Raw genomic sequence first — 55,971 nt, forward strand, 5'->3', positions numbered from 1 at the left:
CGCTGAGCCAACCAATTTTCTGGCGGCGCCTCGCCCGGATTTATCGTCATCAAACAAAAATAGTGTTTTAGCAGATGGTGAGAGGCCGCCCTGTTCTAGTATTGCAGATAAAAGAGCTTCTGTAGTTTGCGGAGTACCGCTCAGCGGTTTGACTCCGATGCGATCATTGAGTTTTAATCTTTCGAGGGATTGTTCAAATATCGCAACGTCATGCTTTCCTTCGACGAAAAGAGTTGGTGTTCGAAGTTTTTGAATTTCAGCGCGCAAAAATTCTGCTTCTTTTTCCTTTTCCCTTAGTGCATCTCGTTGAACTCCTAACTGTCGAATTACAAATGGAAGTTGCAGTAATCCTGCTTGTTCCATTCTGCGTTCGGCTTCTGAAATATCGTCAATCATCGTGGCAGCATTAGAGGGCTCCATTACTCCTTTTTCATCCGGAATTTGCTTTGTAATAAAGTATCGGCGTACAGTTCCATCTTCATAGTCTGTATTTGCAAGATAAAATGCGGGCGAGTGGCTGGTCACAAATACCTGAGTGTCTGGTCTTGTAGCAAAGGCTGCAAACCTTTTCGCCTCAATTTCTGCGGCGCCGAGATCAAGTGAGTTTTCTGGCTCCTCGAAGCCCCATAAAAATATTTTCTTCCTACTCTCTTTTTCATTGATAAAGCGGATAAGTTCAGGAAGGTGCCGGGCCTTAATCCCGTCTCCCTTCTGTCTCAACATTGAGTGACCGTCTGTGCCGTGTGCAAAGTCAAGATTTCGAAATAGTCTACTCATCTCCGTGGGTGGTGCAAGAGCTGCCGGTGCCCCAAACAGATCTGTCAGTTGCTGCGATAGGCTTGCCGTCTGGCCAGCGATCGCCTGCACAAACTGAGTCGTGGCATTTCGCAGAATCTCGGTCTCCGAGGCCGCGCCATACATGCGCTCAATTAGGTCAGCGTAGACATTGAGGTCTTTGATTGCTGGAATGTAAGTGAAGTCAATGTCATTCATGAACCGTGTGAGACGTGCTTGTTTCCCCGGTGTATCCATTGCGGGAAATACCGTCTCAGACATGCCGCCGTCACGGTTCCATTGCCTCTTAATCGATATCTCAGAGCCAAGGGCTTTCTTATAATTTGACGGTAATTCAAAATTTATCTTAATCCAAATGATCTGTTTACCCTTTGCATCTCTTGCTTCTTGCTTTCGCCTATCCGACATATCTAGGTCGAAAGCCAGATGTTGACCTGGGTCAATCTGATTATTGAAAAATAAATTTAAGGCGCGTAACAGGTTTGATTTTCCACTGTCATTTCTACCAAATATTACATTTAAATCACCGATCTTGTTAAGCGCGGCATCGTAAAGAGAGCGCAGATAATTTATCTCGATCCTCTTGATTAGCTTCATTTTGGCCCCCAAACCTACCGCCTTGGATCATTGGCCCGCCTTGGCTCGAATCACCAATAAGCAGCTACCGCATCTCATATAAACACTCGGATCGCGAGAAGATTGCAACCAATGACTGCTGCGTTCAGGATCATCTGCCGCTTTATGTGTAGCTGCTGTATGCTACCTCGCCCATAAGCAGCGGGTCCGGTTTCGGCCCCACCGTCAGCATACAAGACAAGCCGGTGACATGCGCGAAATCGGGCGTTCCGACTTTTATTTATGGGTCCATCCCCCACCCCCGCGAGGCCCCACCATGGATACCCTCATCCGCAGTTTTGCCGAGCGGGGCGATCTGGCGCATTTGGCGTTGTTGGTGTGGGCGCTTTCGGCTTCGCTCGCGTTCTGGCGGGTGCTGGGGGAGCTCTCCCGCGCCACGCGGCGGTTCGATGATTTCATCCGCGAGCTGGCCAGCTTCAACGCCCGATACGACGACCAGGGCTGACGCCCCGCGCGACTGACGCGCGCCCTCGCAGCCCCACGCCCTCGCAGCCCCGCGCCCCTACGCCCCCGCCGCTCCCGGCTCGCCGGGCGCGCGGGCGCCGGCCTTTCAGCTTCATCCGCCCCATAGTCCGGAGACATTCCATGCGTGCTCCTTCCCAGAAGGCGCCGGCGCCGCGCACCCGTGCGGCCGGCGGCGCCCCTTCGCGCGCCAAGGCCAGTGCCAAGGCCCCCGCGCGCAATGCGCAGGCTGCCCCCCGTGGCGCCGAGAGCGCCGCCACCGGCGCGCCACCCGTGTTCCGCGCGTTCATCGCGACCCTGGAGAAGCTGGACCGGAGCCGCCGCCGCGCGAAGCCGGCCGGCGCGGAGGGCTGAGGCATGGCGGAAGCAAGCTTCCTCACCCCGCCGCCCGCCGCCGGCTTCGCGGTGGAGGGCTATGCCTGCCTGTTCGGCGTCGCCGATCTCGGACGCGACATGGTGCTGCCCGGCGCCTTCGCCGAGAGCCTCGCGCGCACCGGCGCCGCCGGCGTGCGCATGCTCTACCAGCACGATCCGGCCGAGCCGGTGGGCGTGTGGACCGAAATCCGCGAGGACGCGCGCGGCCTTCTCGTGCGCGGCCGGCTTTCCACGGCGGTGGCGCGCGGGCGCGAATGCGCGGCGCTCATCGCCGAGGGCGCGCTCGACGGCCTCTCCATCGGCTTCAAGGCGGTGGAGGCGCGCACCGATCCGCGCACGCGGCTGCGCCGGCTGTCGCGCATCGACCTGTGGGAGGTCTCCATCGTCACCTTCCCCATGCAGCCCGGCGCGCGCATCGCGCCCGTGGAGCCGCCGCTGGCCGAACCCGCGCTGGCCGAAGCCACGCTGGTTCTGGCCGGCGCCGCGCGGCGGCTGCGGGCGCAGCTCGCTGCCCGCTGATCTTTCTTCCCCTTCCCAACCGAGGACCCCTCCATGCCGAACGCCCTCAGCGCCCCCGAGACCAAGGTGGCCGCCCCGGAGCTTGCGAACCCGGACCTCGCGGGCCCGCAGGCCCGCGCCGCCGTGGCCGATTTCCTTTCCGCCTTCGAGGCCTACAAGGCCGCCAACGACACCCGCCTCGCGCAGATGGAGCGGCGCGGCGCCGATGCCCTGACTCTGGAGCAGATCGCCCGCATCGATGCCGCGCTCGATGCCCAGCAGGCGCGGCTCGACGCCCTCGCCACCAAGGCCCGCCGTCCCGCCCTGGGGGCGCCCGAGCGCACGGTGGCCGAAAGCGCCCACGCCGGCGCCTTCGACACCTATGTGCGCCACGGCGAGGCCGGCGGCCTCAAGGCGCTGGAGGCAAAGGCGCTGTCCTCCGGCGCCGGGGTGGACGGGGGCTATCTGGTGCCGGTGGAGGTGGAGAGCGAGATCGGCCGGCGGCTCTCCGCGCTCTCGCCCATCCGCGCCATCTCCACGGTGCGCGCCATCGGCGGCGGCACCTATCGCAAGCCGTTCATGACCTCCGGCCCCGCCGCCGGCTGGGCGGCCGAGACGGCGGCCCGCCCGCAGACCGACGGCCCCGTGCTCGCCGCCCTCGATTATCCGGCCATGGAGCTTTATGCCATGCCCGCCGCCACCCAGGCGCTGCTCGATGACGCCCAGGTGAACGTGGAGGAATGGCTGGCCGCCGAGGTGGAGACCGCCTTCGCCGAGCAGGAGGGCGCGGCCTTCGTGAGCGGCGACGGCGTGGCCAAGCCCAAGGGCTTCCTGGCCTATGAGAAGGCACCGGAGAGCGCCCACGCCTTCGGCAAGGTGGGCTATGTGGCCACCGGCGCCGCCGGCGCCTTCCCCGCTGATGGGGCGGGCGACCGGCTCATCGAACTCGTCAATGCGCTGAAGGGCGGCTACCGGCAGAATGCCGTCTTCGTCATGAACCGGCGCACCCAGTCCGCCGTGCGCCGGCTGAAGGACGAGAACGGCAACTACCTGTGGGCGCCGCCGCCGGTGGCGGGGCAGGGCGCGAGCCTGATGGGCTTTCCGGTGGTGGAGAGCGAGGACATGCCGGATATCGCAGCCGATGCCTTTCCCCTCGCCTTCGGCGACTTCCGCCGCTTCTACCTGGTGGTGGACCGGGCGGGCGTGCGGGTGCTGCGTGATCCCTTCTCGGCCAAGCCCTACGTGCTGTTCTACACCACCAAGCGCGTGGGCGGCGGCATCATGGACTTCGACGCCGCCAAGCTGCTGAAGTTCGCCGCGAGCTGAGGCAGGGGGGCGGCGGCGCGGATTGCGCGCCGTCGCCCCGCTGGGCATTGGCCTTCGTCGCCTGCGCTTTTGCCCGGTGGGGGACCGGGCGGCATACGGGTGCCGCGCGTCCCTTCGCCGCCGCCAAGCCGCTCAAGCTCGCCGTGAGCTGAGGCGGGGGCGACGGCGCGGATTGCGTGCTGTCGCCCGGTGGGCATTGGCGTTCGTCGCATGCGCTTTTGCCGGGTGGTGGACCGGGTGGCATGCGGGTGCTGCGCGATCCCTTCGCCGCCGCCAAGCCGCTCAAGCTCGCCGTGACCTGAGGCGGGGGGCGACGGCGCGGATTGCGCGCCGCCATCCGGTGGGGCCGGCCTGGCGTGTTCGGCACAGTGCTGCCCACGCCATTTTTCCGTTGCGGCGCTTCTGCCTCTCGCTTCCGGTGCCACGCCGTGGGGCCGTCGCGAACGGAGCCTCGCGGCATGGCGCGGCCGATCCGGTGTTTCACTGTCGCTTGCCGGCCGACGCGCAGGGCTCACGCCGTTCATGGTGGAGGTGGCGCATCGGGGATCTGCGCGTGCGAAGGGGCTCTCCGTCGCGGTGGCTCACACCAAAGGCCCGTGAGGCTTTCTCAAGGGGTGCTGGTCCGCACCCGCGCGGCGCCGGTCGAAGACCGGGGCAACGGCACAAGCGGCGGCTGGCACCTGCCGCCGTCCCTTCCGCGGCGCGGCGGATGGAGCGGAGGTGGCCACGAGCCGGGACGGGCGCGTGCCCCATCGAGCCCGCTGGAGCCTTTCGGGATATTGGGGCCCCTTATCCGCGACTGCCGCCGCAATGCGCTGGGGGCCGTGTCGGTGGCACCGGCCGGCGTCCTGCCACGCATCGCGTGGTGGCGGTTTGGGGCATTTCCGTGTGAACAGAGCCGGCGGCACCAGTGCTGTCCGGCCGCACCGTCTGCCGTCCGGCGATCAGTTCGGCAGCACGATGCAGGGGCCGCCGGCCTTGCGCAGGCGGCCGCACAGGGCGTTCGCCTCGGCGCGGGTCTGGGCCGGCAGGCGCACGCGGTAGAAGGTCCGCGCGCCGCGCCCCGCCATGCGGGTGGCGACGATGACCGGCACCGCATCGCCGAACACGGACTGGTATTTCTCCGCCGCCCGCCGGAAGGAGGCGAGCGCGAGGTCTTTCGAGAAATTGCCCGAAACCTGCACGCCCCAGGGCGCGAACAGGGTGTTGGGCCCGGCTTCCGGCGCGGGTGTCCCCACGCGCAGGGTGGCGAGGGTGGTGAGGCAGGGCGCATCCGCTTCGCGAGCGGGCGCCTCGCCGCGCCGCTTCAGCGTCGCCCAGTCCTCGGCTGTGCGGCCGGTGATGAGCCGCACATAAGTGCGGGTCTCCTGCGGCAGGCCGCCGCCGGCCAGGAAGCCGGAAACCCGTCCCGGCCCCGCATTGTAGGCCGCCGCCGCAAGGCCCAGGTTGCCGAACTGGCGCTCCAGGTCCGCCAGCAGCGCCGCCGAGGCGGGAATGGCCTCCTCGGGATCGAACGGATTGGCAAGACCGCGCTCGCGGGCGGTGCCGGGCATGAACTGGGCGATGCCCTGGGCCCCCGCGCGGCTCACCACATGGGGCCGGAACGAGCTTTCGCGCCAGATGAGCCGCGTGAGGAAGGCCGCCGGCAGCCCGGATTTCGCCGCCGCTCCGTCGATGAGACGGCACAAGGCGGCATCGATGCTCTCTCCCTGCCGCCCGCCGCTGGCGTCCTGTGTCGCGGGGGGCTGGACGGCCTGTGTTCCTGCGCCCGCACCGTCTCCGCTGGCCGGTGGCGCTGGCGCCTGCGCCTTGGCAGGTGCGACCGGCTTGATCGAAGTAGAGATGGCCCCGCCGGGGCCGGCTCTGCCTTCGTTCGCAGCAGCGGAGTTTCCCGATGCCTCCCGGCCTTCAGAAGCCACAGCAGCTGTACCGCGCGGCACGCCGGAGGAGGGTCTCGCCTGGCCGGAGCTGCCGGCCGCCGGAGATGCGCCCTCACCTGCTGCCCCGCTTGCGGAGGAGACCGGCCGCTGCTGTTCCGGAGCAGGAGGCGTGCCATTGCCGCCGGTTGCCCGGCCGGCGCGCGTCTCGCCACCCATGCGTGGCGGAGACGGTTCGTTCAGAGCAGTGGCGGCCCCGCCGCCATCCGCGCGGCCTCCACTCGTGGCTGCGGCGGATGTTTCTAAGGCCTGCCCGTTTCCGGAAGCCGTGGCAGCTGTGCCGTGCGCGCCGGGGGAGGGGGCTGCCTGACCGGGGGTACCGGCCGCCGGGGATGCGCTTTCAGCCGTCGCTCCACTTGCGGAGGAGGGGCGCTGCTCCCCCGGTGTGGAAGGGGTTCCGGCGCCGCTGCTCGCCCGGCCGGTTTGCGTCTCGTCTCCCGGCGCGCCACTGATGCGCGGCGGAGAGGGCTTGGCCGGAGCGGGGACGCTCCCGCCTTCTCCCGCGCCGCTTTCGCTTGCGGCTGCGGTGGGGCCGCCGCCCGGTGCCGCGGGGGTGGCAGCCGCCGGGGATGCGCTTTCAGCCGTCGCTCCACTTGCGGAGGAGGGGCGCTGCTCCCCCTGCGAGAGAGGTGTCCCATCGCCGCCGGCTGCCCGGTCCGGGCGTGCGTCGCCGCCAGCCTCGGTGTCGATCCGCTGCGCTTCCGGCTTCGCCGCCTCGCGGACGAGCAGCAGCCCGGCGCCGGCTGAAAGCAGCAGCATGCCGGCCATCATGGCGCCTCGGCGTGCTGCCCGTCTGAGGAGGGGCGACGCCGGTGCCATGGTCAGCGGCCGAGGGGGCTGCCGAGGGCGGCGGCCGTGGCGGTGATCCAGTCCCGGTGGAGCGACACCAGCGTCACGCCCGTGACGCCGCCGCAGCCGCGCGCGCCGCCGGGCCCGGTGGCCCAGCCGATGACGCCCGCCACCGCCTCGCCCTGGAAGGCGGGCCCGCCGGAATCGCCGGTGCAGGCGCCGGCCGTGCCCGCAGGCGGGGCGAGGCGCACCATGATGCCGCCGGTGGTGCCGATGGAGGGCAGGCGCACCGCGCGCAGCGTGCCCGCGCTCTTGGTGGCGCCCTCGGCGGTAACGCCGAAGCCGGCGAGGGTGAAGTCCGCCCCCTTGGGCGGCAGGCCGTCGGCATCGGTGAGCGCCGCCGGCCGGAAGCGGCCGGGCAGGGGCTCCGAGAGCTTCACCAGCGCGAGGTCCGGCGTGGGGCGGCGGGTGCGGAACTGGTCAGCACTGAAGCGCGGATGAACCGCAACCCGCGCGGCCGGGAACAGCTTGGGTGGCCCGTCGTCCACGATGGCCACCGCATAGTCGGCCTCCGGCTCCACGCAGTGCGCGGCGGTGAGCAGCAGGTCCGGCGCCAGCACCGTGGCGGTGCAGGCCGCCCCCCGCGTGGAAACCAACATGGCCGCGTGGGCCGCGATGCCGGCCCCCGCCGGCGCGCCGCCCACCATGGCGCGGGCCGGTAGGGCGCCAAGCGCCGAGATGCCAAGCAGCGCAGAGACGCTGAACGCGCGAAGGATCGCCGGCGCGCCACGAGCGGCCAAGGTCCCGAAGGAGGCCAAGGCTTCAAGGGCGGCCGAGGCGCCAAAGGCAGCTCGGGCGGTCAAAGCCGCCTGGGTACCAGAGGCGGCTTGGGCGGCGAGGCCGGAAAGGGACGCGCGCAGGGTACGAAAGCCGTTCATGCGCGCGTTCTGCCGCTGCGGCCGCGCAGCGTCAATGCCTTCGCGCGCCTTCACCCGATAAGGAGAACGAGCATGGCAGAACTTCTCGCCGGCCCCACCGCCGAGCCGCTGACCCGCGCCGAGGCCAAGGCCTTCCTGCGCATCGACCATGACGATGAAGATACCCTGGTCGATGCTCTGGTCGCCGCCGCGCGGCGCGCCGTGGAGGCCGCCACCGGCCGCGCGCTCTTGGCGCAGACCTGGCGCTTCACCCGCGCGGGGTGGCCGCTCAGCGGCGTCATTCCCGCCCCGGTGGCGCCGGTCTCGGCCATTCTTACCGCCGAGGTGCGCCTGCCCGGTGGCGGCACCCTCGCGGTGCCCGAGGGCGCGCTGCACCTGAGGGCCGATCGCGCGCCCGCGCTCATCCATGTGGATGCCTCCCGCGTGCCCCAGGCCGGGCCGGGCGGCATCGCCATCACCGTCAAGGCCGGTTACGGCGCCACGGCGGCCGACGTGCCGGCGGACCTGATGCAGGCGGTGCGGCTGGTGCTTGCCCACTTCTACGAATACCGCGACGGCTCGGGCGAGGCGCAGGCGCTGCCCGCTACCGTGGCGGCGCTGCTTTCGCCCTACCGTCTGGTGCGGCTGTGAGCGTGGCGGCGGCCCTGCGCCACCGCCTGGCGCACCAGACGACCGTGGACGTGTCCGACGGCGTCGGCGGCATCACCCGCACCTTCATCACCGTGGACATGCTGTGGGGATCGGTGGAGGTGGTCTCGACCGAGTTCGGCCTCGGCGAGGAGCGCCCGCGCGCGGCCCAGGTGATGCGCATCACCGTGCGCGCGCCCAACACCGTCGTGGTGGGCGATCGGCTGCTCCTGGGCGCGCGGGTGTTCCATGTGGAGGCGACGGGCGACGCCGACGGGCGCGGGCGCCTCACGCGCTGCCGCTGCCGGGAGGAACAGCCATGAAGACGTCCTTCACCGCAAGCGGGGCTGAGGGGCTGGCCGCGCGCCTCGCCGCCCGCGCCCTCGCGCCCGCCGCGGAGGCCCTCGCCGCGGGGGCGGCGAGCGACCTTGCCGCGCGGATCACCGCCGCCACCGGCGTCGCGCCCCTTTCCGCCGGCACGCCGCAGCGTCCGGTGCTGCGTGTCGCCGATCCGGCTGTGCTCGACCGGGCGCGGGGCGATGCCCTGCACGAGGGCGACCCGGTGCTCGACCGGTTGCGGCTCGAATTCGCCCGCGGCCGCGCCCCAACCGCGAAGGAGGTTCCGTGAGCCTGCCTGTGACCAGCCCCGCCCTGAGCCTGCGCAGGGCCATCCCCGCGGTGCTCTGCGCCGATGCCACGCTGCTCGGCGGCCCGCGCGTCCACGACGTGCCGCCGCGCGATGCGGACTTCCTTCTCCTGGCCCAGGGCGACGGAGACCCGGAGCTCGGCCGGGTGCAGCTCGATTTCACCCGTGGCCGAGCCCCGGCCGGGAAGGAGATACCGTGAGCCTGCCTGTGACCAGCGCCGCCCTGAGCCTGCGCAGGGCCATCCCCGCGGTGCTCTGCGCCGATGCCACGCTGCTCGGCGGCCCGCGCGTCCACGACGTGTCGCCGCGCGATGCGGACTTCCTTCTCCTGGCCCAGGGCGACGGAGACCCGGAGCTCGACCGGGTGCAGCTCGATTTCACCCCTGGCCGCGCCCCAACCGCGAAGGAGGTTCCGTGAGCCTGCCTGTGACCAGCCCCGCCCTGAGTCTGCGCAGGGCCATCCACGCCGCGCTCTGCGCCGATGCCACGCTGGGCGCGCTGCTCGGCGGCCCGCGCGTCCACGACGTGCCGCCGCGCGATGCGGAGTTTCCCTTCGTGGCCCTGGGGGAGGCGGTGGTGAGCGACTGGTCCACCGCCACCGAGGCGGGCAGCGAGCAGTCGCTCACCCTCCATGCCTTCTCCCGCAGTGGCGGGCGGGCGGAGGCGTTCGCCCTCGCCGCTGCCGTGGGGCAGGCGCTGCACGATGCGCCGCTGGCCCTCGACGGCCACCGCCTCGCCAACCTGCGCGCCACCACGTGCGAGGTGGTGCGCGAGAAGGACGGGCGCACCTTCCACGCTCTGGTGCGGTTCCGCGCCGTCACCGAGCCCCTGTGACGAAACCCGAGGGAGACTTCATATGAGCGCGCAGAAGGGCAAGGACCTGCTGCTCAAGATCCACGACGGCACGGCCTATGTGACGGTGGCGGGCCTGCGCTCGCGCACCCTCGCCTTCAATGCCCAGAGTGTGGACGTGACCCATTCCGAATCCGCCGGCCGCTGGCGCGAGCTGCTGGACGGGGCGGGCGTGAAGCGCGCCGGCGTCTCCGGCTCCGGCGTGTTCAAGGATGCGGCTTCCGATGCGCTGGTGCGGCGGATGTTCTTCGACGGCACGCTGGCCTCGTGCCAGGTGGTGGTGCCCGATTTCGGCACCCTCACTGGCCCCTTCCAGGTCACTGCCCTGGAAATCGCCGCCGAGCACGACCGCGAGGTGACCTTCGACCTGACGCTGGAAAGCGCCGGCGAGATCGCCTTCGCAGCGCTCTGAAAGGGGAGAGGCCCATGGCCAATGCAAGACGCGGCGAGATCGACGCCGTCATCGAGGGGCGCCCGCGCACGCTGGTGCTCACCCTGGGGGCGCTGGCGGAGCTGGAGGATGCATTCGGCGCCGCCGACCTCATGGCGCTGGCCGAGCGCTTCGAGCGCGGCCGCCTCGGCGCGCGGGACGCCGCGCATATCCTGTGCGCGGGCCTGCGCGGGGCGGGAGAGGAGGTGAGCCTCGCGGAGGTGGAGCGCATGCGCGTGGAAGGCGGGGCCGCGGGCTTCGTGCGCATCGTCGCCGCGCTGCTCGCGGCCACCTTCGGAGCGGGTGAGGCCGCCGGCCCCCCTCAGCCGCCGCAGGATGCCTGAAGGGCGGCTCGCCCGCCGCCACGCCCCCGGCCTTCCCCTGGGCGGAGGCGATGGGGCTCGGGCTCGGCATCCTGCGGCTTTCGCCGGACGCGTTCTGGCGCATGACCCCGCGCGAGCTCGCCTGCGCCGCCGGGGCGCTGGCGCCGCGCGCCGCCCCGGCCCTGGGGCGGGCGGATCTCGCGGACCTCATGGCCCGCTTCCCCGATGCGCCGGCCGGCGCCACACGCCATGACACAGGAGCGCGCCCATGACTGAGACCGTCGACATCGCGGTCGCCGTGGACACCCGCGAGGCCAGGGCGGCCTTCGGGGAAATGGAGGTTTCCGCCAGGGGGCTCGCGAGCGCGCTGGGCTCGGCCTTCACCGGGCTCGCGGTGCAGGGCAAGGACCTCGGCGCCGTCATCGAGCAGCTCGGCACGCGGCTTTCCAGTATCGCCCTCACGGCGGCGCTGAAGCCGCTGGAGAACGGGCTTTCCACCCTGCTTTCCGGCGCCGCCGGCAGTCTTGCGGGCGGGCTCGCCTTCGCGCGCGGCGGGGTGATCGCGGATGGCACGGTGCTGCCCTTCGCCAAGGGCGGCGTGCTGGCGGGCGGTGGGCCGCCCCAGGCGGGCGAGCCGTTCGGCGGGGCGCGCGTGCGGCCTTTCGCGCGCGGCGGGGTGGTGGCGGCGCCCACCTACTTTCCGCTTGGCGGCGCCGGCTTCGGGCTGATGGGGGAAAAGGGGGCCGAGGCCATCCTGCCCCTGACGCGCGGCGCCGACGGCAGCCTGGGCGTGCGGCAGGCGGAGGGCGGCGCACGCGCCCAGGTGACGGTGAACGTGGCGACGCCGGATCTCTCCGCCTTCCGCCGCTCGGATGCCTATCTCTCGGGTCTCGTGGCCCGCGCCGTCTCCCGCGCGCAGCGGGGGGCATGAGGCGCCTCGCGTGCACTTCGGGGGCTGCGCAGGCGGGACAGGCGAGGGCGGCGACACGGCGTGTGATCCACGCGCCGGAGGCACGACAGCCGCTCGGGTCCCTCCTGGAGGCGTTTTGCTCGCGCGAACTGATTCCACCTGGCGCGCAGATGCTTCAGATCATGCCCGGCAGGTACATGGGCGCCGGGCAGGCCCTGAGGTTTTGTTCACTGCGTGGCCGGGTGCCGGCGCGTGGCTCACTTTCGCCGGCTCTCCTTCAGCGTGCCTGCTTCCACGGATCGGAAGAGGATGTCTGCGTATCGCCGCTGGCGTTGCCGAGGGCCGTCCCGGAATTGCCGAAGGACGAGTTGCGGGAGACGCCGGTGCCGCTGGCGCCGTCCGCCTGCACAGCGCTGCGCATGCGCACGCAGGTGTCGGAGCCGGGCATCCGCACGAAGCCGTCGCCGAGCGATGCGCAGGGGGAGGCGCTGGCCTTGGCGGAGCCGGCGCTTTGCGCCTGCACGCCAGAGGAGAGACCGGCCGCCGCGCACAGGGCCAGGACCGCGAGCGCGAATATCCGCGCGCCCACGCGGCGGGTTCCAGTAGAGGGCGACCGCGATTTCAGCGGCGCGGAGGGAAGCGGCAGGTCGCGAGATGGCATGGGATGAAAGCCCTGGAATGGACGCTTCCGGGGACGATGGCGCGCCGCGCGGCCGGTTTTCGTCCTCGGCGCGGGGACTATGGCACAGCCGTTCGGCCGCACCAATGCTGCCCCAGCGCGAGGCCAGCCTAAGTCGGCGCTGAAAATCGCGCTTCGCTCCGCGGGGTAGTGCGAGGCCCGATTCCGGCGCGCCGGCAGGGGCGGGCCGGAACGCCGTTCCCCACCGATGAAGATGCCTTTGGCGAGGGCCCCGCCCGGCGTTGGGCCGGCGTCCAGCGGGCTACCTTCGGTCGCGGATTGGCAAATGCACCCCGCGGCCCCCTTGGTGGCGCCGGCCGAGCGGTGTGGACGGGGAACAGAACGCCGCCCCCGGTGCCGGGAGCGTCTGGGCGCGGCCCCGCGTCTCGCATGACGGGGCGCCGGTCGGCCTCGGGCGATCACCCGAGGCGGTGTCTCACGCGGCGGCTTCGCCTCGGCAGGCGCCGGGGCAAGAGCGCCTCACGCCTTCGCGGGGGCGGCCTTCGCCTTGGAGGCGGCCTTCTTTGCGGGGGCCGGCTCGGCCTTCTCGGCCACCGGCTTCTTGGCGGCTGCGGCTTTCGCCACGGATGCCTTCTTCGGAGCGGCTGCCTTGGCCGGCTTTGCCGTCTCGGCTTCGGGCGCCGCTTTCACGAGCTCGGCCTTGGGCGCAGCGGCTTTGGCAGCCGGCTTCTTCGCTGCTGCGGGCTTTTCGGCGGGCGCCGCGGATGCCTTGGCTGCGGTGGTCTTCGGCGCGGGAGCCTTTTCGGCCGGCGCTTTCGCTGCCGGGGCCTTCACTGCCGGGGTCTTCGCCGCCGGGGCTTTCGCTGTAGCGGGCTTGGCAGCCGACACCTTCGCCGCGGGGGCCTCGGTCTTCGCGGCCTTGGCGGGCGCGGCGGCCTTGACTGCCTTGGCCGTGGACGCCTTGGCCGGAGTGGCGCTCTTCGCCGTGGTGGCCTTCTCGGCCTTCGCGGCGGCGGGCGCGCCTTTCGCAGGCTCGGGCTTCGCCGCCTTAACGACAGCGGGCTTCGCGGCGTCGCTCGCTGCGGCCTTGGCAGCGGGCTTCTTCGCGGTGGTCTTGGTGGCGGTGGTTTTCTTGGCTGCGGTCTTGGCGGCCGTGGTCTCGGGTGCCTTCTCGGCGGGGGCTGCCTTCACCGGCGCCGCTTTTTCCGCGGCCGGTTTTTCCGCAGCAGCCGCAGGCTTCTTAGAGGGCTTCGTAGCCATGCATCTGCTCCATCCTCAACGAGGCTGTCAAAGTCAAAGCGCCGCCTTCAACTATGTCAAGGCTGTTTCTATTGCTCCGGCTGAAGAAATGGGGATGAGGGGACCAAATGGCTGCCTTCCATGACGTTCTGTTTCCAACTGACGTCGCTCTCGGCGCTTCCGGCGGTCCGGAGCGGGTCACCGAGGTGGTCACCACCGCCACCGGGCGCGAGGAGCGCAACACGCGGCTGGCTGATTCGCGCCGTCGATGGGATGCCGGCTACGGGGTGAAGACGCTCGCCGCCCTGTCCGAGGTGGTGGCGTTTTTCGAGGAGCGGCGCGGGCGCCTTTATGGCTTCCGCTGGCGCGACCGGCTGGACCATTCCTCCGCGCCGCCGGGGCGCGCGCCGGGCCCGCTGGACCAACTCCTCGCCATCGCCGATGGCACCACCGCCGCCTTCAGCTTTTCCAAAACCTATGGCGCCTTCCACGCGCCCTATGCGCGGCCCATCGCGAAGCCGGTGGCGGGCACCGTGCGGGTGGCCGTGGACGGGGTGGAGCAGGTGGAGGGCAGCGCCTTCTCCACCGATGCCGCGGGCGGGCATGTGCTCTTCCTTCCGGGCCACCTGCCGCCGGCCGGCGCGGCCGTGACCGCCGGCTTCCTGTTCGACGTGCCCGTGCGCTTCGACACGGACTTCCTCGAGGTGAACCTCTCCGCCTTCGCTGCCGGGGAGATCCCGCGCATCCCGGTGATCGAGATCCGCCTGTGAACCTTTCCACCGCTTCGGAGAAAAGCCATGCGCAGCCTTCCTCCCGCGCTTGCCGACAGCCTTGCCGGCGGTGCCACCACCCTGTGCCGCGGCTGGCGCCTCACCCGGCGCGACGGCGTCGTGCTGGGCTTCACCGACCATGACCGGGACCTGCCGCTCCAGGGCCTCATGCTGAAGGCGGCCTCCGGCGTCGCCGCCTCCGAGAGCGCCGCCGCCGAGGGGCTGGCGGTCACCGGCGCCGAGCTCTCCGGCGCCCTCAGCGCCGATACCCTCACCGAGGACGACCTCGCCGCCGGGCTCTATGACGGCGCCGCCGTTGAGCTGTTCCTCATCGACTGGAGCGACCCGCAGGTGCACCTGCTGCTGCGCAGGGGCACCATCGGCGAGGTCAGGCGCGAGGACGGCCGCTTCACGGCCGAGATCCGCGGCCTTGCCGATGCCTTGAACGAGGCGCGCGGGCGGGTCTACGGCACGCGCTGCGACGCCGACCTGGGCGATGCCCGCTGCGGGGTGAACCTCGCCGCCCCGACGTGGTCCGGAGGCGGCACGGTGGACGCCGTGGAAGGCGCGCTGCGGCTGGCGGTGGAAGGGCTCGCGGCCTTCCCCGCCGAGACCTTCGCGCGCGGGCGGCTCACCTTCACCTCCGGCGCCAATGCCGGCTTCGCCACCGAGATCAAGGGCCATGCGGTGGAGGGTGGCCGCGCCCGGCTGCGGCTGTGGCAGCGCGCGCCGTTCGCGGTTTCCGTGGGCGACGCGGTGGCCGTGACCGCCGGCTGCGACCGGCAGTTCGCCACCTGCCGCGACCGCTTCGCCAATGCTGCCAACTTCCGGGGTTTTCCGCACATGCCGGGCAACGACTTCGTGGTCTCGGTGGCGGTGCCGGGCGAGGGCGGATACGATGGAAGCCTGCTGGCATGACGGCGCCGCTCACCCGCGTCGTTCTGGTGGCCGAGGCGCGCGGCTGGATCGGCACGCCCTATTGCCACCGCGCCTCCCTCAAGGGCGTGGGCGCCGATTGCCTCGGCCTGGTGCGCGGGGTGTGGCGCGCCTGCATCGGCCCGGAGCCCGAGCCGCTGCCGCCCTACGCGCCCGACTGGGCCGAAGCCGGACGCCGCGAGACCCTGGCCGAAACCGCCCGCCGCCACCTGCTGCCGGTGGAGCCCGGCGCGGCGCGCCCCGGCGACGTGGTGCTGTTCCGCTTCCGGGCCCATCTGCCGGCCAAGCACGCGGCCATCCTCAGTGGCGAGGACCGCATGATCCACGCCTATGACGGCATCCGCGTGTGCGAGAGCGCGTTCAGCCCCTGGTGGCGCCGGCGGCTCGCCTTCGCCTTCCGCTTCCCCGGCCTCGCCGATCCGTAGGGCGGATCGGCGCTGGAGGGGTGAGGGCGCGCCATCCATTCCCTCTCCCGCTCGTTGGGGGCAAGGGCGCGAGGCCCGGGGCTCAGATCCGGCGGCTCAGACCTCGCGCTTTCTTTCTTTCTCTTCAGCCCCTCCCTGCAAGCGGGAGAGGGGGCCGGCGCGACGAGGAGCCTCGAATGTCGATCCGGCCTGGACGGGTCGACGGCGGCAACCACGCATGGGCGGCAAGTTCCAGCCCCCCTACGAGGGCCGCGCGGGGCCGGTCGGCGGCGTCGCCTCCCAATTCCGGGGGGCGCCGCTGCCTGCGTGCTCGGCGGCAGGCCTGCGCGCGTTCCACCGCCGTTCCCGCGCGAGCCGGCGCGGGTGGTCCACGGCCATCCATCCCATCCACTATTGCGAGGATCTTCCATGGCGACGCTGCTTCTCGGCGCGGCCGGCGGGCTTGTGGGCGGGGCCCTGTTCGGGCCGCTGGGCGCGGTGGCCGGGCGGGCGCTCGGCGCGCTCGGCGGCGCGGTGCTGGACCAGACGCTCCTGGGCGGCAGCCGCACCGCCGCTACCGAGGGGCCGCGCCTCTCCGATCTCGATGTGACGGCCTCCACCCCCGGCGCCGCCATTCCGCGCCTCTATGGCCGCGCGCGCCTTTCGGGGCAGGTCATCTGGGCCACCCGCCTCACCGAGGTGCGCAAGACCGGAAATGCCGCCGCCGGCGGCAAGGGCGGTAGCCTTGCCGCCAAGTCCAGCACGGTCACCTACACCTATTACGCCAATTTCGCGGTGGCCCTGTGCGAGGGGCCGGTCTCCCGCATCGGCCGCATCTGGGCCGACGGCAAGCCGATGGATGTGGCCGGGCTCACCATCCGCGCCCATCTCGGCGGCGCGGACCAGCCCGCCGACCCCTGGATCGCCGCCCGCCAGGGCGCGGAGGCCACGCCCGCCTATCGCGGCGTGGCCTATCTGGTATTCGAGAATCTCGATCTCACCGATTACGGCAACCGCCTGCCGCAGATCACCGTGGAGGTGGAGCGCGCGGTGGGCGCGCTGGAGCGGCAGGTGCGGGCGGTGACCCTCATCCCCGGCGCCACCGAGTTCGGCTACGACACGGTGCGCACGGTGCGGGTGCTCGCCCCCGGCAGCTACGGGGCCGAGGCGCGGCACGTGTCCACCGCCGGCACCGATTTCGAGGCCTCCCTCGACCAGCTTCTCGCCGCCTGCCCGAACCTCGAGCGCGTGTCTCTGGTCGTGTCCTGGTTCGGGGATGACCTAAGGGCGGGCCGGTGCCGCATCCGCCCCCGGTGCGAGCGCCATGTGAAGTCCAACTTCCCGCAGGAATGGGCGGTGGGCGGCCTCTCCCGCCTGGAACTGCCGGATGTCTCCCAGCACGCGGGCCGCGCGGCCTATGGCGGCACGCCCGCGGACATCACCGTCATCCGCGCCATCCGCAAGCTGAAGGAGGCGGGGCTGAAGGTCACGCTCAACCCCTTCGTGATGATGGATATTCCCGCCGGCAACACGCTTGCGGACCCCTGGACCGGCGCCGCCTCGCAGCCCCCCTATCCCTGGCGCGGACGCATCGTGTGCGATCCCGCGCCGGGGCGGCCGGGCTCGGCGGAGGGCACGGCGGTCTGTGCGGCGCAGGTCTCGGACCTGTTCGGTGTGGCGAAGGCGGGCGACTTCCACCGCGCGGGCACGCTCGTGCTCTATTCCGGCGCGGAGGACTGGGGCCTGCGCCGCATGGCGCTGCATTATGCCCACCTGGCGGTGGCGGCGGGCGGGGTGGAGGCCATCCTGATCGGCTCGGAGATGGAGGCGCTCACCCGCCTACGTGACGGTGCCGGGGCCTTTCCCGCCACCGCCGCCTTCGCCGCCCTGGCCGCCGACGTGAAGGGGGTGGTGGGGGCGGGCACGCTGGTTTCCTATGGCGCCAACTGGGCCGAGTATGGCGCCCAGGTGTTCGCGGGCGGGGAGGTGCGGTTCCCGCTCGATCCGCTGTGGGCCTCCCCGGCCATCGACTTCATCGGCATCGATTACTATCCCCCCATCACCGACTGGCGGGACGGAAGCGCCCATCTCGATGCGGCCCGCGCGGGCTCGATCACCGATCCCGCCTACCTCAAGGCGGGGCTGCGCGGCGGCGAGGCGTTTGACTGGTACTATGCGGACGATGCCGCCCGCGACGCCCAGGCCCGCAGCCCCATCACCGATGGGGACCATGGCGAGCCCTGGGTCTACCGCCAGAAGGACCTGTGGTCGTGGTGGGCCCACGCACATCACGAGCGCTTCGGCGGTGCGCGCGCGGAGAGCCCCACCGCCTACGTGCCCGGCGCCAAGCCCATCCGCCTCATGGAGGCGGGCTGCGCCGCCGTGGACAAGGGCCCCAACCGGCCGAGCACCTTCCCCGATCCCAAATCCTCGGAGAACGCGCTTCCGCCCTACTCCTCCGGAGCCCGCGACGACATGGTGCAGCGGCGGACGCTGGAGGCCATCCTGGCCACCTTCGAGCCGGCGGCGGGGGCGGGGCTTGCCGACAATCCGGCGGCGCCGCTCTACGGCGGGCGCATGGTGGACCCGGGCTGCGTGTTCCTGTGGACCTGGGATGCGCGGCCCTATCCGCAGTTTCCCCTGCTCACCGATGTCTGGGGCGACGGCGCCAACTGGAACACCGGCCACTGGCTCACAGGCCGCCTCGGCGCCGCGCCCCTCGACGCCCTGGTGAGCGCCCTGTGCGCGGACTTCGGCGTGGGCGTGGACGCCACCCGCCTCTCCGGCGTGGTGGAGGGCTATGTGGTGAGCGATGTCATGTCCGCCCGCTCCGCCTTGGAGCCGCTCGCCCGCGCCTTCTCCTTCGCCGCGGCGGAGGAGGGGGAGCGCATCATCTTCCACCGGCGCGGCGACGGCGTGGTCACCGCTCTCGGGGCCGATGACCTGGTGCGGCCGGACGACGGCGGCCCGCTCGTCTCCCTCACGCGGGCGCAGGAGAGCGAGCTGCCGCTGGAGGTGACGGTGGGCTTCATCGATCCCCTGCGGGATTATCGCAGGGCCACCGTCTCCTCCCGCCGCCTCGCCGGATACAGCCGGCATGTGACCGAGGCGTCGCTCGCGGTGGTGGCGCCGCCGGCCGTGATGGCGCGCGCGGCGGATGTCTGGCTTCAGGACCTGTGGGCTTCGCGGGAGACGGTGAGCTTCACCCTGCCGCCCTCGCGCGCTGAGCTGGTGCCGGGCGACGTGGCGCGCCTCGCTCTCGACGGGCGGGAGCGCCTGGTGGAGATCACCCGCGTGGAGGAGGCGGAGGCGCGCGCTGTCACCGCCCGCTCCATCGACCCGGAGGTGTTCGACGCGGCGCTGGAAGAAGCCGCGGGCGGCAGCGTCGCGGTGCCCGCGGCCTCCGGCCCGCCGGAGGTGGTGGTGCTCGACCTGCCGGCCATGGAGAGCGCGGATCCCCTGCCGCTGCAATATCTCGCGGCGGCGGCCGCGCCCTGGCCGGGCACGCTGGCGGTGTGGCGCTCGGCGGACGGCGAGAGCTTCGAGGCGGTGGCGGTGCTCACGGCACCTGCCGCCCTCGGCACGCTCCTCACCGCCTTGTCGCCGGGGCCGCTCTGGCGCTTCGACCGGTGCAATGCGGTGCTGGCGGCCATGACGTCCTCGCAGCTTGTCTCGGCAAGCGAGGCGCAGGTGCTCGAGGGCGCCAACGCCGTCGCTCTGTTCGCGGAGGGGCGCGAGCCGGAGATCATCCAGTTCACCGAGGCCGAGCTGGCGGATGCCGGCACCTACCGCCTCTCGGGCCTGCTGCGCGGGCGGGCCGGCACCGAGGCCGCAGGCGCGCTGGAATGGCCGGCCGGCACCCGCCTGCTGCGGCTCGACGGCACCCTGGCCACGGTGGCGGGCGGGCTCGGCGCCCTCGGGCGGGGCCCCATCTTCCGCGTGGGGCCGGCGCGCGGCGACCATGGCGGGGAGGATGTGGCGCAGGTGTCCGCCACCGTGGCGGGCCGCGCCTTCCGGCCGCTCGCCCCGGTGCACCTGAAGGCGCGGCGCACGGCGGCGGGGGTGGCCATCGGCTTCATCCGCCGCGCGCGGCTCGACGGCGACGGCTGGGATGCGCTGGAGGTGCCCCTCGGCGAGGCCGGCGAGGCCTATCGGGTGGAGATTCTCGACGGTGCCGGCGTGGTCCGCGCGTTCGAGGTGTCCGCCCCCGAGGCGCTCTACGCGGCCGCGGATGAGATCGCCGATTTCGGCGCAGCGCAGGCGAGTCTCACCGTGCGGGTGAGCCAGCTCTCCGCCACCGTGGGTGCCGGCGCGGCGGCCGTGCGCACCTTCGCCCTCTGATCCCTGCCCCTCATCTTTTCTCCACCTCGCGTCTCCGGGCTGCCTGCCCGGAGACGCCTTTCGTCCGGGAGTGCCCATGGCGTCCGACCAATCGGCGAATCTCGCCCTGCCGTACCTGGCGGCGGCGCAGGCGCAGAAACATGTCACCCACAACGAGGCGGTGCGCCGCCTCGACGCCTATGTCCAGCTCGCCCTTGAAAGCGTGACCGCGCCGGCGCCGCCCGCCGCGCCGGACGAGGGTGCGCGCTGGTTCGTTCCGGCCGGCGCCGGCGGCGCCTTCGCCGGGCAGGCCGGCAAGCTCGCCGCCTATGAGGCCGGCGCCTTCGATTTCCTCGCCGTGCCGCGCGACACCCTCGCCTATGTGCGCGACGCCGGTCGCTTCGCCCGCTTCGACGGCGCCGCCTGGGTGCCGCTGGCGGCGGGGAGCGGCGAGGCGGGCGCGCCGCTCGTGCTGGAGAGCATCACCGCCGCTGCGCCGCCGTCGGCGCCGGGGGAGGGGGCGTCGTGGTTCGTCCCGGCCGGCGCCACCGGCGCCTTCGCCGGGCATGACGGCAAGCTCGCGAGCTTTGTGGCCGGTGCCTTCACCTTCCGCGCGCCGGTGGCGGGAACGCTGGCCTTCGTGCGTGACGAATGGCGCCTCGCGCTCCATGACGGCGGCGACTGGGTCTCGCCCCTTGCCGTGCGCCCGGCGCGGGCGGCCATCGAGGCGCGGGTGCTGGAGGAGGATCTGGTGCTCTCCGGCAGCATGGCGGAGACCACCATCGCCATTCCGGCGCGGGCCATCGTGCTCGGCGTCTCCACCCGCACCCTCTCGGCGGTCACCGGGGCCGCCTCCTATGATTGCGGCATCGCCGGGGAGGCCGGGAAGTTCGGCGCCCTGCTCGGTGCCGCGCTGGGCTCCTTCAATTCCGGCGTCATCGGGCCGACCGCCTTCTACGCCGCCACCCCGGTGCGCCTCACCGCCAACGGCGGCGCCTTCACCGGCGGGCGGGTGCGGGTGTCGATCCATATCCTCATGTGCCCCGCATCGGCCTTTCCGCAGCGCGAGGCCGCATGGTGGACCGATGCGCCCCGCCTTCTCGACGGCGTCGCGCCGAGCCTTGCCGCGGATTTCTCCCGCGAGCGCTATGCGCTGGGCGGCGCCCACGGCTCCTCCACCAGCATCCTGCAGCGCACCGGCGGGGCGAAGACCGTGGTCTCCGCGGCGGGCGAGCGGATGACGGCGCCTGCCAATACGCTGGCTTTCGACTATTCCAGCGGCCGGCGCCGTCTCCTGCTGGAAGGTGCGGCCACCAACCTCTTCATCGGCTCTGCCGCACCCGTGGCGGCGCAGAACATCACGGTGACGGCGCAACCCTACACGCTCTCGTTCTGGGGCACCGGGGCCATGGCGCTGAGCGGGGCAGCGAGTGCCACGGTGGCCGGCACCGGCGCCAATGCCCGCACGGCCTACACCTTCACGCCCGCCGCCGGCACCCTCACGCTCACGCCATCCGGCAGTGTCACAAACGTGCAGCTTGAGGTGGGAGGCCGGGCCAGCTCCCACATCGCCACGACCTCGACGGCGACCGCCCGCGTGACGGATGTATGCGCTCTTTCGAGCGCGGCGGTGGCGATGCTGCCATCCGCGGGTCCGTGCACGCTCGCCTGGCGCGGCGCAAGCTCGCAGACGGGCTATGCGTGGCTGGTCACGGTGTCAGGCAAGGAGTTGATCCGCCGCTCGACGGACGGGCTCTCTGTGCTCGCCGTCGTGCCGCTTGCGCAGGGCACGGGCCTTGGGATCGCGGCCGTGGGCATCACGCCGTTCGGCATCGCCATCGGATGGGATGGGAGCGGCGGCATCGGCAGCACCAATGGCGGCGCGGCAACCTCCAACACCACAACTCCGTCGGGGGCCATCACCTCCGCCCACATCGGGGCGGGCACAGGCGTCAACGGGTGGATTGAGCTGGACGAACTGCTGGTCTGGCCGGCGAAGGGCGCCGCCGCCGCCGTGCAGGCGCAGGCCAGGGCCTGGAGCTGAGGAGAAAGCATGAACACGATCCATCTCAAGTTCGCGGATCGCGCTGAGGCGCTTGCGGCGCTCGCCGCCTTATTGGGCTATGGGCCGCAGCAGGACGGCACAGGGCAATGGTGGCCTACCACCGGAACGGCCGGTGGCATCCGCTATGACCTGTGCTTCCTGGCCGACCAGGGCGTGACCACGGGCTCCGACGGCGACCACGTGAACCTGTTGTGGTGGGGTGACGCCGCCGGAGCGCCGGATTTCGGCGCCCATGTGGTGATGCCGCAGACGCCAAGCGCCGTTTTTGCGGTGTGATGACTGCCGCTGGCGCCTCACGGATGGCCGTCAAAAAGCGCAGCCATCTGGAGGCGTGGTGGCGGCCGGCTGGCGCGCGTCATGGCTTCGGAATGCGAAGCACTCGTGACTCTTCAGCTCGTTGTGTCGCCTCTTCGACCACAAGTGATAGAAGGTATGCCAGTGTCGTCAATGTGTTGGTGGATGCAACCGCCTGCAACTCTGTAGCGATTGTCCTGATGTAATCAGGCACTTCTGTTTGTATCTTGCATGACCCCTGCATTTCAAAACTCCGTTACCATGCAATGAGAACTGCGGGCGAAATTTTATAAAGCTTTTTGGTGGTATGCAATAACCAAATAACATGAAATAAATGTGCAATATGGCTGACGCCGAGGGGGTGAGCCCGCTTGCCGTCGAAGGAACGATCATGAGCACCTATGTCTTCACCTCCTTGGAGGCCGAATATGCACGTCGCTGGGCAGACATGGCTGTGACGCCTGCGCGCCTTTCGGCGGTTGAGGAAACGGCCCGTCGGGTCATCGCCGGGAAGGCTCGCTACCGGGTGGTCGAGGGCCGCACCGGCGTGCCCTGGGCATTCATCGGGGTGCTGCACGCGCGCGAGTGCGGCTGCGATTTCCGGGGAGTGCTTCACAATGGCGAGAGGATCCTCGGCACTGGTCGCAGGACCCGACTCGTGCCCGCCGGGCGGGGGCCTTTCGAGACATGGGAGGCGGCGGCCGCTGATGCGCTCGCGCTCAAGGGCTACCGGCCCGGCTTCCCGTGGACCCTTCAGCGCTGCCTCTATGAAGGCGAGCGTTTCAATGGCTTCGGCTACCGCATGCGCGGGGTGCCCAGCGCCTATCTCTGGAGCGGCTCGAACCAGTATGCGCGCGGCAAATATGTGGCCGACGGGGTGTGGAGCGCCTCCGCCGTGGACAAGCAGATCGGCATCGCGCCGCTCATGAAGCGACTCATGGAGCTCGATCGCGATGCCGGTTTCGGGCCGGGCACGGCGCCATTCGATGCGCCCGGCGGCGACCTCGATCCCGGCGCGGTCCGCGCCCTGCAGCAGCGCCTACGCGACCTCGGCTATGCGGAGGCGGGCCAGGCCGACGGCGCGTTCGGCCCGCGCACCACGGCGGGCGTCGCCGCCTTCCAGGCCACCGCCGGGCTTCCCGTCTCCGGCCGTCTCGACGGCGAAACGGCGGCGGCGCTGGCCACCGCCGCGCCGCGTCCCGTCGCGCCGGAGCGCGCGCGCCTTACGGCGGGAGCGCTCGCGGCCCGCGGTGACGCGGTGGTCGCCGCTGCCGGCTGGAGCAAGCGGGGTGCGCTGCTGCTCGGCGCGCCGGCCGTGCTGCTTGGCGTGCTGGAGCAGGTGCCTGAGGCGCTGGGCCGCCTCGATGCGGTGCGCGGCGCCCTGGGCGGCCTGCCGTCCTGGAGCTGGCCGCTGGCGGTGGCGGCAGTGGCCGCGGGGCTCTACGCGCTCGCGCACCAGGCCGAGACGGCCGAGGTGGAGGCCGTGCGTAGCGGCCGCGACGCCGGGCCCGGCTGAGGCGAGGGGAGGCGTGGAAGGCTGGCGCCTGCGAAGGGTGAGTACGCCGGCGCCATGCGGCACGAGGCTGCGCCGGTAGCGCTTTTCCTTCCGCCCAAGTCCAACTAAGACTGTGCGGCGGCCTTCGCGGGCTGCGGCCCGCTTCCACGCCGCAAGGCCATGGCGTTGAAAGATCCCGTGCGATGTCCGTCCGTCAGGTGTCCGCCACGCTCAGTGCCCTCGTTCTCGGAGCGCTCCTTTCGGGCTGCGCCAGCGATGCGAATTCCAGCCTGAAGGGCACCGCCAACATCGCCCTGCCCACCGCGCCGGTGATGCGCGGCGCGGTCTCCGGCGGGCTCATCAGCGGCGCCATCGGCAACGGCCTCGACGACACCGATCGGCAGAAGGCCTTCGACGCGGAGATCGCGGCCCTGGAGACCGGCGGGCCGGGCTATCCCACCGGCTGGAAGAGCGACAGCGGGGCGCACGGCACGGTCATCGCCGGGCCGCCCTATCACCGGCCGGGCTTCCAGACCTGCCGCGACTATTCCCACACCATCTACATCGACAACCGTCCGCAGATCGCGCGCGGCGCCGCCTGCCGGAATACGGACGGCAAGTGGCAGGCGGTGGGCTGAGGCCGCCCCTCAATAGGACATGAGCAGTGGCACCGGGCTCTCTCCGAGCAGGGACTGGGTGACGCCGCCGAGCACCCATTCGCGCACCGCGGAGTGATGGAAGGCGCCCATCACCAGCAGGTCGGCGTTGAACAGACTGGCCTGCTCGCGCAGCGTGCCGGCGATGCCTTCGGCCTGCACCACCAGGTCCTTCACGCTTACGTTCACACCGTGGCGCGCCAGGTGGGGGGCGATCTCGGCGCCCGGCACGCTTCCCGCCAATTCCTTCTCGGTGCCGATGGCCACCACCTCCACGGCCGCGGCGGACTTCAGGATGGGCATGGCATCATTGACGGCGCGCGCGGCGCGAGCGCTCCCGTCCCAGGCGATGAGCACGCGCTCGTGCCGGAACGCGTCCCACCCCGGCGGCACCACGATGAGCGGGCGGCCGCTCTCGAACAGCAGCGCCTCGATGAGGCCGCGGTCGGTGCCGGCGGTGGCGGCCGCTGCGTCGAGCACGCTGATGTCGTGCACACGCGCCTGGGTGACGAAGGCTTCCGCCAGCTCGCCATAAGGCAATTGCGGGCTCTCCACGGAATAGGCGACGCCCTGGGCCGCCGCCTCGCCGGCCGCGCGCTCCGCCACCGCCGCCGCCAGCGACCGCAGGCGCCGGTTGTGATCGGAGACGATGCCTGCCGCCATGTTGCTGACGAAGGCGGTGCCCAGTACCACCTTGAGCGATGCGGCCTGGATGGTGGCATGGGCACCGGCCTGCCGGGCCAGGGAGAGGCCGTAGGCAAGTGCGAAGGAGGGCTCGTCGATGCCTTCCTCGGTCACGCCGATGAGGACGCTTCTCAGGTTGTGCAGCATGGGCCTTCCTCGAAAGTTGTTCTGGTCCGCGAACGGCTTGCCGTTTGGAGACAGTAAGGGCCGGCGCGCCGGGGGACGTTGCGTCAGGTCAACGCCTGTCTAGACCTTCGCGACCGCCGGTTGAAGCCTGCTCTCACCCGGCGGGCGCCGCGAGGGTGCGGTAGCGGCCGCGATAATAGAGCAGCGGCGCCTCTTCCCCCTCGGCATGCATGTGCACGACGCGGCCCACGAAGATCACGTGGTCGCCGCCGTCGTAATGGGCATAGGGCACGCACTCGAAGGCGGCGTGGGCGGGCAGCAGGCGCGGCGCCCCGCTGGGCCCACGCTCCCACTGCGTGTCCGTGAACTTGTCCGCGCCGGCGGTGGCGAAGCGGTTGGAGACATCCTGCTGGTGCTCCAGCAGGATGTTCACCGAATAGGCCCCGGCCTTCTCCAGCCGGGAGAGGGAATTGAGCTTGCGCGACATGCAGAACAGGATGAGCGGCGGATCGAGGGAGACGGCGGAGAAGGAATTCACCGTCACGCCCATCAGCCCCTCGTCGTCGGCGGCCATCACCACGGCGATGCCGGTGGCGAAGCGGCCGAGGGCGTTGCGCAATTCGCGCGGGTCGAGGCTGGCGTCGAGGTCGAGGGTGGTCATTCGATAGGGCTCGCTGGGAATGTCGGATTCGTCCGGCTGGCCTATCCTAGCCTCCTGGCGCGGACCTTTCGATGCCGGCGGCGCGCTTCCCCCGGCGGCGGGATGGGTCTAAAGGCATCGGCCCATGGCCTATGCTGTCAAAGAGATGTTCCGGACCCTGCAGGGGGAGGGCGCCCAGGCCGGGCGCGCGGCCGTATTCTGCCGCTTCGCCGGTTGCAATCTCTGGTCCGGCCGCGAGGCCGACCGGGAGGATGCCGCCTGCCGTTTCTGCGACACCGATTTCGTGGGCCTGGACGGGGAGGGCGGCGGGCGCTTCGCCACTGCGGACGAGCTGGCGCGAGCGCTGGCGCGGGTTTGGGGGCCGGGCGCCGAGCGCCGCTTTGTGGTGTTCACCGGCGGAGAGCCGCTGCTGCAGCTCGATGCGCCCCTGATCGCGGCGGCCCATGCCGAGGGTTTCGAGATCGCGGTGGAGACCAACGGCACGCTGCCCGCGCCCGAGGGCATCGACTGGATCTGCGTGAGTCCCAAGGCCGGCGCGCCCCTTCTCCAGCGCAGCGGGCAGGAACTGAAGCTCGTCTTCCCGCAGGCGGGGCTCGACCCCGAGGCCCTTGCCGGGCTCGACTTCGCCCAATTCTTCCTTCAACCCATGGATGGACCCGAAAGGGCGCGCCACACAGCGATGGCGGTGGCCTATTGCCTCGCGCATCCGCGCTGGCGCCTGTCCGTCCAGACCCACAAGATGATCGGCATTCCATGACCGCACCGGCGCCCACCATGCGCATCACCCAGGGCTTCACCTTCGAGGCGGCTCATTTCCTGCCTCGCGTGCCGGAAACCCACCGCTGCCGGCGCATGCACGGCCATTCCTACAAGGTGGAGCTGACGCTGGAGGGGGCGGTGGACCCCGGCACCGGCTTCGTGGCGGACTTTTTTGACATCGAGGCGGTGTTCGCGCCGCTGCTGGCGCGGCTCGACCACTATTGCCTCAACGACGTGGAGGGCTTGGAAAATCCCACCGCGGAGAACATTTGCGCATGGCTCTGGGCGCGGCTGAAGCCCGACCTGCCGCAGCTTTCGGGCATCAGGGTGTTCGAGACGCCGCTCTCCTATGCGGAGTACGACGGGCGCTGAAGGCGCCACGTCCGCCGGCTACATCTGCCGCGCAAGCTCGGCCTCGCCCTCGTGCAGGTCATGGTCCGGAATTGCCGCGGCGGCGGCCTGGAGCGTCGGCAGGATGTCCTCGATACGGTCGGCCGTGAGGATGTCCAGGGGCCGCTCGGCGGGGAGGAAGCCGGCATCCTGCATGTGGCCGATGAGGTCCAGGAAGGGGTTCCAGAAGCCGCCGAGGTTGGCGAGCAGGATCGGCTTGCGGTGGCGGCCGAGCTGGGCCCAGGTGAGCTGCTCCACCAGCTCCTCCAGGGTGCCGATGCCGCCCGGCAGGGCCACGAACGCATCCGCCCGCTCGAACATGAGCCGCTTGCGCTCGTGCATGTCGGCGACCTCGATCATCTCCGCCCGGTGGCGGAAGGCGCGCTCCACCCGCACCAGGAAGCGGGGGATGATGCCCGTGACCTCGCCGCCGGCGAGGGCGGCGGCGCCCGCCACCTCTCCCATCAGGCCCACGCCGCCGCCACCATAGACGAGGCGGATGGAGTGGGCCGCCAGGATCTCGCCCAGCCGGCGCGCGCCTTCCGCGAACGCCGGATCGCGGCCTTGGGAGGAGCCGCAATAGACACATACGCTTCCAATTGTAGCCATGGACCCACTTTAGCACTGTTTCGCGCACCGCGACGTTCGCCTTGCGCGCATGCTCTTCCCCGCCACCTTCCGCGTGAGGCGCGACGGGCGCGTGACAGGGTCGTCTTGAAATGGTCACTGTCATCGTTTATCGGCGATGAACGATGAGTTGAGTGCCGAGACGCGCGTTGACCCTGCCGCCCACAACCTCCCCCGCCGATGGGGAGGACCTTTCTCCCGCCGCCCTCGACGCTTTGGCCGAGCGCCTGCGCGCGCTCGCGCATCCCGCGCGGCTCATGGTGCTGCAGACGCTGGCGCGCGCGGACCGCTGCGTGTGCGGGCAGATCGTGCGCGGCCTGCCGCTGGCGCAATCCACCGTTTCCCAGCACCTGAAGGTGCTGGGTGATGCGGGCCTCATCCGCAGCCGCGCGGAAGGCGCGCGCATCAGCTATTGCCTCGACCGCGCCGCGCTGCGCGCGCTGCGGGCCGAGATCGAGACCGTGTTCGACACGCTCCTCCCCGAGGACGCGGCCGACCCCACGGCGGAAGGTTAGGCTTCATGTCAGACGGTTCAAAGGTTACCCGCCCCGGAGCAAGCGGCTCCGGTGCTTCCGGCCGGCCCGCGCCCGCCCCCGCGGGCGAGCGGATGCTCGGCACCCTCTCCCACCTGTGGCCCTACCTGTGGCCGCGGGACCGGGCCGATCTGCGCGCGCGCGTGGTCGTCACGATGGTGCTGCTGTTCGGCTCCAAGGGCGCCACCATGGTGGTGCCGTTCGTGTTCAAATGGGCGACCGACGCCCTGAGCGCGGAGGCCAACGGGGCCCCTGTCCCCTCCGGCTGGGCCTATATTCTGGCGGCTCCGGTGGCGCTGACGCTGGCCTACGGCCTCGCCCGCATCGTCATGGCGGCCATCACGCAATTGCGCGACGGCATCTTCGCCAAGGTGGCGCTCCACGCGGTGCGCAAGCTGGCGCTGGAGACCTTCCGGCACATGCATGACCTGTCCCTGCGCTTCCACCTGGAGCGCAAGACGGGCGGGCTCACGCGCGTGCTGGAGCGTGCGCGCAACGGCATCGAGACCATCGTGCGCATGGCGGTGCTGCAGCTCGCGCCCACCATCGTCGAGCTGGTGATGGTGCTGGGCGTGCTGCTGTTCGCCTTCGACTGGCGCTATGTGGTGGTGGTGACGCTCACCATCGCGGCCTATGCGGTCTTCACCTACCGGGCGAGCGAGTGGCGCCTCTCCATCCGCAAGGAGATGAACGACAGCGACACCGAAGCCAACACCAAGGCGGTGGACAGCCTGCTCAATTACGAGACGGTGAAGTATTTCGGCGCCGAGCGCTGGGAGAACGCCCGCTACGACCGTTCCATGGCCCGCTACGAGACGGCGACCGTCCACACCTACACCTCCCTTGCGTGGCTGAATGCGGGGCAGGCGGTCATTTATTCCATCGGCCTCGCCATCATCATGGTGATGTGCGTGTTCGACATCCGCGCCGGGCGGCAGACCGTGGGCTCGTTCGTCATGATCAACGTCATGATGCTGCAGCTCTACGTGCCGCTGAACTTCCTCGGCTTCATCTATCGCGAGATCAAGCAGGCGCTCCTGGATATCGAGGCCATGTTCCAGGTGCTGGCGCGTGATCCGGAGATCCGCGACCGACCCGGCGCACCGGGCCTCGCGGTGCGCGGCGGCACGGTGCGGTTCGAGGACGTGCGCTTCTCCTACGAGGCGGGGCGGGAGATCCTGAAGGGCGTCTCGTTCGAGGTGCCGGCGGGGCGCACCCTGGCCATCGTCGGCGCGTCCGGCGCCGGCAAGAGTACGCTCTCGCGCCTCCTGTTCCGTTTCTACGACGTCTCCTCCGGCCGCATCCTCATCGATGGGCAGGACATCCGCGACGTCACGCAATCCTCTCTGCGCGCCGCCATCGGCATGGTGCCGCAGGACACGGTGCTGTTCAACGACACCATCGCCTACAACATCCGCTACGGCCGCCAGGATGCCGCCGAGGCGGAGGTGGAGGAGGCGGCGCGGCTTGCCAGGATCGACGATTTCATCCGCTCCCTGCCCAAGGGCTACAGGACCGAGGTAGGCGAGCGCGGCCTGAAGCTCTCCGGCGGCGAGAAGCAGCGCGTGGCCATCGCCCGCACGCTGCTGAAGGCGCCGCCCATCCTGGTGCTGGACGAGGCCACCTCCGCCCTCGACAGCCACACCGAGCGCGATATCCAGGAGGCGCTCGACAAGGTCTCCGAGGGCCGCACCACGCTGGTCATCGCCCATCGCCTCTCCACGGTGGTCGGGGCTGACGAGATCCTGGTGATGGCCGACGGGCAGGTGGCCGAGCGCGGCACCCATGCGGCGCTGCTCGCCCATGGCGGCCTCTACGCCGACCTGTGGCGACGCCAGCAGGAGGCCGAGGAGGCGGCCGCGCCGGCTCCCGCCGAAGAGGCCTTGCCCGCCTCCGGCGGCGCAGCCAGCCTGGACCCCGCGCGGCTGGAGGACGCCGAGGAAGACTACCAGGACAACGCCTCCCGCGCGGTCGGCTGACACCGGGGGTGCGCGCGCCCTTTCTCGTGGGCCGCTACTCAGGTCCGAGCGGCGCCGACGGCGTGAAGCGCGGCGCTGCCCGGTCTTAAGGGCGCGCCATGCTCCAGGCGCCGTCAAGGGCGCCGTCTCCGCTCATGTCGCCGGGCTTCATGTCCTTGCCGAAATGGTACAGGGGCTTGCCCTTGTAGGCCCACTGGGTGCTGCCGTCGTCACGGGTGACGACGCTCCACGGGCCCATGGGCTTGGCGTCCATCCCCGCCTTCAGGGGCGGCCAGGCGGCGGCACAGGGCCCGGTGCAGGCGGACTTGCCCGGCATGTCGCGGGAGAAGACATAGAGCGTCATGCCGGACGCGTCGGCCAGGGTCTTGCCCTTGGCCGTCTCCATGATCATGGCGGGCTCGGCGGCGTGGGCGGGTACGGCCGGCAGAAGCGCAAGCCAGAAGGCCGTGGCGGCGGCAGCGAGGGCGGGGCGCATGGCGTTTTTACCTCCCGGCTCTGGTCCCGGCGGGCGAGCCGGAACGCGTTCTGGCCGTTGAACGCCGGGCGGCCGTGCGCGTTCCAGAAAGGCAGGCTCACGGCCGTGTGAGCGACATTACCGAACCGTAATCCCGTCGCCAGGGAACCGTAAGGCTGGGGACCCTACCTTCACCCTCGAACCTGCCGCTGGGCAGGGCACCCGATGGAAGAAGTGAGACCCGATCGCATGACCCGCTCTGACAAGACCTCCTCCGTGACGAAGCGCCGTCGCCAGGCCCTGCTCGCCGGCGTGTTCGGCCTCGCGGTCGCCGGCATGGTGGCCGGCGAGTTCCTGCCGGGCACCGCGACTCCCGCCCTCGCGCAGATCACCACCAGCCAGCCGGCCGGCACCTTCTCGTTCGCCGATATCGTAGAGAAGGTTTCGCCCGCGGTCGTTTCCGTGAAGGTGAAGAAGGACGGCGATCAGGTGGCCATGAGCGACGGCGACCTGGGCGGCGGCAACATCCCGCCCCAGATCGAGCAGTTCATGAAGCGCTTCGGCTTCGGCGAAGGCCGTGGCCCGAACGGCCCGATGGGTCCCAACGGCCCGATGGGTCCGCGCGGTCATCGCGGCCCGGGCGGCGAGCGCCCGGTGGTGGGCCAGGGCTCCGGCTTCATCATTTCCGCCGACGGCTATGTGGTGACCAACAACCACGTGGTCGATGGCGCCGACGAGGTGGACGTGACCACCACCGACGGCAAGGAGCATGTGGCCAAGGTGATCGGCACCGATCCGCGCACCGACGTCGCCCTGCTGAAGATCAACGACGCCAAGGACCTGCCCTGGGTGAAGCTGGCCGATACCGCGCCCCGCGTGGGTGACTGGGTGATCGCGGTGGGCAACCCGTTCGGCCTCGGCGGCACGGTCACCGCCGGCATCGTCTCCGCGCGCGGCCGCGACATCGGCTCGGGCCCTTACGACGACTTCATCCAGATCGACGCGCCCATCAACCGGGGCAATTCCGGCGGCCCGACCTTCTCGCTGAACGGCGAGGTGATCGGCATGAACACCGCCATCGTCTCTCCCTCGGGCGGCAACGTGGGTATCGCCTTCGCCATCCCCTCCGAGACCGTGAAGACGGTGGTGAACCAGCTGCGCGAGAGCGGCTCGGTGGCCCGCGGCTACATCGGCGTCCAGATCCAGCCGGTGACCGAGGAGCTTGCCTCCGGCCTGGGCATCAAGGAGACCGAGGGCGCCCTGGTGGCGCAGGTGCAGCCGAACAGCCCCGGCTCCAAGGCGGGCCTGAAGGCCGGCGACGTGATCGTCAAGCTCAACGGCGAGGCGATCAAGGATGCCCGCGACCTCACCCGCAAGGTGGGCATGATGAAGCCGGGCGCAGAGGTGCAGCTTGCCGTCATCCGCGACGCCAAGCCTGTCACGGTGTCGGTGAAGCTCGACCAGCTCCCCAACGAGCAGGTCGCCCGCGCCGACAAGGGTAACGAGGACGCCGCCGGCAAGGACATGCCGCGCCTCGGCCTGCAGCTCGCCCCCGCCAAGGGCGTGGATGGCGCTGGAGACGAGGGCGTGGTGGTCACCGGCGTCGATCCGAATGGCCCCGCTGCGGCCCGTGGCTTCCGCACCGGCGACGTGATCCTGAAGGTGGGCGACAAGGCCGTCTCCACCCCCAAGGATGTGCGCGACGGCCTCGCGGCCGCCAAGGCCGATGGCCGCAAGGCCGTGCTGGTCCAGGTGAAGAGCGAGCAGGGCGTGCGCTTCGTCGCCATCACCCTGGACACCAAGGCCAAGGGCTGACGCACCGAGGGCTGAGGCATCGAATCCCGGGTCGGCGCAGACCGGCCCGGTGCGAGCCGACCGGCGGAGCATCGCCCCAGCCCCCCGCTCCGCCGGTCGGTCCCCTTCCGGCGCCACAGCCGACGTGTCCCCAGCCCCCGAGCGTCGGCCGGTGCTGCAGGCGCGGGAAGCTTCAGAAGGCTTCCCGCGCCTTCGTTTTTGGCGCGCCGCGCGCCGCTTCGTCCCGTGCTCCGCTCCTGGTCCGGCGGCCGGTCCCCTTTCGCTCCAAATCGCTCTAGAGTGACATGAACGCGAATCTCGATCCGGATACACTCAACGCCATGCGCCTCCTCCTTGTCGAGGACGACCGCGACGCCGCCGAATATCTCCGCAAGGCCTTCCGCGAGGCCGGGCACGTGGTGGACCACGCGGCGGACGGCGAGGAGGGGCTCGCCCTCGCGCTCGCCGACAAATACGACGTGCTGGTGGTGGACCGCATGCTGCCCCTGCGCGACGGCCTCTCCCTGGTGGCGGAGCTGCGCGGGCGCGGCCACGCGACGCCGGTGCTCATCCTTTCCGCCCTCGGGCAGGTGGACGACCGGGTGCAGGGCCTGCGCGCCGGCGGAGATGATTACCTGCCCAAGCCCTACGCCTTCACCGAGCTGCTGGCGCGGGTGGAGGCGCTGGCCCGCCGCGGCGGGCCGCAGGCCACCGACACCGTCTACAAGGTGGCGGACCTGGAGCTGGACCGGCTCGCCCACCGCGTCACGCGCGGCGGTAAGGAGATCCCGCTCCAGCCGCGCGAATTCCGCCTTCTGGAATATCTCATGCGCCACGCGGGGCAGGTGGTGACCCGCACCATGCTGCTCGAAAACGTGTGGGACTACCATTTCGACCCGCAGACCAACGTCATCGACGTGCATGTTTCTCGGCTGCGCTCGAAGGTGGACAAGGGCTTCGAGGTGCCGCTGATCCACACGGTGCGCGGCGCCGGCTACATGGTGCGGGCGGGGCTGGCGTGAACGCCGCGGGGCGCACGGGCGTCGTGGCCGGGCGCGTGATCGGCGGTTTCGCCCATCTCGCGCGGCTGGTGCGCACCACGGCCTTCAAGTTGCTGGCGGCCTATCTCGCCGTGTTCGCGCTGTTCGCGGTTTCCGTCATCGGCTACACCGCGTGGCACACCCGCGAGCTGATCCAGAATCAGGTGGCCGACAATCTCGACCGCGAGGTGCGGTTCCTGGCGGAGCAGTACCAGGTCGGCGGTATCCAGCGGCTCGTCTATGTGATCGACCGGCGCTCCCGGCGGCCGGGCTCGTCCATCTACGTGCTGGCCAATTTCCAGGGCGAGGTGCTCGCCGCCAACGTCTCCGACCTCTCCCTCAGCCTGCTGAACGAGGCCGGCACCCGCTTCACCACCTATGACCGGCAGGAGGACAGCGGCGCCACGCGCAGCCATGTCGCATTCGTGCAGGTGTTCATCCTGCCCGGTGGCTACCGCCTGCTGGTGGGCCGCGACATCGAGGAGCGCGACACCCTGCGTGACCTCGTGGCGCGGCCGGCGCAATGGGCGGTGGTGCTCATCGTGGTGCTGGGGCTCGCCGGAGGGGTGTTCGTCACCCGCCGCGTGTTGAAGCGTATCGACGCGATGACCGCTACCGCCGAGACCATCATGGCCGGCGACCTCTCCGGGCGGCTCGCGGTGGCCGGTACGGGTGACGAGTTCGACCGCCTTGCCCACTCCCTCAACGCCATGCTGGAGCGTATCGAGGCGCTGATGCAGGGTCTGAAGGACGTCTCGGACAACATCGCCCACGACCTGAAGACGCCTCTCACCCGCCTGCGCAATCGCGCCGAGGAGGCCCTGCGCACCGCCCGCACCGAGGACGAGTGGCGCGCCGCGCTCGATACCACCATCGAGGAGAGCGAGGGGCTCATCCGCACCTTCGACGCCTTGCTCATGATCGCCCGCGCCGAGGCCGGGCAGGCGCGTGACAACATGACGGATGTGGACCTTGCCGATCTCGCCGGGAACGTGGCCGAGCTTTATGAACCGCTGGCGGACGAGCAGGGCCTCGACCTCACGGTGGCGCTGGAGCCGGTGACGGTGCACGGGATGCGCGAGCTGCTGGCGCAGGCCCTCTCCAACCTCATCGACAACGCCATCAAATATGGCCGCCCTGTCGGCGGCGGGCGTGGGCGCATCGCCATCGGCCTCTCCCGCGAGGGTGGGGAGGCGTTGCTCAAGGTGGCCGATTGCGGGCCCGGCATTCCGGCCGGCGACCGGGAGCGGGTGGTGGAGCGATTCGTGCGCCTGGAAGCGAGCCGGACGCGGCCGGGCTCCGGGCTCGGCTTGTCGCTGGTGTCGGCGGTGGCGCGCCTGCACGGCGGCGCGCTCGCCTTCGCCGACAACGGGCCGGGGCTCGTGGCCGTGCTGCGCCTGCCGGCGCGGCCGGCCATCGCTCCGGATGCAGGCGGGGATGCGGCGGGGGAACCGGCCAGCCGGCGTTAACCCGGATCGGTCACAAAGGGCGGGGACCGGCCGGCGAATCGGCCGCCTCGGCGCGGCGGCGGTCCCGAGCTTTCTGTAGGGGCTTGCGCATTGCGCGTCCCCGTGCCTTTAGGTCATTCCATGCGCGCGCCCCAAGCTCCGGACCACGTATCGGATTCGTCCGAAGGACCCGTTCTCGCCGTGATGATGCGGGAGGCGCCGGTCGTCCGTGACGCGGCGGCCGCGATGATTCGCCTGTCCCATGCCCTGGAGCGGCTGTCGCCCGAGGAGGGTGCCGTGCTGGAGGGGCTGTTCGCGGCCGGGCCAGCGGCGCGCGACGTGGCGCTGGGCGTGGCCGAGGGCTCGCCCTTCCTGCTGGAGCTGATCCGGTCCGAGCCCACCCGGCTGCTGCGCACGCTGGGCACCGCGCCTGATGTCCATCTCGCGCGCCTTGTCGCGGACTGCGCTGAGGCCTGCCTCACTGCGGCCGACGAGGCGCAGGCCATGCGCGCGCTGCGGCGCATGCGCAGCGAGGCGGCGCTGCTCATCGCGCTCGCCGACATGGGCGGCGCTTTCGATCTCGTGGCCGTCACCGCGGCCTTGAGCGAGGTGGCCGACGCCGCCGTGCGCGGCGCCCTCGATTTCCTGCTGGCGGAAGCCGCCCGCGCCGGCCGCATCCTGCCGGCGGATCCCGCGCGCCCGGCCCACGGCTGTGGCCTCGCGGTGATCGCCATGGGCAAGCACGGCGCCCGCGAGCTCAATTATTCCAGCGACATCGACCTGATCGTCGTCTACGACCGCGACCTCGCCCCCCTGGCGGAGGATGTTTCCGCCTCGCCCTTCTTCGTGAAGGTCACCAAGGGGCTGGTGCGCATGCTGCAGGAGCGCACCGGAGACGGCTACGTGCTGCGGGTGGACCTGCGCCTGCGGCCCGATCCCGGCTCCACCCAGGTCGCGCTCTCCATCAACGCCGCGCTCGACTATTACGAGCGCGAGGGCGCCACCTGGGAGCGCGCCGCCTATATCAAGGCCCGCCCCGTGGCCGGCGATCTCGACCTCGGCCGGCGCTACCTGTCCGATCTGTTGCCCTTCGTGTGGCGGCGGGTGCTGGACTTCCAGGCCATCGCCGATGTCCACGCCATGAAGCGCGAGATCCACGCCTTCCGCGGCCATGACGTGGTGGCGGTGGAAGGGCACAATGTGAAGCTCGGGCGCGGCGGCATCCGCGAGATCGAGTTCTTCGTGCAGACCCAGCAGCTCATCGCCGGCGGCCGCGACCCCCTGCTGCGCACCTCGCGCACGCTGGAGGCGCTGGAGGCGTTGACCGAGCACCGCTGGATCGCGCCCAAGGTGCGTGACCAGCTGACGGAGGCCTATCTCTTCCTGCGCCGGGTGGAGCACCGCATCCAGATGGTGGCGGACGCTCAGACCCACGAACTGCCCGAGAGCCGGGAGGCCATGGAGGGCTTCGCCCGCTTCATGGGTTATGCGGACCGCGACGCCTTCGCCGCCGCGCTCGTGGAGCGGCTCCAGTGCGTGCAGGGCCACTACGCCCAGTTGTTCGAGGACGCGCCGCCCCCGGCCGTGCTGGACGCGGCGCTGGTGTTTCCGCCGCATGAGAACGACCGCCCGACCCTCGCGGCCCTGGCGCGCCTCGGCTTCCGAGATCCGGCTGCGGCGAGCGGCATCGTGCGCGGCTGGCTCGCCGGCGTGCCCCGCGCGCTGAAGGGCGAGACGGCGCGCATGCATCTCGCGCGCATCGTGCCGCTGCTGCTGGAATCGCTGGCGCGGGGCGGCGATCCGGATGGCGCCCTCATCGCCGCAGACCGTTTCCTCACCGATCTTTCCGGCCCGCACCTGCTGACGGCGCTCGACCGCCACCTGGACCTGGTGCGCCTGTTCGCCACCATCCTTACCGCCGCCCCGCGCCTCGGCGAGACCCTGGCGCGGCGCCCCTCCCTCGCCGACGCGCTGCTCGATCCCGCCTTCTTCGACGTGCTGCCCGATGCGCGCAGCCTGGAGGTCCACCTCGACAGCCTGCTGGATTCCGCGGACACCGAGGAGGAGCAGTTCGACCGCGCGCGGCGCTTCCGCCAGGAGCAGCATGTGCTCATCGGCGTGCGCATCGCCTCCGGCACCCTGCCGGCCGCCCGCGCGGGCGAGGCCTATGCCCGCCTTGCCGAGGTCATCATCCGGGCCCTGCACCGCCGGGTGTGGGCGCGCTTCACCGAGGCGCACGGCCATATCGCGGGCGGGCGCACGGCGGTGCTTGCCATGGGTAAGCTGGGCGGGCGGGAGATGACCGCCGGCTCCGACCTCGACCTGATCGTGCTCTACGACTACGACGCCGATGCCGACCCCACCTCCGACGGCGGACGGCCGCTGCAGGGCGCACAATATTTCGCGCGCTTCACCCAGCGGCTGGTGACGGCGCTCACCTCCCTCACCAATGCCGGCAAGCTCTATGAGGTGGACCTGAGGCTGCGCCCCTCCGGCCGCTCGGGGCCGCTGGCCACGCGGCTCGTCTCCTTCGCCACCTACCAGCGCGAGGAAGCCTGGACCTGGGAGCACATGGCGCTCACCCGCGCCCGCGTGATCGCCTCCGACGAGGATTTCCGCGTCCGCGTGGAGGAGGTCATCTGCGCCGTGATGCGCCAGCCGCGCGACCGGCGCACCCTGGCCCGCGACATCCTGGACATGCGCCGCGCCATCGCCGCCGAGAAGGGCGAGGACGACCGCTGGAACCTGAAGCACGCCGCCGGCGGGCAGGTGGACGTGGAGTTCCTCGCGCAATACCTCGTGCTGGCCCACGCCCACGCGCACCCGGAGATCGTGGATTCCGCCACCGCGCGCATCCTCGCCCATGCGGAGCGGCTCGATCTCCTGGAGGCGGAGGATGCCCATGTGCTCATCCGCGCCTGCCGGCTCTATCAGGACATGACGCAGGTGCTGCGCCTCGCCGTGGACGCCCACGTGGTGCCGGCGGACGCGAGCCCGGCGCTCAAGGCCCTGCTCGCCCGCGCGGGCGAGATGCCGGATTTCGCGACGCTGGAAGCCTATCTCGCCGAGACCCAGCAGAAGGTGCGCGCCATCTTCGAGCGCATCCTCCAGGCCGGCGCGGCCTGAGCCGCGGCATCCGCGCGCGAGCTGGGGGACGAAGCGCCGCGCCGCCGATGGCTTGCGCTGACCACGCCTGCGTATCTATCTTATTCCGCAGCGTAAGCTTGATGGAGATCAAGCAACGCGGCGCGGTGAGCGCGTCATGCTCGCCTTGTGATCCCTTTGCGGGGGCTGATGCCATTGACCGTGACAGATCAGGACCGGCACTTGGAAGCTCATTCCGGCCCCGAGATCGAGAAACGCGACTGGCACGCGTGCTCCCATACGGAGATTTTCACTGCGCTCGATACGTCCGCGGCCGGAATTTCCCATGCGGAGGCCCGCCGCCGCCTGGATGTCTACGGCGTCAACGCTCTGCCTGAGGCGGCCGCGCGCCATCCCCTCTTCCGTTTCCTCACCCAGTTCAACAACGCGCTCATCTATTTCCTGCTCGCCTCGGCCGTGGCGGCGATGGCGCTGGGGCACACCATCGACGCGGTGGTCATCGTCGCCGTGGTGACGGTGAACGCGATCGTCGGCTTCATCCAGGAAGGCAAGGCCGAGCAGGCGCTCAGCGCCATCCGCGACATGATCGCCCCCCACGCCGCCGTGGTGCGCGACGGGGTGCGCACCACCATCCCCGTGAAGGAGCTGGTGCCGGGCGATCTGGTGCTGGTGGAGGCGGGCGACCGGGTGCCGGCCGACCTGCGGCTGGTGCGCGCGCGCAACCTGCTGGTGGACGAGGCCATGCTGACAGGCGAATCGGTGACAGCCGAGAAGCACGACGCACCCGTGCCGGTGGAAGCCTCGCTCGGCGACCGCGCCTGCATGGCCTTTTCCGGCACGCTGGTGGCGGCGGGGCAGGGGGCGGGGGTCGCGGTGGCCACCGGCCGCCATACGCAGATCGGCCGCATCAGTACCCTCATCGCCAAGGTGGAGCCGCTCACCACGCCGCTGCTGCGGCAGATCAACAGCTTCGGGCGCGGCTTCACGGTGGTGGCCTTCCTCGCGTCGGCGGCACTGTTCGCGTTCGCGGTGCTGGCGCGCGGCTATGACTGGGTGGATGCCCTCATCGCCGTGGTGGCGCTTGCGGTGGGCGCCATACCGGAAGGGCTGCCCGCGGTCATCACCATCACGCTCGCCATCGGCGTGCGGCGCATGGCGTCGCGCAATGCGGTCATCCGCCGCCTGCCGGCAGTGGAGACCCTGGGCGCCACCTCCATCATCTGCTCCGACAAGACCGGCACCCTCACCCGCAACGAGATGACGGCGCGCCGGCTCGTCACCGCCACCCACCACCTGGAGGTGGGCGGCTCCGGCTATGCCCCCGTGGGCGCCTTCACTGCCGTCGGCTCCGATGACGACGTGGCGGCGCTGGAGGCGGCGGAAGAGCTCATCCGCTGCGGCCTGCTGTGCAACGATGCCGTTCTCGCCGAGGCGGGCGGGCACTGGCGCGTGAACGGCGACCCCATGGAGGGGGCGCTCGTGAGCCTCGCGGCGAAGGCGGGGCTCGACCCCGCCCACCTGCGCGCCGAGTGGCCGCGGGAGGATGAGATCCCCTTCGATGCCCAGTATCGTTTCATGGCGAGCCGCCATGGCCGCCCCCGGGGCGGGGCAGTGCTGTTCGTGAAAGGCGCCCCCGAGGCGCTGCTCGCCCGCAGCCGAGCCCAGGCCGGCGCGTCTGGCCCCGAGCCGCTCGATGTCCCGCGCTGGAACGAGGAGATCGCGCGCGCGGCACGCGAGGGCGAGCGGGTGCTGGGCTTCGCCGTGAAGATCCTCGGCCCGGATGCCGGCGGGGGGCTCAGCTTCGACGAGGTGGAGGACCTGTGTTTCCTCGGCCTCGTGGGCTTCATCGATCCGCCGCGGCCGGAGGTCATCCGCGCCATCGCCGAATGCCGCTCGGCCGGCATCGCGGTGAAGATGATCACCGGTGACCACGCCGCCACCGCCGCCGCCATCGCCGGCCAGCTTGGGCTTTCCGAGCGGCTGGAGGTGGCCACCGGAGTCGATGTGGATGCCGCCTCTGACGAGGCGCTGAAGGTACTCGCCACCCGCGCCAGCGTGTTCGCCCGCACCAGCCCGGAGCACAAGCTGCGCATCGTGCGCGCCCTGCAGTCCACCGGCGCCGTGGTGGCCATGACCGGCGACGGGGTGAACGACGCGCCGGCCCTGAAGCAGGCGGATGTGGGCGTCGCCATGGGCGTGAAGGGCACGGAGGCCGCTAAGGAAGCCTCTGAGATGGTGCTTCTGGACGACAACTTCGTCTCCATCGTCTCGGCGGTACACGAGGGACGCACGGTCTATGACAATGTGCGCAAGGTGATCTCCTGGACGCTGCCGACCAACGGGGGCGAAGTGCTGGCGGTCATCGCCGCCATCCTGTTCGGCTTCGTCATGCCCATGTCGGCGGCGCAGATATTGTGGATCAACCTCATTCTCACCATCACGCTCGGGCTGGTGCTGGCCTTCGAGCCGTCGGAGCCGAACGTGATGCGCCGGCCGCCGCGACGGGCGGATGCGCCCCTGCTCTCGCCGTTCCTGCTGTGGCGGGTGGTGTTCGTCTCGGTGCTGTTCACGGCAGGCACGCTCGGCGTGTTCTTCCACGCTCTGGCCGAGGGACGGGATCTCGCCACCGCGCGCACACTGGTCGTGAACACCATCGTGGTGCTGGAGATCTTCTATCTCTTCAACGTGCGCTTCATGCACATGAGCACCCTCACATGGCGCGGGGCCCTGGGCACGCCGGCGGTCCTGCTGGCGCTGGCGGCGGTGGTGGTGGCGCAGCTCGCCTTCACCTATCTGCCGGCCATGCATGAGCTGTTCGGCACGAAGCCGGTGACGCTCGCAGATGGGTTGATCATCATCGCCCTGGGGGTGATCTTCATGGCCGTGCTTGAGGCGGAAAAAGCCGTGCTGCGCCGCTTCGGCGTGGCGGATTGAGCGCTTGCGGAGCGCCAGGACAGGGGTTTTGAGGGTGAGCGACATGACGCAACAGGACACACCGCGCCGCATCCTGCTCGCGACCGATCTCAGCGCGCGCTGTGACCGGGCGATGGACCGGGCGCTGGCGATCGCCGCGGCCTGGGGCGCGGAGCTGGTGGTGGTCCACGCCCTCGATGCCTGCGCCCCGCGCCCCGGCACAGCTGCCGAGCGGGACCTGCCATCCTGGCAGCGTGGGCCCGAGCCGGCGCGGATCGTCGCCGAATCCCTGCGGGAGGACCTCAAGGGCGCGCCCGTGCCGGTCTCCTTCGTGGTGGAGCCGGGAGACCCGGTCGAGCTGATCCTGAAGGCGGCGGCGGAGCACGCCTGCGGCCTCATCGTCACCGCCGTGGCGCGGGACGAGATCCTGGGCCGGTTCCTGCTCGGCGCCACGGTGGACAAGGTGCTGCGCCGCGCCCAGGCGCCGGTGCTCATCGTGCGCCAGCGGCCGCGCCACCCCTATGCGGGCATCGTGGTGGCGGCGGATGTCTCACCGGCCTCGCGCGCCGCGCTGCGCCGCACCGTCGCCTTCTTTCCTGATACGCCCTTTCACGTGTTCCACGCCTTCGATCCGCCCCTTGACGGCCTGCTCAGCGATCCCACGGGCTACCGGGAGGCATTCGGGGAACTGGCGGCGCGGGACCTGGAGGCGTTCCTGGCGAAGTCCGGCATTGCGGCGGGCCATGTCATCGACGTGCTGGTGGAGCGCGGAAACCCGGCCCAGCTCATCCAGCAATATGTGACCGCCTTCCACGCCGATCTCGTGGTGCTCGGCACCGATGGGAAGGGCGCGCTGCTGGAGCTGCTGGTGGGCTCTACGGCCAAGTCAGTGCTCGACGGCCTGACGTGCGACGCCCTGGTGGTGCCGACGGCGGCCGATCCCGAGTAACGCAGGGCCGCCGCTTCAATGCGCGTCGGCGCGCCTCCCCGCGTTCGATGAGGAGGGGGAGGCGCTGCCCGCTATCGCGCAAGCGCCGTTCTTGGTCTGACAGCCGGCATCCGCTCCACCGGGGAGCAATTCATGCCTTCGGCGTCGATCCCCGACCGGGGGCGAGCGGATTCAGCCAAGCGCAGTGCGACCTTGGCCGAAGGCCCGTGAGTTAGGTCCACAGGCCTTCGAGGGATCAGTTGTGCCGCTTCGCCTTCGGTGATTTTTCGGGGCGGGCGGCGGGTTGGCGCGTAAAGGTGCCGAGGCCGTTCTCGTTGAAAAACTCCACGGTCATGGCGGAGGCGGTCTTTCCCTTCAGAGTGAAGGTGACTTCCGAGAGGGTGCCGGGGGGGGCGCTTTCTCCCGTGGGGGCATAGGTGAAGACGCCACCGCTCCAGTGGCCGAGGGTGGCGACCACCGGCTTCGGTCCCACCGTGAGCACCAGGTGCCCATCCTCCACCCGCACGGTGGCGGGCCCGAAATAGGGGCTTGCATAGGAGCCGGCATAGTCCTCGAGCTTGCCGGCCGGTTCCGGTGTCGCTGGCGCCGGCAGCCCGGTGAGGGCGCCCAGGGGCTGGTAGAGCGGTGCCATCAGCGCCGTATAGGCGGCGAACCAGTCGCGGGTGATGGAGCCGAACTGCACGTAGTCCATGAACTGCATGGAGAGCGCCTCGGCCGCGCCCACCGGCTGTGCATTGGTGAGCACGGCGATGCCGATCTTCTCGGACGGCAGCATGGCGAAGGTGGTGCCGGCCCCCAGAATGAAGGCGCCCGAGTGGGAGAGCTCGACGCGTCCGGACGGCGCGACCGACACGTTGAAGCCGTGGCCGTAGAAACCCGCCCGTGCGCTGCTGGTCGGCGAGGGCGCGGACACCATCTGCGCCGTGATCGCCGGCAGCAGGGCGGCGGCGGGCACGACCTGCTGCCCCTCGTAGGCTCCGTTGCCGAGCACGAAGGCGAGCCAGCGCCCCATGTCGCGCGCAGAGGAGCTCACGCCGCCGGCGGGGGACTGGGCGTCCGGCTGGCGCTGATATTTGGCGACGAAGGCGCCGTTATCGCGCACGTGGGGCACCGCGCGGTTGGCGCGGGCGATGTAATCGGAGAAGCGGGACGACGTGGCGCTCATGCCCAGCGGCTTGTAGAGCATCTCGTCCGACAGCGTCGCCCAGTCCTTGCCGGAAGCGGCCGCGACGCCCTCGGCGGCGGCGGTCAGGCCAAAGTTGGTGTAGGCGTAGGTGACGCGGAACGGCGCCAGAGGCAGCAGCTTCAGCCGCTCCAGGATCTGCCGGCGATCGAAGCCCAGGTCCTCCAGCTCGTCGCCCGCATGGTCGGGCAGGCCGGAGCGGTGGGTGTAGAGATCGGCCACCGTCACGTGCTCGCCCACCCAGGGGTCCTTCAGGGAGAACCAGGGCAGGAGCTTGCGCAGCGGCGTGTCCCAGGTGACGACGCCTGCTCCCACCTGGTGCGCCACCACGCCGGCGCCGACGGCCTTGGAGAGGGAGGCGAGCTGAAACACCGTATCGCCGTCCACGGTCTCGGGCTTGCCCACCTCGCGCACGCCGAAGCCCTTGAGGTAGACGGTCTTGCCGTCGCGCACCACCACCACCGCCATGCCGGGAATGCCGGAGCGCTTCATGAGCGCGGCGGCGAAATCGTCGAGCTTGGCGATGGCGGCCTCGACCTGCCCCTTGGGGATGCCGAGGGCCACCGTCTCCGAGGGTGGAAGCTTGGGATCGATGGCGAGCGCGGTCTCGGCGCGGGCGGCCGGTGTGGCCAGGGCGGCGGCGCAGGCGCCGGTGAGGAGCGCCACGCGCAGGCGGCTCGGGCGGACAAGGCGGAAAAGCGCAAGCAAGTTCATTGTGCGACCCTGTGGCTGCTCCACCGTGCCGATCACATGACCGCGGCGAGCTTCGGCGTCTCGTTGGAATTGGCGGCGCGTCCGCTCACCGGCAGGCGGACGATGACGGCGGTGCCCATGCCCTCGGCGGAGCGGATGCGCATGGCCCCGCCGTGCAGCTCCACCAGCGATTTTGCGATGGCGAGGCCGAGGCCGGAGCCCTTGTGGGTCTTGGTGAACTGGCTTTCCACCTGCTCGAACGGGCGGCCGATGCGCGCCAGCGCCTCGCGGGCGATGCCGATGCCGCTGTCCTCGATGGCGACCACCGCCGCCGAGCCATTGATGCGCGCGCGCACCGAGATCTTGCCGCCCTCGGGCGTGAACTTCACGGCATTGGAGAGCAGGTTCAGGAGGATCTGCTTCAGCGCCCGGCGGTCGCCCTTGATGTGGAGGTTCTCGCCGGGGGCCACCGTCATGGCGATGCCCTTTTCGTCGGCGTTGACCGCGGTGACGCGCATGGCATCGGCGATGATCTCGTCGAGCGCCACGTCCTCCACCTCGAGCTGCATGCGGCCGGCTTCGATCTTCGACATGTCGAGGATGTCGTTGATGACGTCCAGGAGGTAGGTGCCGGAGCCTTTGATGTCGGTGCAGTATTCGGCGTACTTGGGCGAGCCGAGCGGGCCGAACATCCCGCTTTCCATGATCTCCGAGAAGCCGATGATGGCGTTGAGCGGCGTGCGCAGCTCATGCGACATGTTGGCGAGGAACTCGCTCTTGGCGCGGTTGGCGTCCTCGGCCTTGTTGCGCTCTTCCGAATACTTTTCCGCGAGCTCGGCGAGCTGCTGGGCCTGGTGTTCCAGGGTCTGCTGGGATTTGCGCAGGTCCGTCACCAGCGCCATCAGGCGCTTCTCATTGTCCATGAGGCGCTCCTCGTGGCGCTTCATGGTGGTGATGTCGGTGCCCACGGAGACGTAGCCGCCATCCTTGGTGCGGCGCTCGGCGATCTTCAGCCAGCGGCCATTGGAGAGCTGGGCCTCGAAAGCGCGCGAGCCTTCCTCCGGCTTGTCCTCTGGCTTCAAAGGGGTGCGGGTGACGGGGTGGCGACCGACGGAGGCGATAACCTCGAACGGGGTGCCGGCCTGAATGGCATCGTCCGGCAGCTCGTGCAGCGACTGGAACTTCGAGTTGCAGAGCACGAGGCGGTTCTGGCTGTCCCACAGCACGAATGCCTCGGAGATGCTCTCGATGGCGTCGCGCAGGCGCATGTCCGCGGTCACCGTGCGCTCGGCCATGTGCTGCGCCTCGGTGACGTCCATGGCGATGCCGATGAGGTGAGGGCCATCCTCGCCCGCCTGTTGCACAACCTCGGCGCGCATGCGCAGCCACACATAGTCGCTGCGCGCGGTGCGCATGCGGAACACGCGGTCCACGGCGGCGCCGGGCCGGTCTGCGAGATCCTTCGCCAGCTCGTAGAGGTCCACGTCGTCCGGGTGCACCAGCCGGGCGATGTCGCCGAAGGACAGCAGCTCGTCCTTCCGCTCCAGGCCCAGGATCTCGAACATGGTGTCGGACCAGTACATGCGTCCGCGGGCCATGTCCCAGTCCCACATGCCGCAGCGGCCGCGGTTGAGCGCGGTGTCAATGCGCCGGCGCACGGTGTCGTAGATGTGGTCTGCCTCCCGCGCGCGGCTCGCCTGCCAGTGGAAGGAGAAGCCGAGGATGAGCAGGACGGCGCCGGTGGTGGTGAAAAGCGTGATGGTCAGCGTCGTCGTGTCCGCCCAGGCGGCGAGCGCCTGCGACATGGGCTGGACATAGACGATCTGGCCGAGCGGGCCTTTCAGGTTGCGCACCGTGGCGAGTGCGCTCTGGCCGCTGGGTTCGCGCTGCGCGCCGGCCATTTCGGCACCCATGGGCACCTCCAGCACGCCGGCGCGTTCGGCGAAGATAACGAGGGGCTGGGTGGGGTCCAGGAGGTCGGCGAGGGTTGCCGGCGGGTTGGCCATGGGCGGGGCGCTGGCGACGATGCGTCCGCTCGCGTCGGTCACGTAGACCCGGCGGCCGGAATCGGTGGCGCGGGGCGGCAGGCTCTCGGCGAGCGCCTGGGGCGCGCGATCGAGAGTGCTGCCCATGTGCTGGGAGAGGCTTTCGGCGGTGGCGAGGGCGAGCAGCGCCAGATCGTCCTTGGCGTTGTCGACCACGGTGAGGCGGTGGCTGTGCACCTGCACCACCGCGCCGGCGCCGATGACCACCAGGAAGGTGACGATGAGGGCAGGCACGATCCGCCGCAGGACCGGCTCGGCATCGAGCAGGCGCTGGTAGGCAGGGCGCGCGATCGACCTCGCCAGACCTCGAATGGCTTGGTCGCGCGCGCCTACGCTCGCAGCGTTGGCGCGTGCCATCGCCGGTCTCCTCCGGGTCATTCGGAAGGCTTGGGCGGCCTAAGCCCGCGCCTTCCACGTCCTCGATCTGGAGGGACGTGCCGCATCTCTCCGAATCGTGACCATTGGAATCGAATCGGGGGTGATTTGTCCAGGGTCGGGACGCTGTCAAGGGTTAAAAAATAGGGTTTTCGGAGGCTGGAATCGCTGGGTTCGACTCGCCCCAAGGCTTGGCGGGGTAGCGGCGTGCCCCTGGGGACAACGGGGACAAGTGGGGCCCGTCACGCGGGCGTCGTGGACACCCGGTCTTGGAGAAGATGAAGCCCTGGGGCGGGAACGGGGAGAGGGAAAAGATCTTTCCTTCTGCGAATAATATTTTACAAGAACCGCTCCTGGAACCGCCGGAGGGATAAGACATGACCGATATCTGGTTTAAGACCGGTGAAGCCACCGTGCTCGCGAAGGATGGGCAGGCGACGGACGCCATGCCGGAGGTGGTGATCGGCTCGGTGCGCGGCCCGGTTGGGCAGGCGTTCGCGTCGATGATGGGGCAGGCTGCCGGTCACACGCGCATGTTCGTGGTGCGTGACTTGAACCAGCAGGTGCGCCCCGCCACCATGATGACCTCGAAGGTCACCATTCCCTCCGCGGCTTATGTGGAGCTGCTGGGCGGCGTGGTGCAGGCGGCTATGGGCGACGCCATCGTCGATTGCCTGAGCGAGGGCATCCTGCCCAAGGACCAGGCCGAGGAGCTGTGCATGATCATCATGGTGTGGCTGGACCCGCGGTGCCCGGAGGACCCGAACCTCGACAAGGCCGATCTCTACCGCACCAATTACGAGGCGACCAAGATCGCGATCTCCCGTGCGATGACCGGCAAACCCACCGCCGATGAGCTGATCGCCAACCGCAAGAGCATCAAGCACTACGCGCTCGACGGCGTGGTGGAATATTGAGCCGGGCCGGCACCGGGGCCAGCCGGCTCCGGTGCCGGCTTCCGTGCCAGTAGGGGCTCAGCCAGCCGCGTTCTGCCGGGTCCGCCGTGGCGTGGGGCTGGTGCGCTGGTGTGCAGTGTCGCGCGTCAGGCGGTGGTCGAAGATCTCGGCCAGGAAATTCAGGAACACGCGCACCTTCAGGTCCAGCGTCGCGCGGGCGGGGAAAAGGGCGACGGTCTCCAGCGGCTCGCGCCGTTCCCATTCGGGCAGCAGGATTTCCAGCTCGTTCGCATCGAGCCGGTGCTGGCTCAGGCAGTGGGACAAAAGCGCTATGCCGGCGCCAGCGAGGGCCTGGCGCATGGCAAGCACCGGATCGTTGGTCACGAGCAGCGGCTCGATCTTCAGCTCCACACCTCCGTCCGGCCCTTCGAGCGCCCACATGAGCGGGCCGGGGGCGGAGCGGATGCCAATGAGATCGTGCTGCATCAGGTCTCGCGGATGCTCCGGGCGGCCGCGGGCGCGCAGATAGTCGGGGCTCGCCATCAGGTGCAGCGGCGAGAGGCCGAGCCGGCGGATGTGGTAGCTGGAATCCCGCACGGGCCCGTGCCGCACGGCGAGGTCGAAGCCATGCTCCACGAGATCGAGCGGGTGATTGTCCAGGGTGATGTGCAATTGCACCTTCGGGTGACGGGCGCGGAAGGTGGCCATCTCCGGCTCCAGGAACAGGATGCCGGTGGAGTGCGGCATCAGCACCTTCAGGGGCCCTTCCGGCTCGCGGGTCAGGGACCGCACCTGCGCATCCGCCTGATCGAGCAGGGCCACGGCACCGACGCACCTCTGGTAATAGGCCTGCCCGGCATCGGAGGGCCACACCCGCCGGGTGGTGCGGTGCAGAAGCTGCACGCCCAGGCGTTCCTCCAGGGCCTTGATCTTGCGGCTCACCGAGGTGGCGGGCAGGCCCAGCTGCTGGGCGGCGCCATGGAAGCTGCCGCGCTCCACCACACGGACGAACACCTCAACGTCATCGAACCTGGACATGGTGCCTGCGCTCCGAACCGCTTGCCGCCGCCGAGCCGGGACCCGGCGCGTGGCCGGGTCTTCTTTCCATAAGAGATAGGCGCTTCCACGCGGATCTCCAGATCAGTCCCCGCTCCGGCTCCCCGTGGAGCTGGAGCGCATTTGGGGGCTGATGGGGCTCAGTTGGTGCCCAGGCCGCGGTCGCCCTGGTCCAGGAAGCGCTGGTCAGGGGTCTCATGCTGGGGCTGAGTGAAGATGTTCTCGATCCGCTGCGCCCGCTCCGAGGACGGGGCGCTGTAGCCGAGGGCGCGGGGCGCGGTGGTCAGGTGCGGCTGCTCGGCTTCCTGCCAGGACTCGGCCGCAACGCGGGCGGACTCGGCATTTTCCCGCGAGACACCTTCGTCAGCGCGGGCGGCCCCGGCGAGCGAGAGCGAGGCGGCGAGCGCGAGGGCGGCGATGGTGAACGTGCGCATTGTTTTTCTCCCTTGAGTGATGCGGCTCGTGGAGCCGCTTTCGATGAGGGAGAAATAGGCGGCCACCGCTGGCGGGATAATGGGTCGTTATTGAATGACTTTATGCCGTTTCCGGCAGCAATGGATGCGCGGCCGGCCGGGAAGGGCCGGCCGCGCGCGTTTCAGCCCAGGGCGCGGGTGGCGATGTCGGAGACGTCCGCCGACAGTCCGGGCGTTTCCGCCACGCGGCGCAGGGCCGCCTCGGCGCTGGCACGGCGCACGGGCTCGAGCTGCCGCCACGTCTTGAACGACGACAGGAGGCGCGAGGCCACCTGCGGGTTCCGGGGATCGAGGGTCAGCACCGCATCGGCCACGAAGGCGTGGCCCGCGCCGTCGGGGCGGTTGAACTGGGTGGGGTTGCCGGCGGCGAAGGCGCCGATCAGCGAGCGCACCCGGTTCGGGTTGCCGAGGGAGAAGGCGGGATGCGCCATCAGCCCCTTCACCCGCTCCAGCGTATCCGGCGCGGCGATCTGCGCCTGGAGGATGAACCACTTGTCGATGACGAGGGCATCGTCCTTGAAGCGCTCGTAGAAGCGCGCCAGCGCCTGCTCGCGCTCCGGCACGTCATGCTGCGCCAGCACCGCCAGGGCGGAGAGGCGGTCCGTCATGTTGTCGGCACCCTCGAACTGCGCGGCCGCGCGGGCGATGCCCTCAGCGGAGGCGGTGACGGCCAGATAGTCGAGCGCGAGGTTGCGCAGCGCGCGGCGGCCGGCGGAGGCGGCATCGGGCGTGAACGGGCCCGTGGCCGTGAGCGCGCCGTAGGCCTCCGCGAACGGGCCGGCGAGGGCGGTGCCCACCGCGATCTTGAGCCCCTTGCGCGCGGCATAGACGGCGTCCGGGTCCACATCGGTCGCAAGCTCGCGGGCCACCTCCCCCTCGCCGGGGAGGGCGAGTGCCTGGGCCTTGAAAGCTGGGTCCAGCGTCCCATCCGCCAGCAGGTTTCGCGCGGCGCCGATGACGGCCTCCGGCGCGACGGCCGTTCCGGTGCGCGCGCCCTCCTTCAGCAGGCCCAGGGCGAGGCCCTGGAGCGCGTCGAACCGGTTGAACGGGTCCGCGTCATGGGCCGCGAGGAACACCCGCTCGTCCGCCGTAAGGCCGCTCACCACGTTCACCGGGGCGGAGAAGCCGCGGTTGAGCGAGGGCACGGGGCGGGCATCGATGCCGGTGAAGGTGAAGCTCTGCTCGGCCCTGGTGAGCTCCAGCACGCCGCGCTCCACCACCTTGTTGCCGAGGGTGAGAGGCAGGTCCTTGCCGTCCGGCCCCACGAGGCCGACCACCAGCGGGATCACCATGGGCTGCTTGGTGGGCTGGCCGGGCGTGGGCGGAACGGATTGCGATACGTCGAGCTGGTAGGTGCGGGCGGCGGCGTCATAGGTGCCCGTGACGCTCACCACCGGCGTGCCGGACTGCTCATACCATAGCGAGAACTGGGTGAGGTCGCGCCCCGTGGCGTCGGCGAAGGAGGCCACGAAATCCTCGATGGTGGCCGCCTCGCCGTCGTGGCGCTGGAAATAGAGGTCCATGCCGGAGCGAAAGCCGTCCTCGCCCAGCAGGGTTTTCAGCATGCGCACCACCTCGGCGCCCTTCTCGTAGACGGTCGCCGTGTAGAAATTGTTGATCTCGCGGTAGGTCTGCGGTCGCACCGGATGGGAGAGGGGGCCGGCGTCCTCCGTGAACTGTGCCGCCTTCAGCGCCCGCACGTCGGCGATGCGCTTCACCGGGCGCGAGCGCTGGTCGGAGGAGAACTCCTGGTCGCGGAAGACGGTGAGGCCCTCCTTCAGGCACAGCTGGAACCAGTCGCGGCAGGTGATGCGGTTGCCGGTCCAGTTGTGGAAGTATTCGTGGGCGATCACCCCCTCGATGCCGGAGTAATCGGCGTCGGTAGCGGTCTGCGGGCTCGCGAGAACGTACTTGTCGTTGAAGACGTTGAGCCCCTTGTTCTCCATCGCGCCCATGTTGAAGTCGGAGACGGCGACGATGTTGAAGACATCGAGGTCGTATTCGCGGCCGAAGGCGGTCTCGTCCCAGCGCATGGAGCGCTTCAGCGCGTCCATGGCATAGCCGGCGCGCTCCGCCTTGCCTTCCTCCACATAGATGCCGAGCGCCACCTCGCGGCCGGAGGCGGTGACGAAGCGGTCGCTCACCTTGGCGAGCTTTCCGCCCACCAGGGCGAACAGATAGGAGGGCTTCGGCCAGGGGTCCTGCCACACAGCGTAATGGCGCGTGGTGCCGTCGATGGCGCCGCTCTCCACGAGGTTGCCGTTCGAGAGCAGGATGGGCGCTTCCTCCCGCTCGGCCTCGACGCGGGTGGTGTAGACGGCGAGCACGTCCGGCCGGTCGGGGAAGTAGGTGATGCGGCGGAAGCCTTCCGGCTCGCACTGCGTGGCGTAGTTTCCGGATGAGCGATAGAGCCCCATCAACTGGGTGTTGGCGGTGGGGTCCACCAGGGTCTCGATTTCCAGCGTGAATCTGTCGGCCGGCGGGTGGGCGAGGGTGAGCCGGTCGGGCGCGGTCTCGAAGCTGCTGCCGGCCAGGGGCTGGCCGTTGATGGCGAGGCGCACCAAGGTCAGGCCGTCGCCGTCGAGGATGACGGGGGCGCCGGGGGTGCCCTTCGGATTGCGCCGCAGCGCGAGGCGGGCGGTGACGCGGGTCTGGGTGGGATGGAGCGCGAAATCGAGATCCACCTTGTCCACCAGCCATTCCGGCGGGAGGTAATCTGCAAGGCGGATGGGCTGCGGCTCGGCATCACGCATGGAACTTCGCTCCTGTGGGCACCGCGGGCGTGAGGGAGGGCGCGCTGGCGCGACCCACGGTGCGCTTCGGGGCGGCAGAGTAGTGCGCGATCGTGGCGGAGGAAAGCCGCAGCCCGGCTTCAGCGGTGGCGCCAGAGCTTCACGGCGGACCAGGCCAGCACCAGCGCCAGCAGCGGCATCAGCATGGCGGCGGGCACCAGCCCCAGCAGGCGACTGCCCACGAAGGTGCCGGCGATGGAGCCGAGCGCCATGAGCGCCAGGAAGCCCTTGTTTTCCGCCAGTACGCCGAACGCTTCATGGCGACTGTAGCGCGCGAAGCCCACCAGCATGGTGGGCAGCGAGATCACCAGGGAAAGGCTTCCCGCGAGCTTGATGTCCACACCGAACAGCAGCACCAGGGTGGGAATGAGCAGCTCGCCGCCAGCCACGCCAAGCAGCGCGGCGACGACGCCGATGGCGAAGCCTGCCGCGATCCCGGCCGCCATCTGCGGCGTGCCCTCCAGCAGCGGGGCCGCTGCCGCGGGGTGGTGCAGCGTCACCAGCACCAGCGCGATGAGCGCCAGCAGCACCGCGATGAGGCGGAAAAAGGCACGGGAGGCGAGGTGCGTCGCGAAGCCCGCCCCCACCCAGGCGCCGATGAGGCTGCCGGCGAGCAGGTTCGCCACCACGCTCCATTGCGCCATCAGTTCCGCCGCCGGCACGGCGCTCATGCGGAACGGCAAGGCGGAGGCGACCACCACGAGGCTCACCGCCTTGTTGACGATCACCGCATTGAGCGGATCGAGTCGGAACGCGCCGATGAGCAGGGGCAGGCGGAATTCCGCGCCGCCGAGCCCGATCAGCCCACCCAGCGCGCCGATGGCGCCGCTGGAGGAGAAGGCGAAGATGGGACGTGGGGCGATATGCATCGCGGCATCGGCCTGTTGAAGTTCCGATGACGAGATATGAGCCGCGCCCCAAATAAAGTCTAATGAAATAGTAGTATTCGTTGGGATATAGCTGTGCCGTTCATTCGCGGCAAATAGTATAGCTGTATTTCCGCATATACATCATTGCAGTGTATGCGAACGCGCTCCGCGCGCGGAGGCGCCGCGGCGGACATGCCGCGGTGCGCGAAGAAGCATGGGCGCGTGCAGCCCTCAGGCGCCGAGCCGCGCTTCCAGCGCCTCGTAAAGCGGGTTGTCGGCGGCGAACACGTATTCGATGGGCGCCACCGTCACCATGCTGGCGCCGCGCGCGCGCAGGAAGGTGGCGAGGCCGTGCAGCGTGTCTGGCGGGCAATGCAGCGTCAGCATGCCGGAGGAGGTGGGCCCGCCGAACGGGGCGACGCAGCGGAACTGCGCCACCGCCTCGTCCACCAGCGAGGCGTCGCAGCTGGAGAAGCGGGTGCGCACCTCGCGCTTGGTGCGCGCGCGCTTTTCCGCGCCCAGTCGGTCGAACATGGCGCGGGCGGCCGCGCGCGCCTCGGGGCTCCACGCGGCGGTGAGGGAGGCCACGAGATTGGCCTCGGACTTCAGTATGATACCGTCGTCCACCACCTTCAGCCCGTTGGCGGCGAGCGTGGTGCCGGTGGTGGTGATGTCCACGATCAACTCGGCGCTGCCGGAAGCGGGCGTGCCCTCGGTGGCGCCGGCGCTCTCGACGATGCGGTAGTCCACGATGCCGGAACGGGCGAAGAAGCCGCGCGTGAGGTTCACGTATTTGGTGGCGACGCGGATGCGCCGGCCGGTGCGGCTGTGGAAGTGGGTGGCGACATCGTCGAGGTCGTCCATGGTGCGCACGTCGATCCAGGCCTGCGGCACCGCCACCACCACGTTGGCGTGGCCGAAGCCCAGCTTCTCCAGCAGCGCGACGCGGGCATCCGCCTCCATGATGTTCTCGCGCACCAGATCCTCGCCGGTGACGCCCAGGTGGGCGGTGCCGGAGGCGAGCGCGGCGGCGATCTCCGAGGCGGAGAGATAAGCCACCTCCACATTGTCCACTCCGCCGAGGGCGCCGCGATAGTCGCGGGCGCCGCGCGCCTGGGTCAGGGGCATGCCGGCGCGCGCGAAGAAGGCGTGGACATTCTCCTGCAGGCGGCCCTTGGACGGAACAGCGAGGATGAGCGGGCTGGAAGCGGTCATGACAGGGTCCCGCTGGAGGAAAGGGCGTCGAGGCTGGAGAGGCGGTCCACCCAGGCGGCGAGGCCCACCGCGGGTACCTCGCCCGTCGCCCCGAGGCGCGGCAGCAGGCGGTCGTAGCGTCCGCCCGCCACCAGCGCGCCACTGGCGCGACCGGCGGGATCGTGGAGCTCGAACACCATGCCGCTATAATAATCGAGCGGGCGCCCGAAAGCCGTGGAGAAGCGCACGTCCGCGAGGTTCACGTCGTGCGCGGTGAGGAAGCCTGTGCGCCGGTCGAACAGGTCGAGCGCGGCATCAATGTCGATGCCCGCCTCGCGCGCCAGGGCGCGCAGCTCGGCGGAGGCCGCGTCGGGCTGGCCGGTGACGGCAAGGTAGCGCGCGAGGATGGCGGCGGTCTCCTGAGAGAGCCCGCCCGCCTCCAGCGAGGCCTGCTCCAGGAACCGCTCGGCGATCTCCGACACCGTGCGCCCGCCCACGGTGGAGATGCCGGCGATGGAGAGCAGATCTGTGATGAGCGCGCGCGCCGCTTCCGGGTCGGCGCCGGCGAGGGCGTTGAGCACGCCCGAATGGGCGGCGGCCGGGCTTTTCGCTGCCGGGTGGGCGAGATCGGGGCCGAGCCGCCCCTGGCCGAAATCCTTCAGCAGCCGCCGGCGGAAGGCGGGCGCCAGCGGCAGCGCATCCAGCAGCGCGGCGAACAGGCCCACGTCGCCCAGCCGGATCTCCGGCTGCTCGACGCCATAGAGGGTGCACACGTCGAGCCCCAGGGCCAGGATCTCGGCGTCCGCCGCCTCGATGTCGGTGCGCCCGAAGCTTTCGACGCCCGCCTGGCGAAATTCGCCCGAGCCCTCGCCGCGGAAGCGGAACACCGGGCCGAGGTAGCTCACCGCCGCCGGCATCGCGATGGCGTTCTGGAGCACGGCGCGGGCCACGGGAATGGTGAGGTCCGGTCGCAGGCACAGCTCGCGGCCGTCCGCGTCGGTGGTCAGGAACAGGCGCCGGCGGATACTCTCGCCGGAAAGGTCCAGGAACACGTCGGCGGGCTGCAGGATGGGCGGGTCGAGGCGCGCATAGCCGGCGGCATCGAAGCGGGCGACGAGGGCCTCTTCGAGGATGCGGGGGTCGTGCACGGGAAGGGACGCGGGGGCCGCGGCGGACATGGGGCGACTTTCCATCTGAATGCGGCGCTTCTAGCAAAGGGGGCGCCGTTGGGCCACCCCTCGGCCGCCGGCGGCTTCGACCGCGCGGCCCCTCTCCGCTATGGTGCCCGGCCGGGAATCAGCAGGAGATGGCCATGGCCGAGGCAGCAACGGGCGGCGCGCCGAAGGGCGCCAGGGCGGCAAAGGCGGCGGACGTGGCCGCCCTGTCCTTCGAGCAGGCTCTGGCGGAGCTGGAGGCGATCGTCGCCAGCCTCGAGAAGGGCAATGTGCCCCTCGAGGAATCCATCGCCATCTACGAGCGCGGCGAGGCGCTGAAGAAGCGCTGCGAGGCGCTGCTCAAGCAGGCCGAGGCGCGGGTGGAAACCATCACGCGCGACGCCGAGGGCCGCCCCGCCGGCCTGTTGCCCCTCGATCCCGAGATCTGACGCCGGGAGCGGGCTCGCTCCCTATCCGAGGATGGCAGGCGCCGCGGCTTGGAGCGCGGGCCGTTGCCATAGCGCTCGCTGCTGCTCACGCGCGTCCCGTTTCGGGACATGGGCGGCCGGAAGCGGGAACGGGGCGTGACCGAATCGCTGCGCGCGCTATGTTCTGCCTTTGTTTCGTCTTAAGGCCGCGTCCCAGAGTGGGACGTCACCCCTGCATGCCCCGGGCCGAACCCGGAACGAACCCGGCGCGAATCACGTTCCGCGCGCGGTTCCGGCTTTGTGCGGCCGAGCGCGCGCGCCCTGTGCCATCATGGGACAGGGGCCGCATGAAGCGCGAACGCAGCGTGACCGAATCACGGACCTGCCGCGCGTCGCATTCCGTTCCACGGGGTCTCAGTAAATGCCGGGAATGATCCGCTTGGTGCGTCGCACATATGCGTCGTACTGGGCGCCGAACGCTTCGCGCATCATCTGCTCCTCGCGTCCCACGCGGAAGAAGAACAGGATGCCGAAGCCCACGAGCCCTGCGGGCCCGGCGATCCAGTTGGGCAGCAGCAGGGCCTGGGCCAGCGCCCACAGGAAGAAGGCCGAGTACATGGGGTGCCGCACGCGGGCATAGACCCCGCTGGTGACCAGCTCGTGCTTCTCCTTGATCTCCAGCGTCACGGACCAATACTTCCCGATGGCCCTGTGCGTGCGCCAGAACAGCCACAGCGCGCAGATGAACACGACCACGCCCGCCGCCACCTGCACGAGGGTGAGGGGATAGGAGGCGAAGCGCGGCTGGCCGCTCACGGCATAGATGGCCGGCGTGATGCCGAGGCCCAGGGTGGAGATGGTGAGCAGCGTCATGTCGCGCAGGGTGCGGTGGCGGGCGTTTGTCACCTTCATGCGCCGCGCCTTCATCTCGAAGGGCAGGCGCAGCACGTACCAGGCGGCGACGCCGACCGCCCAGGCGATCTTGGAA

Annotated in this window: 52 protein-coding genes (1 of these 52 only partly in view); 35 read left to right on the forward strand and 17 right to left on the reverse strand. The window is 70.3% G+C overall.

Translation table 11 applies throughout. The features are described from left to right. On the reverse strand, window positions 1-1,392 hold a 1,392-nt coding region (locus V5F61_RS00005; protein WP_393990601.1), incomplete at its 3' end, for an ATP-dependent nuclease. A gap of 295 nt (window positions 1,393-1,687) precedes the next feature. On the opposite strand from V5F61_RS00005, the gene V5F61_RS00010 reads away from it, so the two are divergent. The 4 genes from V5F61_RS00010 to V5F61_RS00025 all read left to right on the forward strand — a co-directional run bounded on the left by V5F61_RS00010 (window position 1,688) and on the right by V5F61_RS00025 (window position 4,092). Continuing rightward, a complete protein-coding gene (locus V5F61_RS00010) occupies window positions 1,688-1,876 on the forward strand; it encodes a hypothetical protein (RefSeq protein ID WP_393990600.1) in 189 nt (62 codons plus the stop codon). Window positions 1,877-2,016: 140 nt separating this feature from the next. Beyond that, on the forward strand, window positions 2,017-2,247 hold the full coding sequence (locus V5F61_RS00015; protein WP_393990599.1) for a hypothetical protein: 231 nt from the start codon (window positions 2,017-2,019) through the stop codon (window positions 2,245-2,247). A 3-nt stretch (window positions 2,248-2,250) separates the two neighbouring features. Continuing rightward, window positions 2,251-2,787: an HK97 family phage prohead protease gene (locus V5F61_RS00020; protein WP_393990598.1), complete on the forward strand. Its 537-nt coding sequence runs from the start codon at window positions 2,251-2,253 to the stop codon at window positions 2,785-2,787. A gap of 33 nt (window positions 2,788-2,820) precedes the next feature. Further along, window positions 2,821-4,092 carry a phage major capsid protein gene (locus V5F61_RS00025; protein ID WP_393990597.1) on the forward strand — a complete coding sequence of 424 codons (1,272 nt, stop codon included), beginning with the start codon at window positions 2,821-2,823 and terminating at the stop codon, window positions 4,090-4,092. A gap of 944 nt (window positions 4,093-5,036) precedes the next feature. On the opposite strand, the gene V5F61_RS00030 is transcribed toward V5F61_RS00025, so the two are convergent. Together V5F61_RS00030 and V5F61_RS00035 are read right to left on the reverse strand one after the other, a co-directional pair. Next, entirely contained in the window at window positions 5,037-6,032 is a 996-nt protein-coding gene (locus V5F61_RS00030; protein ID WP_393990596.1) for a lytic transglycosylase domain-containing protein, read from the reverse strand. A gap of 818 nt (window positions 6,033-6,850) precedes the next feature. Continuing rightward, entirely contained in the window at window positions 6,851-7,756 is a 906-nt protein-coding gene (locus tag V5F61_RS00035; protein ID WP_393990620.1) for a S1 family peptidase, read from the reverse strand. Window positions 7,757-7,828: 72 nt separating this feature from the next. Between V5F61_RS00035 and V5F61_RS00040 the strand changes: the two genes are divergently transcribed. Genes V5F61_RS00040 through V5F61_RS00085 form a run of 10 tightly spaced genes read left to right on the forward strand, consistent with a single transcriptional unit; the run spans window position 7,829 to window position 11,565 of the window. Beyond that, on the forward strand, window positions 7,829-8,386 hold the full coding sequence (locus V5F61_RS00040; RefSeq protein ID WP_393990619.1) for a head-tail connector protein: 558 nt from the start codon (window positions 7,829-7,831) through the stop codon (window positions 8,384-8,386). Further along, window positions 8,383-8,706 carry a head-tail adaptor protein gene (locus V5F61_RS00045; protein WP_393990618.1) on the forward strand — a complete coding sequence of 108 codons (324 nt, stop codon included), beginning with the start codon at window positions 8,383-8,385 and terminating at the stop codon, window positions 8,704-8,706. The genes V5F61_RS00040 and V5F61_RS00045 overlap by 4 nt, the downstream gene beginning before the upstream one ends. Beyond that, complete coding sequence (locus tag V5F61_RS00050; protein WP_394103989.1) at window positions 8,703-9,011, forward strand: hypothetical protein; 309 nt, start codon at window positions 8,703-8,705, stop codon at window positions 9,009-9,011. Before V5F61_RS00045 ends, V5F61_RS00050 begins: the two co-directional genes overlap by 4 nt. Continuing rightward, window positions 9,008-9,229, forward strand: a complete 222-nt coding sequence (locus tag V5F61_RS00055; protein WP_394103990.1) for a hypothetical protein — start codon at window positions 9,008-9,010, stop codon at window positions 9,227-9,229. Before V5F61_RS00050 ends, V5F61_RS00055 begins: the two co-directional genes overlap by 4 nt. After that, window positions 9,226-9,447, forward strand: a complete 222-nt coding sequence (locus V5F61_RS00060; protein WP_394103991.1) for a hypothetical protein — start codon at window positions 9,226-9,228, stop codon at window positions 9,445-9,447. The genes V5F61_RS00055 and V5F61_RS00060 overlap by 4 nt, the downstream gene beginning before the upstream one ends. After that, window positions 9,444-9,863 carry a DUF3168 domain-containing protein gene (locus V5F61_RS00065; protein WP_394103992.1) on the forward strand — a complete coding sequence of 140 codons (420 nt, stop codon included), beginning with the start codon at window positions 9,444-9,446 and terminating at the stop codon, window positions 9,861-9,863. The genes V5F61_RS00060 and V5F61_RS00065 overlap by 4 nt, the downstream gene beginning before the upstream one ends. Before the next feature lie 22 nt (window positions 9,864-9,885). Beyond that, complete coding sequence (locus V5F61_RS00070; RefSeq protein WP_393986834.1) at window positions 9,886-10,293, forward strand: phage major tail protein, TP901-1 family; 408 nt, start codon at window positions 9,886-9,888, stop codon at window positions 10,291-10,293. A 14-nt stretch (window positions 10,294-10,307) separates the two neighbouring features. Then, window positions 10,308-10,655, forward strand: a complete 348-nt coding sequence (locus tag V5F61_RS00075; RefSeq protein WP_393986835.1) for a gene transfer agent family protein — start codon at window positions 10,308-10,310, stop codon at window positions 10,653-10,655. Next, the gene (locus tag V5F61_RS00080) at window positions 10,652-10,906 is read left to right on the forward strand and encodes a rcc01693 family protein (protein ID WP_393987118.1); all 255 of its coding nucleotides are present in this window, start codon (window positions 10,652-10,654) and stop codon (window positions 10,904-10,906) included. The genes V5F61_RS00075 and V5F61_RS00080 overlap by 4 nt, the downstream gene beginning before the upstream one ends. Then, a complete protein-coding gene (locus V5F61_RS00085) occupies window positions 10,903-11,565 on the forward strand; it encodes a phage tail tape measure protein (RefSeq protein ID WP_393986836.1) in 663 nt (220 codons plus the stop codon). The genes V5F61_RS00080 and V5F61_RS00085 overlap by 4 nt, the downstream gene beginning before the upstream one ends. A 256-nt stretch (window positions 11,566-11,821) precedes the next feature. Here V5F61_RS00085 and V5F61_RS00090 read toward each other — a convergent pair whose 3' ends face one another. Further along, window positions 11,822-12,133 carry a hypothetical protein gene (locus V5F61_RS00090; RefSeq protein WP_393986837.1) on the reverse strand — a complete coding sequence of 104 codons (312 nt, stop codon included), beginning with the start codon at window positions 12,131-12,133 and terminating at the stop codon, window positions 11,822-11,824. Window positions 12,134-12,833: 700 nt separating this feature from the next. Here V5F61_RS00090 and V5F61_RS00095 point away from each other — a divergent pair. From V5F61_RS00095 to V5F61_RS00135, 9 genes are all read left to right on the forward strand, one after another. Next, window positions 12,834-13,568 (forward strand): hypothetical protein, encoded by a 735-nt coding sequence (locus V5F61_RS00095; RefSeq protein ID WP_393986838.1) that lies wholly within the window; start codon window positions 12,834-12,836, stop codon window positions 13,566-13,568. Beyond that, on the forward strand, window positions 13,552-14,193 hold the full coding sequence (locus V5F61_RS00100) for a phage distal tail protein, Rcc01695 family (RefSeq protein ID WP_393986839.1): 642 nt from the start codon (window positions 13,552-13,554) through the stop codon (window positions 14,191-14,193). The genes V5F61_RS00095 and V5F61_RS00100 overlap by 17 nt, the downstream gene beginning before the upstream one ends. 27 nt (window positions 14,194-14,220) lie before the next feature. Further along, window positions 14,221-15,111: a DUF2163 domain-containing protein gene (locus V5F61_RS00105; RefSeq protein ID WP_393986840.1), complete on the forward strand. Its 891-nt coding sequence runs from the start codon at window positions 14,221-14,223 to the stop codon at window positions 15,109-15,111. Beyond that, complete coding sequence (locus tag V5F61_RS00110) at window positions 15,108-15,554, forward strand: NlpC/P60 family protein (RefSeq protein ID WP_393986841.1); 447 nt, start codon at window positions 15,108-15,110, stop codon at window positions 15,552-15,554. Before V5F61_RS00105 ends, V5F61_RS00110 begins: the two co-directional genes overlap by 4 nt. A gap of 408 nt (window positions 15,555-15,962) precedes the next feature. After that, window positions 15,963-19,874, forward strand: a complete 3,912-nt coding sequence (locus V5F61_RS00115) for a baseplate multidomain protein megatron (RefSeq protein WP_393986842.1) — start codon at window positions 15,963-15,965, stop codon at window positions 19,872-19,874. A gap of 76 nt (window positions 19,875-19,950) precedes the next feature. Next, window positions 19,951-21,897, forward strand: coding sequence for a DUF2793 domain-containing protein (locus V5F61_RS00120; protein ID WP_393986843.1), 1,947 nt, complete (start codon window positions 19,951-19,953; stop codon window positions 21,895-21,897). Between the two features lie 9 nt (window positions 21,898-21,906). Then, entirely contained in the window at window positions 21,907-22,194 is a 288-nt protein-coding gene (locus V5F61_RS00125) for a hypothetical protein (RefSeq protein ID WP_393986844.1), read from the forward strand. A gap of 409 nt (window positions 22,195-22,603) precedes the next feature. Continuing rightward, the gene (locus V5F61_RS00130; protein WP_393986845.1) at window positions 22,604-23,728 is read left to right on the forward strand and encodes a peptidoglycan-binding protein; all 1,125 of its coding nucleotides are present in this window, start codon (window positions 22,604-22,606) and stop codon (window positions 23,726-23,728) included. Between the two features lie 182 nt (window positions 23,729-23,910). Further along, complete coding sequence (locus tag V5F61_RS00135) at window positions 23,911-24,345, forward strand: hypothetical protein (protein ID WP_393986846.1); 435 nt, start codon at window positions 23,911-23,913, stop codon at window positions 24,343-24,345. 9 nt (window positions 24,346-24,354) lie between these two features. On the opposite strand, the gene V5F61_RS00140 is transcribed toward V5F61_RS00135, so the two are convergent. Together V5F61_RS00140 and V5F61_RS00145 are read right to left on the reverse strand one after the other, a co-directional pair. Further along, window positions 24,355-25,194 carry a universal stress protein gene (locus tag V5F61_RS00140; RefSeq protein WP_393986847.1) on the reverse strand — a complete coding sequence of 280 codons (840 nt, stop codon included), beginning with the start codon at window positions 25,192-25,194 and terminating at the stop codon, window positions 24,355-24,357. Window positions 25,195-25,327: 133 nt separating this feature from the next. After that, window positions 25,328-25,834: a flavin reductase family protein gene (locus V5F61_RS00145; protein ID WP_393986848.1), complete on the reverse strand. Its 507-nt coding sequence runs from the start codon at window positions 25,832-25,834 to the stop codon at window positions 25,328-25,330. A gap of 124 nt (window positions 25,835-25,958) precedes the next feature. On the opposite strand from V5F61_RS00145, the gene queE reads away from it, so the two are divergent. Together queE and queD are read left to right on the forward strand one after the other, a co-directional pair. Further along, window positions 25,959-26,591 (forward strand): 7-carboxy-7-deazaguanine synthase, encoded by a 633-nt coding sequence (gene queE / locus V5F61_RS00150; protein WP_393986849.1) that lies wholly within the window; start codon window positions 25,959-25,961, stop codon window positions 26,589-26,591. A gap of 17 nt (window positions 26,592-26,608) precedes the next feature. Beyond that, on the forward strand, window positions 26,609-26,965 hold the full coding sequence (gene queD, locus V5F61_RS00155; protein WP_393987119.1) for a 6-carboxytetrahydropterin synthase QueD: 357 nt from the start codon (window positions 26,609-26,611) through the stop codon (window positions 26,963-26,965). Between the two features lie 18 nt (window positions 26,966-26,983). Here the strand turns inward: queD and V5F61_RS00160 are convergent, their stop codons facing one another. Further along, the gene (locus V5F61_RS00160) at window positions 26,984-27,592 is read right to left on the reverse strand and encodes an LOG family protein (RefSeq protein ID WP_393986850.1); all 609 of its coding nucleotides are present in this window, start codon (window positions 27,590-27,592) and stop codon (window positions 26,984-26,986) included. A gap of 167 nt (window positions 27,593-27,759) precedes the next feature. Here V5F61_RS00160 and V5F61_RS00165 point away from each other — a divergent pair, with 167 nt between their 5' ends. Further along, on the forward strand, window positions 27,760-28,125 hold the full coding sequence (locus tag V5F61_RS00165; RefSeq protein WP_394103993.1) for an ArsR/SmtB family transcription factor: 366 nt from the start codon (window positions 27,760-27,762) through the stop codon (window positions 28,123-28,125). A gap of 5 nt (window positions 28,126-28,130) precedes the next feature. Further along, on the forward strand, window positions 28,131-30,122 hold the full coding sequence (locus tag V5F61_RS00170; RefSeq protein WP_393986852.1) for an ABCB family ABC transporter ATP-binding protein/permease: 1,992 nt from the start codon (window positions 28,131-28,133) through the stop codon (window positions 30,120-30,122). A gap of 85 nt (window positions 30,123-30,207) precedes the next feature. Here V5F61_RS00170 and V5F61_RS00175 read toward each other — a convergent pair whose 3' ends face one another. Next, a complete protein-coding gene (locus V5F61_RS00175; protein WP_393986853.1) occupies window positions 30,208-30,597 on the reverse strand; it encodes a COG4315 family predicted lipoprotein in 390 nt (129 codons plus the stop codon). A 228-nt stretch (window positions 30,598-30,825) separates the two neighbouring features. On the opposite strand from V5F61_RS00175, the gene V5F61_RS00180 reads away from it, so the two are divergent. The 6 genes from V5F61_RS00180 to V5F61_RS00205 all read left to right on the forward strand — a co-directional run bounded on the left by V5F61_RS00180 (window position 30,826) and on the right by V5F61_RS00205 (window position 41,825). Further along, window positions 30,826-32,391 (forward strand): Do family serine endopeptidase, encoded by a 1,566-nt coding sequence (locus V5F61_RS00180; protein ID WP_393986854.1) that lies wholly within the window; start codon window positions 30,826-30,828, stop codon window positions 32,389-32,391. A 284-nt stretch (window positions 32,392-32,675) separates the two neighbouring features. Further along, a complete protein-coding gene (locus tag V5F61_RS00185; RefSeq protein ID WP_393986855.1) occupies window positions 32,676-33,392 on the forward strand; it encodes a winged helix-turn-helix domain-containing protein in 717 nt (238 codons plus the stop codon). Then, a complete protein-coding gene (locus tag V5F61_RS00190) occupies window positions 33,389-34,879 on the forward strand; it encodes an ATP-binding protein (RefSeq protein WP_393986856.1) in 1,491 nt (496 codons plus the stop codon). The genes V5F61_RS00185 and V5F61_RS00190 overlap by 4 nt, the downstream gene beginning before the upstream one ends. 120 nt (window positions 34,880-34,999) lie before the next feature. Further along, window positions 35,000-37,984, forward strand: coding sequence for a bifunctional [glutamine synthetase] adenylyltransferase/[glutamine synthetase]-adenylyl-L-tyrosine phosphorylase (locus V5F61_RS00195; protein ID WP_393986857.1), 2,985 nt, complete (start codon window positions 35,000-35,002; stop codon window positions 37,982-37,984). A 201-nt stretch (window positions 37,985-38,185) separates the two neighbouring features. Beyond that, window positions 38,186-40,897, forward strand: coding sequence for an HAD-IC family P-type ATPase (locus V5F61_RS00200; protein ID WP_393986858.1), 2,712 nt, complete (start codon window positions 38,186-38,188; stop codon window positions 40,895-40,897). A 43-nt stretch (window positions 40,898-40,940) separates the two neighbouring features. Then, window positions 40,941-41,825 carry a universal stress protein gene (locus V5F61_RS00205; RefSeq protein ID WP_393986859.1) on the forward strand — a complete coding sequence of 295 codons (885 nt, stop codon included), beginning with the start codon at window positions 40,941-40,943 and terminating at the stop codon, window positions 41,823-41,825. A 235-nt stretch (window positions 41,826-42,060) separates the two neighbouring features. Here the strand turns inward: V5F61_RS00205 and V5F61_RS00210 are convergent, their stop codons facing one another. Continuing rightward, entirely contained in the window at window positions 42,061-43,722 is a 1,662-nt protein-coding gene (locus V5F61_RS00210) for a serine hydrolase (RefSeq protein ID WP_393986860.1), read from the reverse strand. A gap of 32 nt (window positions 43,723-43,754) precedes the next feature. Beyond that, window positions 43,755-46,103 carry a sensor histidine kinase gene (locus V5F61_RS00215; protein WP_393986861.1) on the reverse strand — a complete coding sequence of 783 codons (2,349 nt, stop codon included), beginning with the start codon at window positions 46,101-46,103 and terminating at the stop codon, window positions 43,755-43,757. Window positions 46,104-46,498: 395 nt separating this feature from the next. On the opposite strand from V5F61_RS00215, the gene fae reads away from it, so the two are divergent. Further along, window positions 46,499-47,038: a formaldehyde-activating enzyme gene (fae, locus tag V5F61_RS00220; protein ID WP_393986862.1), complete on the forward strand. Its 540-nt coding sequence runs from the start codon at window positions 46,499-46,501 to the stop codon at window positions 47,036-47,038. Between the two features lie 57 nt (window positions 47,039-47,095). Here the strand turns inward: fae and V5F61_RS00225 are convergent, their stop codons facing one another. The 6 genes from V5F61_RS00225 to V5F61_RS00250 form a co-directional block, all read right to left on the reverse strand. After that, window positions 47,096-48,055, reverse strand: a complete 960-nt coding sequence (locus V5F61_RS00225) for a LysR family transcriptional regulator (protein ID WP_393986863.1) — start codon at window positions 48,053-48,055, stop codon at window positions 47,096-47,098. Window positions 48,056-48,213: 158 nt separating this feature from the next. Then, window positions 48,214-48,507 carry a hypothetical protein gene (locus tag V5F61_RS00230; RefSeq protein WP_393986864.1) on the reverse strand — a complete coding sequence of 98 codons (294 nt, stop codon included), beginning with the start codon at window positions 48,505-48,507 and terminating at the stop codon, window positions 48,214-48,216. A gap of 161 nt (window positions 48,508-48,668) precedes the next feature. After that, window positions 48,669-51,299, reverse strand: a complete 2,631-nt coding sequence (gene pepN / locus V5F61_RS00235) for an aminopeptidase N (protein ID WP_393986865.1) — start codon at window positions 51,297-51,299, stop codon at window positions 48,669-48,671. Between the two features lie 119 nt (window positions 51,300-51,418). Next, window positions 51,419-52,207 carry a sulfite exporter TauE/SafE family protein gene (locus V5F61_RS00240; RefSeq protein ID WP_393986866.1) on the reverse strand — a complete coding sequence of 263 codons (789 nt, stop codon included), beginning with the start codon at window positions 52,205-52,207 and terminating at the stop codon, window positions 51,419-51,421. Between the two features lie 231 nt (window positions 52,208-52,438). Then, window positions 52,439-53,422 (reverse strand): ATP phosphoribosyltransferase, encoded by a 984-nt coding sequence (gene hisG, locus V5F61_RS00245; protein WP_393986867.1) that lies wholly within the window; start codon window positions 53,420-53,422, stop codon window positions 52,439-52,441. Further along, entirely contained in the window at window positions 53,419-54,579 is a 1,161-nt protein-coding gene (locus V5F61_RS00250) for an ATP phosphoribosyltransferase regulatory subunit (RefSeq protein ID WP_393986868.1), read from the reverse strand. The genes hisG and V5F61_RS00250 overlap by 4 nt, the downstream gene beginning before the upstream one ends. 134 nt (window positions 54,580-54,713) lie before the next feature. On the opposite strand from V5F61_RS00250, the gene V5F61_RS00255 reads away from it, so the two are divergent. Further along, on the forward strand, window positions 54,714-55,004 hold the full coding sequence (locus V5F61_RS00255; RefSeq protein WP_393986869.1) for an exodeoxyribonuclease VII small subunit: 291 nt from the start codon (window positions 54,714-54,716) through the stop codon (window positions 55,002-55,004). A 393-nt stretch (window positions 55,005-55,397) separates the two neighbouring features. Here V5F61_RS00255 and V5F61_RS00260 read toward each other — a convergent pair whose 3' ends face one another. Then, window positions 55,398-55,971: the 3' portion of a protein-S-isoprenylcysteine O-methyltransferase gene (locus tag V5F61_RS00260; protein WP_393986870.1), read on the reverse strand. It continues 17 nt past the right edge of the window; 574 of the gene's 591 nt are visible here — the last part of the coding sequence; the start codon falls outside the window, past its right edge; the stop codon is at window positions 55,398-55,400.

It is taken from the genome of Xanthobacter sediminis (assembly GCF_043195015.1).
GTDB lineage: Bacteria > Pseudomonadota > Alphaproteobacteria > Rhizobiales > Xanthobacteraceae > Xanthobacter.

What these genes read in the sequence shown, in the direction of transcription:
- hisG (WP_393986867.1), bottom strand. Translation starts at nt 53,422, where the DNA reads ATGACCGCTTCCAGCCCGCTCATCCTCGCTGTTCCGTCCAAGGGCCGC.
- V5F61_RS00185 (WP_393986855.1), top strand. Translation starts at nt 32,676, where the DNA reads ATGAACGCGAATCTCGATCCGGATACACTCAACGCCATGCGCCTCCTC.
- V5F61_RS00140 (WP_393986847.1), bottom strand. Translation starts at nt 25,194, where the DNA reads ATGCTGCACAACCTGAGAAGCGTCCTCATCGGCGTGACCGAGGAAGGC.
- V5F61_RS00025 (WP_393990597.1), top strand. Translation starts at nt 2,821, where the DNA reads ATGCCGAACGCCCTCAGCGCCCCCGAGACCAAGGTGGCCGCCCCGGAG.
- V5F61_RS00145 (WP_393986848.1), bottom strand. Translation starts at nt 25,834, where the DNA reads ATGACCACCCTCGACCTCGACGCCAGCCTCGACCCGCGCGAATTGCGC.
- V5F61_RS00160 (WP_393986850.1), bottom strand. Translation starts at nt 27,592, where the DNA reads ATGGCTACAATTGGAAGCGTATGTGTCTATTGCGGCTCCTCCCAAGGC.
- V5F61_RS00115 (WP_393986842.1), top strand. Translation starts at nt 15,963, where the DNA reads ATGGCGACGCTGCTTCTCGGCGCGGCCGGCGGGCTTGTGGGCGGGGCC.
- V5F61_RS00205 (WP_393986859.1), top strand. Translation starts at nt 40,941, where the DNA reads ATGACGCAACAGGACACACCGCGCCGCATCCTGCTCGCGACCGATCTC.
- V5F61_RS00230 (WP_393986864.1), bottom strand. Translation starts at nt 48,507, where the DNA reads ATGCGCACGTTCACCATCGCCGCCCTCGCGCTCGCCGCCTCGCTCTCG.
- V5F61_RS00225 (WP_393986863.1), bottom strand. Translation starts at nt 48,055, where the DNA reads ATGTCCAGGTTCGATGACGTTGAGGTGTTCGTCCGTGTGGTGGAGCGC.
- pepN (WP_393986865.1), bottom strand. Translation starts at nt 51,299, where the DNA reads ATGCGTGATGCCGAGCCGCAGCCCATCCGCCTTGCAGATTACCTCCCG.
- V5F61_RS00010 (WP_393990600.1), top strand. Translation starts at nt 1,688, where the DNA reads ATGGATACCCTCATCCGCAGTTTTGCCGAGCGGGGCGATCTGGCGCAT.
- V5F61_RS00035 (WP_393990620.1), bottom strand. Translation starts at nt 7,756, where the DNA reads ATGAACGGCTTTCGTACCCTGCGCGCGTCCCTTTCCGGCCTCGCCGCC.
- V5F61_RS00240 (WP_393986866.1), bottom strand. Translation starts at nt 52,207, where the DNA reads ATGCATATCGCCCCACGTCCCATCTTCGCCTTCTCCTCCAGCGGCGCC.
- V5F61_RS00180 (WP_393986854.1), top strand. Translation starts at nt 30,826, where the DNA reads ATGACCCGCTCTGACAAGACCTCCTCCGTGACGAAGCGCCGTCGCCAG.
- V5F61_RS00135 (WP_393986846.1), top strand. Translation starts at nt 23,911, where the DNA reads ATGTCCGTCCGTCAGGTGTCCGCCACGCTCAGTGCCCTCGTTCTCGGA.
- V5F61_RS00175 (WP_393986853.1), bottom strand. Translation starts at nt 30,597, where the DNA reads ATGCGCCCCGCCCTCGCTGCCGCCGCCACGGCCTTCTGGCTTGCGCTT.
- V5F61_RS00125 (WP_393986844.1), top strand. Translation starts at nt 21,907, where the DNA reads ATGAACACGATCCATCTCAAGTTCGCGGATCGCGCTGAGGCGCTTGCG.
- V5F61_RS00050 (WP_394103989.1), top strand. Translation starts at nt 8,703, where the DNA reads ATGAAGACGTCCTTCACCGCAAGCGGGGCTGAGGGGCTGGCCGCGCGC.
- V5F61_RS00210 (WP_393986860.1), bottom strand. Translation starts at nt 43,722, where the DNA reads ATGAACTTGCTTGCGCTTTTCCGCCTTGTCCGCCCGAGCCGCCTGCGC.
- V5F61_RS00105 (WP_393986840.1), top strand. Translation starts at nt 14,221, where the DNA reads ATGCGCAGCCTTCCTCCCGCGCTTGCCGACAGCCTTGCCGGCGGTGCC.
- V5F61_RS00085 (WP_393986836.1), top strand. Translation starts at nt 10,903, where the DNA reads ATGACTGAGACCGTCGACATCGCGGTCGCCGTGGACACCCGCGAGGCC.
- V5F61_RS00255 (WP_393986869.1), top strand. Translation starts at nt 54,714, where the DNA reads ATGGCCGAGGCAGCAACGGGCGGCGCGCCGAAGGGCGCCAGGGCGGCA.
- V5F61_RS00170 (WP_393986852.1), top strand. Translation starts at nt 28,131, where the DNA reads ATGTCAGACGGTTCAAAGGTTACCCGCCCCGGAGCAAGCGGCTCCGGT.
- V5F61_RS00110 (WP_393986841.1), top strand. Translation starts at nt 15,108, where the DNA reads ATGACGGCGCCGCTCACCCGCGTCGTTCTGGTGGCCGAGGCGCGCGGC.
- V5F61_RS00075 (WP_393986835.1), top strand. Translation starts at nt 10,308, where the DNA reads ATGGCCAATGCAAGACGCGGCGAGATCGACGCCGTCATCGAGGGGCGC.
- V5F61_RS00215 (WP_393986861.1), bottom strand. Translation starts at nt 46,103, where the DNA reads ATGGCACGCGCCAACGCTGCGAGCGTAGGCGCGCGCGACCAAGCCATT.
- V5F61_RS00100 (WP_393986839.1), top strand. Translation starts at nt 13,552, where the DNA reads ATGGCTGCCTTCCATGACGTTCTGTTTCCAACTGACGTCGCTCTCGGC.
- V5F61_RS00015 (WP_393990599.1), top strand. Translation starts at nt 2,017, where the DNA reads ATGCGTGCTCCTTCCCAGAAGGCGCCGGCGCCGCGCACCCGTGCGGCC.
- V5F61_RS00070 (WP_393986834.1), top strand. Translation starts at nt 9,886, where the DNA reads ATGAGCGCGCAGAAGGGCAAGGACCTGCTGCTCAAGATCCACGACGGC.
- queE (WP_393986849.1), top strand. Translation starts at nt 25,959, where the DNA reads ATGGCCTATGCTGTCAAAGAGATGTTCCGGACCCTGCAGGGGGAGGGC.
- queD (WP_393987119.1), top strand. Translation starts at nt 26,609, where the DNA reads ATGCGCATCACCCAGGGCTTCACCTTCGAGGCGGCTCATTTCCTGCCT.
- V5F61_RS00130 (WP_393986845.1), top strand. Translation starts at nt 22,604, where the DNA reads ATGAGCACCTATGTCTTCACCTCCTTGGAGGCCGAATATGCACGTCGC.
- V5F61_RS00120 (WP_393986843.1), top strand. Translation starts at nt 19,951, where the DNA reads ATGGCGTCCGACCAATCGGCGAATCTCGCCCTGCCGTACCTGGCGGCG.
- V5F61_RS00195 (WP_393986857.1), top strand. Translation starts at nt 35,000, where the DNA reads ATGCGCGCGCCCCAAGCTCCGGACCACGTATCGGATTCGTCCGAAGGA.
- V5F61_RS00040 (WP_393990619.1), top strand. Translation starts at nt 7,829, where the DNA reads ATGGCAGAACTTCTCGCCGGCCCCACCGCCGAGCCGCTGACCCGCGCC.
- fae (WP_393986862.1), top strand. Translation starts at nt 46,499, where the DNA reads ATGACCGATATCTGGTTTAAGACCGGTGAAGCCACCGTGCTCGCGAAG.
- V5F61_RS00250 (WP_393986868.1), bottom strand. Translation starts at nt 54,579, where the DNA reads ATGTCCGCCGCGGCCCCCGCGTCCCTTCCCGTGCACGACCCCCGCATC.
- V5F61_RS00020 (WP_393990598.1), top strand. Translation starts at nt 2,251, where the DNA reads ATGGCGGAAGCAAGCTTCCTCACCCCGCCGCCCGCCGCCGGCTTCGCG.